At 48.0% G+C, this 56753-nt stretch carries 60 protein-coding genes (1 of these 60 running past the window's edge); 27 read left to right on the top strand and 33 right to left on the bottom strand.

The features are described from left to right. On the bottom strand, positions 1-261 hold the 5' end (the start) of the coding sequence (locus ACPEPR_RS11935) for a lytic transglycosylase domain-containing protein (protein ID WP_005182175.1). The gene continues 1716 nt to the left of window position 1, outside the view; only the first 261 of its 1977 coding nucleotides appear in the window; the start codon lies at positions 259-261; its stop codon lies beyond the left edge, outside the window. A 260-nt stretch (positions 262-521) separates the two neighbouring features. Here ACPEPR_RS11935 and miaB point away from each other — a divergent pair, with 260 nt between their 5' ends. The 4 genes from miaB to ACPEPR_RS11915 all read left to right on the top strand — a co-directional run bounded on the left by miaB (position 522) and on the right by ACPEPR_RS11915 (position 3972). Further along, the gene (miaB, locus tag ACPEPR_RS11930) at positions 522-1976 is read left to right on the top strand and encodes a tRNA (N6-isopentenyl adenosine(37)-C2)-methylthiotransferase MiaB (RefSeq protein WP_005182171.1); all 1455 of its coding nucleotides are present in this window, start codon (positions 522-524) and stop codon (positions 1974-1976) included. Positions 1977-2017: 41 nt separating this feature from the next. Further along, the gene (locus tag ACPEPR_RS11925; RefSeq protein ID WP_016659561.1) at positions 2018-3091 is read left to right on the top strand and encodes a PhoH family protein; all 1074 of its coding nucleotides are present in this window, start codon (positions 2018-2020) and stop codon (positions 3089-3091) included. A gap of 19 nt (positions 3092-3110) precedes the next feature. Beyond that, a complete protein-coding gene (ybeY, locus tag ACPEPR_RS11920) occupies positions 3111-3593 on the top strand; it encodes an rRNA maturation RNase YbeY (RefSeq protein ID WP_005182166.1) in 483 nt (160 codons plus the stop codon). Between the two features lie 88 nt (positions 3594-3681). Further along, a complete protein-coding gene (locus ACPEPR_RS11915; RefSeq protein WP_163169943.1) occupies positions 3682-3972 on the top strand; it encodes an antibiotic biosynthesis monooxygenase family protein in 291 nt (96 codons plus the stop codon). On the opposite strand, the gene ACPEPR_RS11910 is transcribed toward ACPEPR_RS11915, so the two are convergent. Next, positions 3969-4847 (bottom strand): energy transducer TonB, encoded by an 879-nt coding sequence (locus tag ACPEPR_RS11910; protein ID WP_005182159.1) that lies wholly within the window; start codon positions 4845-4847, stop codon positions 3969-3971. The genes ACPEPR_RS11915 and ACPEPR_RS11910 overlap by 4 nt on opposite strands. A 239-nt stretch (positions 4848-5086) precedes the next feature. Between ACPEPR_RS11910 and ACPEPR_RS11905 the strand changes: the two genes are divergently transcribed. The 4 genes from ACPEPR_RS11905 (at position 5087) to ACPEPR_RS11890 (ending at position 7915) form a co-directional block, all read left to right on the top strand. Next, positions 5087-5770: a hypothetical protein gene (locus tag ACPEPR_RS11905; RefSeq protein WP_016659565.1), complete on the top strand. Its 684-nt coding sequence runs from the start codon at positions 5087-5089 to the stop codon at positions 5768-5770. Between the two features lie 153 nt (positions 5771-5923). After that, a complete protein-coding gene (locus ACPEPR_RS11900) occupies positions 5924-6637 on the top strand; it encodes a DUF3108 domain-containing protein (RefSeq protein ID WP_005182145.1) in 714 nt (237 codons plus the stop codon). 89 nt (positions 6638-6726) lie between these two features. Next, entirely contained in the window at positions 6727-7302 is a 576-nt protein-coding gene (locus ACPEPR_RS11895; RefSeq protein WP_005182137.1) for a xanthine phosphoribosyltransferase, read from the top strand. A gap of 217 nt (positions 7303-7519) precedes the next feature. Further along, positions 7520-7915: a hypothetical protein gene (locus ACPEPR_RS11890; RefSeq protein WP_016659567.1), complete on the top strand. Its 396-nt coding sequence runs from the start codon at positions 7520-7522 to the stop codon at positions 7913-7915. A 68-nt stretch (positions 7916-7983) separates the two neighbouring features. On the opposite strand, the gene ACPEPR_RS11885 is transcribed toward ACPEPR_RS11890, so the two are convergent. Then, a complete protein-coding gene (locus ACPEPR_RS11885) occupies positions 7984-8175 on the bottom strand; it encodes a hypothetical protein (RefSeq protein WP_016659568.1) in 192 nt (63 codons plus the stop codon). 287 nt (positions 8176-8462) lie between these two features. After that, entirely contained in the window at positions 8463-9059 is a 597-nt protein-coding gene (gene wrbA, locus ACPEPR_RS11880; protein WP_016659569.1) for an NAD(P)H:quinone oxidoreductase, read from the bottom strand. Positions 9060-9171: 112 nt separating this feature from the next. Here wrbA and ACPEPR_RS11875 point away from each other — a divergent pair, with 112 nt between their 5' ends. After that, positions 9172-10419: a YihY family inner membrane protein gene (locus ACPEPR_RS11875; RefSeq protein ID WP_005182132.1), complete on the top strand. Its 1248-nt coding sequence runs from the start codon at positions 9172-9174 to the stop codon at positions 10417-10419. A gap of 43 nt (positions 10420-10462) precedes the next feature. On the opposite strand, the gene yddG is transcribed toward ACPEPR_RS11875, so the two are convergent. From yddG to ACPEPR_RS11840, 7 genes are all read right to left on the bottom strand, one after another. Further along, on the bottom strand, positions 10463-11353 hold the full coding sequence (gene yddG, locus ACPEPR_RS11870) for an aromatic amino acid DMT transporter YddG (RefSeq protein ID WP_160241633.1): 891 nt from the start codon (positions 11351-11353) through the stop codon (positions 10463-10465). Then, entirely contained in the window at positions 11353-12267 is a 915-nt protein-coding gene (locus tag ACPEPR_RS11865; protein WP_423562479.1) for a DMT family transporter, read from the bottom strand. Before ACPEPR_RS11865 ends, yddG begins: the two co-directional genes overlap by 1 nt. A 158-nt stretch (positions 12268-12425) precedes the next feature. After that, positions 12426-12830: an ExbD/TolR family protein gene (locus tag ACPEPR_RS11860; RefSeq protein WP_005182129.1), complete on the bottom strand. Its 405-nt coding sequence runs from the start codon at positions 12828-12830 to the stop codon at positions 12426-12428. Beyond that, positions 12830-13453 carry a MotA/TolQ/ExbB proton channel family protein gene (locus ACPEPR_RS11855; RefSeq protein ID WP_005182127.1) on the bottom strand — a complete coding sequence of 208 codons (624 nt, stop codon included), beginning with the start codon at positions 13451-13453 and terminating at the stop codon, positions 12830-12832. Before ACPEPR_RS11855 ends, ACPEPR_RS11860 begins: the two co-directional genes overlap by 1 nt. 20 nt (positions 13454-13473) lie before the next feature. Beyond that, entirely contained in the window at positions 13474-14259 is a 786-nt protein-coding gene (locus ACPEPR_RS11850) for an energy transducer TonB family protein (protein ID WP_016659573.1), read from the bottom strand. A 206-nt stretch (positions 14260-14465) separates the two neighbouring features. After that, positions 14466-15332, bottom strand: a complete 867-nt coding sequence (gene purU, locus ACPEPR_RS11845; protein ID WP_005182122.1) for a formyltetrahydrofolate deformylase — start codon at positions 15330-15332, stop codon at positions 14466-14468. 70 nt (positions 15333-15402) lie between these two features. Beyond that, positions 15403-16113: a TetR/AcrR family transcriptional regulator gene (locus ACPEPR_RS11840; protein ID WP_005182118.1), complete on the bottom strand. Its 711-nt coding sequence runs from the start codon at positions 16111-16113 to the stop codon at positions 15403-15405. A gap of 115 nt (positions 16114-16228) precedes the next feature. On the opposite strand from ACPEPR_RS11840, the gene ACPEPR_RS11835 reads away from it, so the two are divergent. The 4 genes from ACPEPR_RS11835 (at position 16229) to ACPEPR_RS11820 (ending at position 20131) form a co-directional block, all read left to right on the top strand. After that, a complete protein-coding gene (locus ACPEPR_RS11835; protein WP_005182115.1) occupies positions 16229-17692 on the top strand; it encodes a coniferyl aldehyde dehydrogenase in 1464 nt (487 codons plus the stop codon). 164 nt (positions 17693-17856) lie between these two features. After that, complete coding sequence (gene rpmB / locus ACPEPR_RS11830) at positions 17857-18093, top strand: 50S ribosomal protein L28 (protein WP_000048256.1); 237 nt, start codon at positions 17857-17859, stop codon at positions 18091-18093. A 16-nt stretch (positions 18094-18109) separates the two neighbouring features. Continuing rightward, on the top strand, positions 18110-18265 hold the full coding sequence (gene rpmG / locus ACPEPR_RS11825) for a 50S ribosomal protein L33 (protein ID WP_003654787.1): 156 nt from the start codon (positions 18110-18112) through the stop codon (positions 18263-18265). A 147-nt stretch (positions 18266-18412) separates the two neighbouring features. After that, positions 18413-20131, top strand: coding sequence for a cation:proton antiporter (locus tag ACPEPR_RS11820; protein WP_075167257.1), 1719 nt, complete (start codon positions 18413-18415; stop codon positions 20129-20131). A gap of 60 nt (positions 20132-20191) precedes the next feature. Here the strand turns inward: ACPEPR_RS11820 and ACPEPR_RS11815 are convergent, their stop codons facing one another. From ACPEPR_RS11815 to ACPEPR_RS11755, 13 genes are all read right to left on the bottom strand, one after another. After that, on the bottom strand, positions 20192-20470 hold the full coding sequence (locus tag ACPEPR_RS11815) for a hypothetical protein (RefSeq protein WP_005182110.1): 279 nt from the start codon (positions 20468-20470) through the stop codon (positions 20192-20194). Between the two features lie 102 nt (positions 20471-20572). After that, positions 20573-21076, bottom strand: coding sequence for a DUF6586 family protein (locus ACPEPR_RS11810; protein ID WP_423562478.1), 504 nt, complete (start codon positions 21074-21076; stop codon positions 20573-20575). Positions 21077-21101: 25 nt separating this feature from the next. After that, positions 21102-21236, bottom strand: a complete 135-nt coding sequence (locus ACPEPR_RS11805) for a hypothetical protein (RefSeq protein ID WP_423562477.1) — start codon at positions 21234-21236, stop codon at positions 21102-21104. A 19-nt stretch (positions 21237-21255) separates the two neighbouring features. Further along, positions 21256-21507: an RNA recognition motif domain-containing protein gene (locus ACPEPR_RS11800; RefSeq protein WP_005182105.1), complete on the bottom strand. Its 252-nt coding sequence runs from the start codon at positions 21505-21507 to the stop codon at positions 21256-21258. A 92-nt stretch (positions 21508-21599) separates the two neighbouring features. Further along, a complete protein-coding gene (locus ACPEPR_RS11795; protein ID WP_005182102.1) occupies positions 21600-23591 on the bottom strand; it encodes an ATP-dependent helicase in 1992 nt (663 codons plus the stop codon). 68 nt (positions 23592-23659) lie between these two features. After that, positions 23660-24013, bottom strand: a complete 354-nt coding sequence (locus ACPEPR_RS11790) for a hypothetical protein (RefSeq protein WP_423562476.1) — start codon at positions 24011-24013, stop codon at positions 23660-23662. Positions 24014-24061: 48 nt separating this feature from the next. Beyond that, positions 24062-25201, bottom strand: a complete 1140-nt coding sequence (locus ACPEPR_RS11785; protein WP_423562475.1) for a glycerate kinase — start codon at positions 25199-25201, stop codon at positions 24062-24064. A 56-nt stretch (positions 25202-25257) separates the two neighbouring features. Then, complete coding sequence (locus tag ACPEPR_RS11780; protein ID WP_075167254.1) at positions 25258-26016, bottom strand: hypothetical protein; 759 nt, start codon at positions 26014-26016, stop codon at positions 25258-25260. 4 nt (positions 26017-26020) lie between these two features. Next, on the bottom strand, positions 26021-26824 hold the full coding sequence (locus tag ACPEPR_RS11775) for an NYN domain-containing protein (RefSeq protein WP_005182091.1): 804 nt from the start codon (positions 26822-26824) through the stop codon (positions 26021-26023). Positions 26825-26917: 93 nt separating this feature from the next. Beyond that, positions 26918-29554: a type I DNA topoisomerase gene (gene topA, locus ACPEPR_RS11770; protein WP_005182090.1), complete on the bottom strand. Its 2637-nt coding sequence runs from the start codon at positions 29552-29554 to the stop codon at positions 26918-26920. 33 nt (positions 29555-29587) lie between these two features. Beyond that, positions 29588-30037, bottom strand: coding sequence for an ammonium transporter (locus tag ACPEPR_RS11765; RefSeq protein ID WP_005182089.1), 450 nt, complete (start codon positions 30035-30037; stop codon positions 29588-29590). A gap of 70 nt (positions 30038-30107) precedes the next feature. Beyond that, positions 30108-31130, bottom strand: coding sequence for a hypothetical protein (locus ACPEPR_RS11760; protein ID WP_005182088.1), 1023 nt, complete (start codon positions 31128-31130; stop codon positions 30108-30110). Positions 31131-31350: 220 nt separating this feature from the next. Further along, entirely contained in the window at positions 31351-31596 is a 246-nt protein-coding gene (locus ACPEPR_RS11755) for a SlyX family protein (protein ID WP_005182087.1), read from the bottom strand. A gap of 35 nt (positions 31597-31631) precedes the next feature. Here ACPEPR_RS11755 and ACPEPR_RS11750 point away from each other — a divergent pair, with 35 nt between their 5' ends. Then, positions 31632-33542 (top strand): ATP-binding cassette domain-containing protein, encoded by a 1911-nt coding sequence (locus ACPEPR_RS11750; protein WP_423562474.1) that lies wholly within the window; start codon positions 31632-31634, stop codon positions 33540-33542. 100 nt (positions 33543-33642) lie between these two features. Next, positions 33643-34578, top strand: coding sequence for an LpxL/LpxP family Kdo(2)-lipid IV(A) lauroyl/palmitoleoyl acyltransferase (gene lpxL, locus ACPEPR_RS11745; RefSeq protein WP_016659582.1), 936 nt, complete (start codon positions 33643-33645; stop codon positions 34576-34578). Positions 34579-34917: 339 nt separating this feature from the next. Here lpxL and ACPEPR_RS11740 read toward each other — a convergent pair whose 3' ends face one another. Further along, positions 34918-36045, bottom strand: a complete 1128-nt coding sequence (locus ACPEPR_RS11740; protein ID WP_423562473.1) for an endonuclease/exonuclease/phosphatase family protein — start codon at positions 36043-36045, stop codon at positions 34918-34920. A gap of 194 nt (positions 36046-36239) precedes the next feature. Here ACPEPR_RS11740 and asd point away from each other — a divergent pair, with 194 nt between their 5' ends. The 5 genes from asd (at position 36240) to truA (ending at position 42139) form a co-directional block, all read left to right on the top strand. Beyond that, a complete protein-coding gene (gene asd, locus ACPEPR_RS11735) occupies positions 36240-37358 on the top strand; it encodes an aspartate-semialdehyde dehydrogenase (RefSeq protein WP_005182074.1) in 1119 nt (372 codons plus the stop codon). A 125-nt stretch (positions 37359-37483) separates the two neighbouring features. Then, on the top strand, positions 37484-38896 hold the full coding sequence (locus ACPEPR_RS11730; RefSeq protein WP_423562472.1) for a type IV pilus assembly protein FimV: 1413 nt from the start codon (positions 37484-37486) through the stop codon (positions 38894-38896). A gap of 65 nt (positions 38897-38961) precedes the next feature. Beyond that, positions 38962-40308: a fimbrial protein FimV gene (locus ACPEPR_RS11725; RefSeq protein ID WP_423562471.1), complete on the top strand. Its 1347-nt coding sequence runs from the start codon at positions 38962-38964 to the stop codon at positions 40306-40308. A gap of 46 nt (positions 40309-40354) precedes the next feature. Further along, positions 40355-41323: an asparaginase domain-containing protein gene (locus ACPEPR_RS11720; RefSeq protein WP_152342199.1), complete on the top strand. Its 969-nt coding sequence runs from the start codon at positions 40355-40357 to the stop codon at positions 41321-41323. A gap of 18 nt (positions 41324-41341) precedes the next feature. Then, positions 41342-42139 carry a tRNA pseudouridine(38-40) synthase TruA gene (gene truA, locus ACPEPR_RS11715; RefSeq protein ID WP_423562470.1) on the top strand — a complete coding sequence of 266 codons (798 nt, stop codon included), beginning with the start codon at positions 41342-41344 and terminating at the stop codon, positions 42137-42139. A 135-nt stretch (positions 42140-42274) separates the two neighbouring features. Here the strand turns inward: truA and ACPEPR_RS11710 are convergent, their stop codons facing one another. Beyond that, a complete protein-coding gene (locus ACPEPR_RS11710) occupies positions 42275-43282 on the bottom strand; it encodes an AraC family transcriptional regulator (RefSeq protein WP_005182061.1) in 1008 nt (335 codons plus the stop codon). A gap of 230 nt (positions 43283-43512) precedes the next feature. Between ACPEPR_RS11710 and infA the strand changes: the two genes are divergently transcribed. Both infA and ACPEPR_RS11700 read left to right on the top strand, forming a co-directional pair. Beyond that, on the top strand, positions 43513-43734 hold the full coding sequence (gene infA, locus ACPEPR_RS11705) for a translation initiation factor IF-1 (protein WP_001284370.1): 222 nt from the start codon (positions 43513-43515) through the stop codon (positions 43732-43734). 163 nt (positions 43735-43897) lie between these two features. Further along, positions 43898-44293, top strand: coding sequence for a hypothetical protein (locus tag ACPEPR_RS11700; RefSeq protein WP_168396154.1), 396 nt, complete (start codon positions 43898-43900; stop codon positions 44291-44293). An 80-nt stretch (positions 44294-44373) separates the two neighbouring features. Here ACPEPR_RS11700 and leuB read toward each other — a convergent pair whose 3' ends face one another. The 4 genes from leuB to leuC all read right to left on the bottom strand — a co-directional run bounded on the left by leuB (position 44374) and on the right by leuC (position 48318). After that, on the bottom strand, positions 44374-45453 hold the full coding sequence (gene leuB / locus ACPEPR_RS11695) for a 3-isopropylmalate dehydrogenase (RefSeq protein WP_005182055.1): 1080 nt from the start codon (positions 45451-45453) through the stop codon (positions 44374-44376). Between the two features lie 40 nt (positions 45454-45493). Next, positions 45494-46057, bottom strand: coding sequence for a hypothetical protein (locus ACPEPR_RS11690; RefSeq protein WP_016659592.1), 564 nt, complete (start codon positions 46055-46057; stop codon positions 45494-45496). Positions 46058-46158: 101 nt separating this feature from the next. After that, positions 46159-46809, bottom strand: a complete 651-nt coding sequence (gene leuD / locus ACPEPR_RS11685) for a 3-isopropylmalate dehydratase small subunit (protein WP_045795487.1) — start codon at positions 46807-46809, stop codon at positions 46159-46161. A gap of 75 nt (positions 46810-46884) precedes the next feature. Next, positions 46885-48318 carry a 3-isopropylmalate dehydratase large subunit gene (gene leuC / locus ACPEPR_RS11680; protein WP_005182046.1) on the bottom strand — a complete coding sequence of 478 codons (1434 nt, stop codon included), beginning with the start codon at positions 48316-48318 and terminating at the stop codon, positions 46885-46887. A 257-nt stretch (positions 48319-48575) separates the two neighbouring features. Between leuC and ACPEPR_RS11675 the strand changes: the two genes are divergently transcribed. The 3 genes from ACPEPR_RS11675 to ovoA all read left to right on the top strand — a co-directional run bounded on the left by ACPEPR_RS11675 (position 48576) and on the right by ovoA (position 52196). Beyond that, positions 48576-48812, top strand: coding sequence for a DUF2061 domain-containing protein (locus tag ACPEPR_RS11675; protein WP_005182043.1), 237 nt, complete (start codon positions 48576-48578; stop codon positions 48810-48812). A gap of 205 nt (positions 48813-49017) precedes the next feature. Then, complete coding sequence (locus tag ACPEPR_RS11670; protein ID WP_005182039.1) at positions 49018-49884, top strand: LysR family transcriptional regulator; 867 nt, start codon at positions 49018-49020, stop codon at positions 49882-49884. Positions 49885-50138: 254 nt separating this feature from the next. Further along, a complete protein-coding gene (gene ovoA, locus ACPEPR_RS11665; RefSeq protein ID WP_423562481.1) occupies positions 50139-52196 on the top strand; it encodes a 5-histidylcysteine sulfoxide synthase in 2058 nt (685 codons plus the stop codon). Between the two features lie 76 nt (positions 52197-52272). Here the strand turns inward: ovoA and ACPEPR_RS11660 are convergent, their stop codons facing one another. Next, positions 52273-52521 (bottom strand): DUF2789 family protein, encoded by a 249-nt coding sequence (locus ACPEPR_RS11660; protein ID WP_005182035.1) that lies wholly within the window; start codon positions 52519-52521, stop codon positions 52273-52275. Positions 52522-52705: 184 nt separating this feature from the next. Next, positions 52706-53365: an HAD family hydrolase gene (locus ACPEPR_RS11655; RefSeq protein ID WP_005182034.1), complete on the bottom strand. Its 660-nt coding sequence runs from the start codon at positions 53363-53365 to the stop codon at positions 52706-52708. A gap of 183 nt (positions 53366-53548) precedes the next feature. On the opposite strand from ACPEPR_RS11655, the gene ACPEPR_RS11650 reads away from it, so the two are divergent. Beyond that, positions 53549-54031 carry an RNA pyrophosphohydrolase gene (locus ACPEPR_RS11650; protein ID WP_005182032.1) on the top strand — a complete coding sequence of 161 codons (483 nt, stop codon included), beginning with the start codon at positions 53549-53551 and terminating at the stop codon, positions 54029-54031. A gap of 85 nt (positions 54032-54116) precedes the next feature. Next, a complete protein-coding gene (gene ptsP, locus ACPEPR_RS11645) occupies positions 54117-56414 on the top strand; it encodes a phosphoenolpyruvate--protein phosphotransferase (RefSeq protein WP_005182028.1) in 2298 nt (765 codons plus the stop codon). 13 nt (positions 56415-56427) lie between these two features. Here the strand turns inward: ptsP and ACPEPR_RS11640 are convergent, their stop codons facing one another. After that, positions 56428-56607: a DUF7230 family protein gene (locus ACPEPR_RS11640; protein WP_005182025.1), complete on the bottom strand. Its 180-nt coding sequence runs from the start codon at positions 56605-56607 to the stop codon at positions 56428-56430. Positions 56608-56753 lie beyond the last annotated feature (146 nt).

The following is a 56753-nucleotide window of genomic DNA, read 5'->3' as shown; positions in this document are numbered from 1 at the left end:
GGCGGGTGACTGAGTGGCCAGATTGGTATTTAAAATCCAGTATTCCGGATAATAGCCGAGCACATCATTTTGCATGGCACTTTGATATTGCTGCAATAAAGAGAGGTTACTGGCATTGGCTGCCCGCAGCGCATCATTAAACTGCTCTTCGGCTGCGTACAAGGTTGGGAAAATGCTCAGTGATGCCAAACCTAACACAAGCTTTTTGCAAAAAATTCTTTTCTTTTCAGTCCATGTGCGCATGTGCCTATTTTCAGTCATTACTTAGCCTCTCCTCTCTTACCGCAATATACTAAAACAGTTTCATTATTCTCAAACACCTCAATTGTTGTGTTATGTAACCTCATGATTAAACAATATTAATTTTCGAACAATTTTAATTGATAAATCAATCTTCTGCTTCCCTCATTTAGGGCTATAAGTTTATACCCAGTTCCTGTTAAAATACGCGTTTTTCTATCACCTCTGCCGTTCAAACATTTCAGAACGGACGATCTCGATTTTATCCTTCAGGAGCCTACATGACGGTTCAAACCTTCATTCCAAATGGTGCCAAAGCTGCCTCAGAAAACACTGTTACCCAGCCACAGCACACCCCAGCCGACGGTTCAGTGAAAAAGCTGTACATCGAAACGCAAGGGTGTCAGATGAATGAGTATGACAGTCATCGTATGGCAGACCTTTTAGGCGATTCTCACGGCTATGTGCTGACCAGCAATCCGGCCGATGCCGATATCCTGCTGATGAACACCTGTTCCATCCGCGAAAAGGCACAGGAAAAAGTGTTCTCGGAACTGGGCCGCTGGCGCAAACTGAAAGAAAAAAATCCGGATCTGGTGATTGGCGTGGGTGGCTGTGTTGCTTCTCAGGAAGGTGACAATATTCAAAAACGTGCGCCGTATGTCGATATGGTATTTGGCCCACAGACCTTGCACCGTTTGCCACAAATGCTGGATCAGCATAATGATCAGGTTGAAAAACCGAAAAAAGAAAAAATCAAGCTGGTGGATATTTCCTTCCCGGACATTGAAAAATTCGACTTCCTGCCAGAACCGCGCGTCGAAGGTTTTAAAGCCTTTGTGTCGATTATGGAAGGCTGTTCCAAATACTGTTCTTTCTGCGTGGTGCCCTATACCCGTGGTGAAGAAGTTTCACGTCCACTCGATGACGTACTGGCGGAAATTGCCGGTTTAGCAGAAAAAGGTGTGCGTGAGATTTCACTGCTCGGTCAGAACGTGAATGGTTACCGCGGTGAAACTTTTGACGGCAACATCTGTACCTTTGCTGACCTGTTGCGTTTGGTCGCCGAAATTCCGGGGATTGGCCGTTTACGTTATACCACTTCGCATCCGCTAGAATTTAATGATGACCTGATTCAGTGCTACCGCGACTTGCCACAAATGGTGTCGCATTTGCACTTGCCGGTACAAAGTGGCTCCAATGATGTATTACAGGCCATGAAACGTAACCACACCATTGATGTTTACATCGAAAAAATTGCCAAGTTACGTAAAGTGCGTCCGGACATGCATTTGTCTTCCGACTTTATTATTGGCTTCCCGGGCGAAACCGACGAGAACTTTGAAGAAACCTATCAGTTTATTCAGGATATGGACTTCGACCATTCGTACAGCTTTGTCTATTCAAAACGTCCGGGCACGCCGGCGTCTGAACTGCCGGACAACACCCCGGAAGATGTCAAAAAAGAACGTCTGGCCAAAGTGCAGCAATGGATTAAACAGTCCAGTATTGACAAAACTGATGCCATGCTCGGCACCGTGCAACGTGTGTTAATTGAGAGCGTGTCGAACAAAGATCCGAATGTACTGGTCGGCACGGCGGACAATACACGTTTGGTAACATTTATTGGTGATCCGGCTTGGGTCGGACGCTTTGCGGAGATTGAGATTACCGAGATTAAAACTTTAAATTTAGTTTATGGTGAACTCTTGAATCTTGAACCAGACGTGGCGTAATGTAAGGGAACAATACGACTACTTCTGAATAAGGAATTCTCTTGACGGCAGCAATTCGACGTACAGTAAATTTTCCTGGCATTTCAATGGAACGTCTCAAAAGCATGCTCGGTGCTTATAACGGCCACTTGAAACAGATTGGACAGCGTCTAGATGTGCAAATTTCTCATCGAGGTGATGCCTTTTTTATTGATGGTGAAATAGATGCAGTTGAGAGAGCCGAGCTCTTGCTTCAGCGTTTATATGAAGAATCGGAAAATTCCAGCCAGATTAGTGCCGACACCTTACACATGATGATTCAGGGCAGCCAGACTGACCGTGAATTGCAGATTGATGAAGAGCAGGAACATACCGGTTTAGATGCGGTCTGGTTACAGACCCGCAAAGGCCGGATTAACCCGCGCGGTGCCAACCAGAAACGTTATGTGCAGCGTATTTTACAAAGCGATATTTCGTTCGGGATTGGCCCAGCAGGAACCGGTAAAACCTACCTGGCGGTAGCTGCAGCCGTCGATATGCTGGAGCGTAATGAAATCCAGCGGATTTTACTGGTTCGCCCTGCGGTTGAAGCCGGTGAAAAACTCGGTTTCCTGCCGGGTGATTTAACCCAGAAAATTGACCCGTATTTGCGCCCGCTGTATGACGCGTTATATGAAATGCTCGGCTTTGAAAAAGTCGCCAAGCTGATTGAACGTCAGGTGATTGAAGTCGCGCCGCTGGCCTATATGCGTGGTCGTACCCTGAACCATTCTTTTGTGATTCTGGATGAAGCGCAGAACACCACACCAGAACAGATGAAAATGTTCCTGACCCGTTTGGGCTTTGGCTCACGTGCCGTAATTACCGGTGACGTGACTCAGGTCGATTTACCGCGTGGTCAGCAGTCTGGTCTGGCGCATGCCCTGCGCGTGCTGGAGCACGTCAAGGAAATTCATATTACCCGTTTCCATTCACGTGATGTGGTGCGTCATCAACTGGTGCAGAAAATTGTTGAAGCCTACGAAGGCTGGGACAGTGAGCAACAACGTCTGAGTGCAGAAGCCCGTGCCGAACGCAAAGCCCGTCAGGAAGCGCTGATTGCAGAAAACGATGCCAAGGCCGATGCGCAGGACTAAACTGATCTAAGGATATATTTTGAAACTGAGTCTTTCTCTACAACAGGATGTTCAAGCCCCTGAACTGGTCTTGAAACGTGGCTATATCAAAAAAGTTGTAGAAACCACCTTGCGACATATTGGCACCCAAAGTGACTGTGAAATTGGGATCGCCTGTGTCGACAATGAAGAAAGCCATAAACTGAATCTGGAATATCGCCAGAAAGACAAACCGACCAACGTGCTGTCTTTCCCAAGTGAACTGCCCGATGAAATGGCCGAATTTCTTGATGCCTTCCCCATTGGGGATTTAGTGATCTGTATTCCGGTGGTGCTACGCGAAGCGAATGAGCAAGGCAAAGCACCGCTAACCCATTTCACCCATATGCTAGTGCATGGCACCTTGCATTTGATGGGTTATGACCATGAAACTTCAGATGAAGATGCTGAAGAAATGGAAGGCATTGAAATTGAAATTCTGGATAAGCTCGGTTTTGAAAACCCGTATTTAGAACGCGATTAAAGTAAAAAATGAAGAAGCGGGCTTAGGCTCGCTTTTTTTATAGGGTTTATTTTATGATGAGATGAATAAAAATAGATAAGCCACAATCATGAAATACGTTGTTATTTTTAAAGCGAAAATTAAAACACTTGATCCTCTGTATTTTGCCACAGCACAGCAGTTACGTCAGAAAGCCTTAAGCCAATTCCGCTGCATTCATTTTGAAGCATTAACAGAAGGTTTATCTGAAATCGCCCTATCCTATTGGCATGATCTTTCAGATATACACGCTTGGCATTTAGATGCGGAACACCAAGTCGCACAACAACTCGGACATAACACTTGGTATGAAAATTTCAGTGTTGAAGTTTGTGAAGTATTACGTCACTACAAACGCTAGCGCACCTCAAACTCCGCCTCAGCCGGGTCAAAACGCCAGGTCCGGATAATGCGTAGCTCGGAAATATCTTTCATCTTGGCATCAAAGGCACCAAAAGGAGCAGCTTTTCGTACTGAGGCTTTAGCAGCTTCATCCAGCATGGCATGTCCCGAGCTTTCAATTAAACGAATCGCGCGAATCCCGCCGTTGGCATTTAAAATCACCATTAAACGTACTTCACCGGCCAGCTGTTGCTGCTTGGCCGCTTCCGGATAATAACGATTACCATAAAATTCGACTTTCTGACGGAATTTTTCCAGATAACCGGCCGCGACATCCTGCTTGGCCTGAATTCCATCTACGGTTTTAATTTTCTGCTGACGGCTAAAATTTTGCTGACGCTGTAAATACTGCGCTTCTAGACTGGCCACCATCGCCGCTTTGGCCTGAAACTGGCTGTTCAATTCTTCTAGCGCTTTTTTACGCTGGTTTTCCGCCGCCTGCTTTTGCCAGCTTAAGGTAGTCATTAGCACTTTTTCTTCAAAGCTCAGTTCACGCTGCTGCTGCAAACGCTCCAGACTTTCCAGCTGCTGATCACCGGCACTCTGTTCAATCATTGGTGCGGGCATATCGCTGGACATGCGGTGCGCTTCCCGGAAGGTGCCAGAACCTTGCTGATCGGCCTGTGCTAAAAAGTCGGCGTCCTTAATTTCGGTGGCACTTGGCCTTAAGCTGACCGCAATTTCCTTGACCGCGGCATCGCTTTGCTGTGGCATGACAAATTGCACCGTTAACACAGCCAGATGCGAAAGTGCCGCCAGCGTCAGTACGGTGCCAAATAGTGGATCTTTCCACCACTGCTGCGTCAAAGGTGCAAAATGAAATTTCTTTAACATCACATTAATCCGACAAAATCGCGGATTCCCCAAATCGTATAAAACGAGATAAAATAAGACTGGTTTTTACTTTTGAAAAAAAGCGAGACACTCGTCAACATGTCGTGTCACGATAAATAAAATCTTGAAAATGGTGCAGTTTATTTTGCTAAACTGCAAGCTTCAATTGGCGTATTTTTAATACAATTCGACAAGATCTCTGCAAAGTTAATAAAGATTAACCCATTGGAATGCCCTGTATGTCCCCTCTTATCTCTCTCATTTCAAAACGTTTACGTCAGATGTATCAGAAGGCTGAAGGATTTATTGAAGATGAGCGCGAATTTCCAATGTCTCAGGTTTTTCTGAATGCGACCTTTCAGCGCTTTGTCACCGACAATGTCAAAATGCTGAAAGACTTACATGCCGATTTACATGACGACTGGCTGCGTCTGTATGCGACCCTGGACTACAACGGGCTGTATATTACTTTGTCGGTAGATTTGAAACTGGTGCAGATGGAACTGAATAAAAATGTCCAGCTGATTGTATTTGAACAGATTAGTGATACCCAGGTGATTGAAGCCAAATATCCAAGCATCCTGCATAAGCTGGGTGTGCGGTTTGCGCTGTTCTTCTATCAGAAAGTGCTGAACAAAGATCCACTGGGCATGATTCTGCAAAAACTGAATGTGATTAAAGTTAAAGATGATCTATTACATTTAGACCTGAACCGCTGGCTGGGCAAGAACCGCTCGATCATTGACACTCTGGGCAAAGTGCATGTCAATCATGCGGTGTTGCGTGAAGCCGAACTGGTGGTCATGGGCAATGTCAACCTAACCACCCTATTTCGAAAAATTGCTGAAGATCGCGATCGTGAAGAAGCCGAAGAAGCACAAACGGCCACAGAAGTGACGCCCATCAAACAGAAAAAGAGCTAAAAGCTCAAACAGAGAGATTGCAGATGCCGATCAGGATTGCTACACAAGCGTTACATAAAGTGCATATTTGCAAATTTTCTCTTCATCATTCAAGCGCATAATAGAACAAAGCACAATGTGCGCTTATTTACAGCAATAGGAAACAATTTACTTATGGCTAAACACGTATTGAAAACGATGGGCATGGCAGCGGGAGTTTCGACTGCACTGTTATTTGCAGGGTTCTCAAACCAGACTTTTGCCATGAGTCCATTCCAAGCCAGTTATCAGTTCAGCTATAACGGCAAAAACCTTGGCTCTGCGACCCGAACCTTAAGCAAATCCGGCAATCAGTGGAACTATGTTTTTGCCGCCAAAGCCGGCGGGATTGCTTCGGCCACGGAAACCAGCCGCTTCACCTTTGAAAATGGCAAAATTGGTTCTTCCAGCTTTAGCCGCAGCAGCAAAATCCTGATTCATAACAACACCATGAGTATTCACTTTAATCCGGCTGCGAAAAAAATTAATACCAAAAAAGACAAAGAGTCGCGTTCATTTGCCTGGAAAGCTGGTGTACTCGATGAACTAAATGCCGAATTGCAGATTCGTGAAGACTTAAAAAATGGTTCGCTCAAATCGACCTATTACCTGGCCGATGCCAAGGAGGTCGAAGCACGTAAATTTGTACGCCAAGGCAGTGAAAGCGTAAAAACCAATTATGGCACCTTTGACACCATTAAAGTGGCGATTAAGCATGACAAGCCGGGCCGTGAAACCATTTTCTGGTTAGCGCCAAAACTGGACTACTTACCGGTGAAAGTGACCCATCTGGACAAGAAGAACTCTTATGGCCTGCTGTTAACCGGCTATAAAGGCCCAACAAGTTAATCATTTTCTCGATTTTTGCTTGCATTTTTTCAGGTGCTTTTTAAAATACGCTTTTGCTTTAAAAAGCACCTGCTGTTGAGGATTCTCCCGTGCACGCACTAGAACAGAAAATCTTAGCTGAAGGTATCGTTCTGTCTGAAGAAGTTCTGAAAGTCGATTCTTTCCTAAACCATCAAATTGATCCGGTCATGATGCAGCAAATTGGTCAAGAATTTGCGCGTTTGTTTAAAGATGCCGGCATCACCAAAATTATTACCATTGAAGCGTCAGGTATTGCACCGGCAGTCATGGCAGGTTTAGAGCTGGGCGTTCCCGTGATTTTTGCACGTAAATATCAGTCTTTAACCCTAAAAGATGACCTGTATCGCTCTAAAGTGTTTTCATTCACTAAACAGGTCGAAAGCACCATCGCAATTTCAAACAAGCACATCAGCTCAAGCGACAAAGTACTGGTGATTGATGACTTCCTGGCCAATGGTCAGGCGGCTTTAGGTCTGGCTGATCTGATTCATCAGGCCCAAGCAGAAGTGGTCGGTATTGGTATTGTGATTGAAAAATCCTTCCAGCCAGGTCGTGACCTGCTCCTGGAAAAAGGCTACCGGGTTGAATCTCTGGCGCGTGTGAAGTCACTGGCCAATGGTACGGTTGAATTTGTTCGCGACTAAGACTTTGTCTGCAATTTATATCTAAAAGAGCACTCAGGTGCTCTTTTTTTTATGGCGATGTGATTTACAAAATTCTCTACCACGCTCCAGACCGAATGGCTTAGCATAAGCCTAACGGCAAATTCTGAGCGTTTTGACCAAGGTCAGCTAACGCCTTTTGTCCTAAGCTATTGGCTCTTTGGATTGACCCAGCATTTTTAGAAGGCACTCTACACTCATGACACAAGACAATCCGTTGATGGAACACAGTATCGTCTGTCCGAAATGTGGCTCAAATCAGGTTGAAAAGCGCAACCATGAACAAAACTTACAAAAAATTGGCGGAGTATTGCTCGGGTCGGCCGGAACAGCAGCCGGAACGGTTGGCGGAGCCGCCTCCGGTGCCTCTTTAGGCGCTGCCATAGGCACCGTGGCCGGACCGTTGGGGGTGATTATGGGCGGTACCATTGGTACCTTTGTGGGTGCAATTAGTGTTGGGATCACTGGCGGCTTTTTAGGGCATCGCTTTGGTAAAAAAGCAGGTGTAATTGTCGACCAAAATATCTTTCTTGATTTTCATTGTCTGAAATGCAAACACCGTTTTAAAGAACAAATCAAACCTAACCAATCTTAAACATACCAAACACAGATTTTCATATAAAAAAGTGCTGTATAAAACAGCACTTTTATCACATCTTTTTATTATTTTACTTGCACATTTTCGGCTGCAATTACTGGCTTTTGAGCTGCTAAATATTGAACTTCTGCAGGTTGTTTTTGGGCCTGTTGTTCTTGTGGGAAGTTCAGACTATGCACAATTTCAGTTGCAGCTACGCTCGACCACGAGCAGCCTAAACTCAATACAACTATACCGATTAACGTTAACTTATTCATTTCCACTTTTCCTCAATCTCTCATTATTACAGCAGTCCATTGTGCTTGATACATATACCTGCACGAAAAATGCTGTGTGAACCGTGACAGAAAACTCTGCTTTAAAAGTGGCTATTAAATGTGAAAAGTGAAAGACTGAATATCACTACAAATAGTGATTTTGCGTGAAAAGTAATTAGTTTTTTCGTGAATAAAAATATTCAAACCGCTGCAGCCAATGAAGCTCAAATACAATCAAGGTGTAAAACATTCTGTTCGTTTTACACCTGAGTTAATGATTCAGAAGATTACATTCCCTGTAACTTTTTCACCATTTCGCCTAAACGTTGCCCTTGTGCTGCACACAAGATTTTTTCATCCTGACTTAAACTCTGGTCATGACGCGGGCCACTGACATGCGACGCACCATAAGGCGTGCCGCCGGTTTTGGTATTGGATAAAGCCGGATGGGCATTGCTGAGTCCCATAATCATCATGCCATGATGAAATAACGGCGGTAGCATGGTCAGCAAAGTGCTTTCCTGGCCACCGTGCTGTGAACCGGAAGAAGTAAATACACAGGCCGGTTTATCGTGCAGGGCGCCGCTTAGCCACAGACTGGTGGTCTGATCCCAGAAGAATTTCATTTCCGAGGCCATATTGCCAAAACGGGTCGGCGAACCAAGCGCAAGACCAGCACAGTTGGCCAGGTCATCCAGGCTACAGTAAATATCACCTTCGGCCGGAATACTCGGCTCGGCAGTTTTGACCACCGCGGCAATATTCGGTACTGTACGTATTTTTACCGCTACGCCTGCTGCCTCTACCCCGTTGGCAATCAGATGGGCCATTTCACGGGTGCTGCCATATTTGCTGTAATACAGAACTAAAACATAGGGTTGCATAATGTTATCTGTAGAGTAAAAAAGAAAACTATACGGTATTTTGCTGTATTTTTGGTTAAGCTGGCACAGGAAAACACAGAAAGATCACTAAAAAAATCGAGACTTTAGCCGCATGATTGTTGAGTATTTAAAAAAGCTGCCCTTTTATGACCACCAGTGGTTTCAATTCGTGCTGTTTGTATTACGCCGTTTTGAAGCAGACCGCTGTCGTGAACAGGCCGGCTCGCTCACCTATACCACACTGTTTGCGGTGGTGCCAATGCTGACGGTTTTTCTGGTCATCATCTCCTCGATTAAAGCTTTAGAACCGGCGCGTCAGCAGTTACAGCAGCTGATTTACAGCAACTTTCTGCCCAAAACCACCATCGCCTTTGATAAGGCCCTGAATGCCTTTACCGATAAATCCAGCAATCTCACCATTATCGGGATTCTGTTCCTGTTCATTACCACTGTACTGATGCTGACCAGTATCGAAACTGCCTTTAACCGGATTTGGCGGGTAAAAGAAACCCGAGGCGGGATTATGGGCTTTATGCGCTACTGGACCATTATTTCGCTGGGGCCGATTTTACTTGGCAGCGCCTTTGTGCTGTCATCTACCGTTGCCTCGATGAATGTACTGAGCAATAACTTTGCCGGTTATGAGGTCAACGGTGCTTTTATTCTGTGGATCATTTCCTTTTCCCTGACCATTGTCGGCTTTTTTATCCTGTACTGGACCATTCCCAACCGCAATGTGCCGATTAAAGCCGCGCTGATTGCCGGCGTCTTTAGTGCGGTGGTGTTTGAGGCATTAAAAAACCTGTTCGGCTTTATCATGTCGAATTTCACCAGTTATGAAATTGTCTATGGCGCCTTTGCTGCCGTGCCGATTTTCCTGCTGTGGATTTTTCTGTCGTGGAATATTATTTTGCTGGGCGTGGAAATCAGCTTTGCCCTCACCGCTTTTAATTCCGGCAAAGACCAGAAACGCCATCCGATGATTATGCTGCTGGACCTGCTGGAGCTGTTTTATCAAAAACAGAAAAAAGGCGAAAGCGTGACCGAGCAGGAAGCACTGGAAGTACTGGGCCGCGATGAAATTGGCCGTTTACCGAATTATATCTGGATGCTGGAGCAGCAAAACCTGATTAAACGCACCGATAACGATGAACTGGTGCTGGTACGAAATTTATCGCAGGTCAATTTCTGGAGTTTTTATACCCAGCTGCCTTATCCTCTACCACAGCGCAAAGATGTCGGCAATATTCATCCGGATGATGAATGGATGCAGAAACTCGGACCGGCGCTGATTGAAGCCGATGACTATCTGGCAGCCAAGCTGTCGATTCCACTCTCGAAAATTTTTGAAGAAAAATAGAGGTAGCACCTGCTGATCTTTAAGGCCGGGAAATAAGCGCCAGCTAAGCGGAAATTTCGCTGGTGCTTTTCCAGCAGATCAGCGCACCCAGACTGACCAGACTACAGCCGAGCCAGAACACCCAGCCGGGCTGTAACTGCAACAGCCACATCGAGATCAATGAAGACAGCACCGGAATAAAATAGGTAGCCAGAATTAGTAACTGGATACGGCCAAACTGAATACTCTGGTTCCAGTTATGATAAGCCATTCCTATCAGGGCACCGGCCAGCACAATCCATCCCCATAGCGAAAGGCTTGGCCATTGCCATGGTTCATCTAATCCTACATGCAGCGCCCACAGCAAACCCGCAGTCACCACAAAAAACAGTGACACTGCATTGCTGCCTTGGGCATAGGCTCGGGTCAGCGCCCCGTAGCAGGGCCATAACAAGGCCGCTAAAAATGCCAGACTATAAGCCAACGGATTTTCCGTCAGTACGCTCCAGAGCTGGGCCAAGTTCCAGATCTCCGGATTGACCACCAGCATCAAGCCCAGTACGGCCAGCAAAAAGCCTGGAATTACCGCCCAGTGATAACGCAGCTGTTTGGCCAGAATCGCCAGCACAATACTCAGCGGCGGCCACAGATAATTGATCATGGCAATCATCAGCACCTGTTCGCGCTGTGTCGATAAAGCAATCGACAGCAGGAACAGAATTTCATAGCTGACAAATAATGCCCCACTCCCCCAGAGATAGATTTTCGGCATCTGGCTAAGTTTGGGCCAACCTTGGTGCAGCAGAATCACCAGCGCACTGACACTATAAATAAGCGCAAGTGCCAGCACCGGACTGAGCTGCTCACTAATCAGCTTGACCACACCTACTAGGCTGGCCCAGATCAGCAGTGAGCTCAAGCCCAGTGCAGTAAAGCGTTGTGATTGGCTCAGCATCAGGCCACGCGCCGCTTGAACCAGCCCTGTGCGCTGACCATAACCACGCCCAGCATCACCATGATAGCCCCCATAATAAAGCTGTGTTCCAGTTGCTCACCTAGCAGCCACACCCCAAACAGCACCCCAAATAATGGGGTTAAAAAAGAAAATACCCCCAAGCGTGAGGCCAGATAGTTTTTCAATAACCAGAACCAGATTAAATAACTGGCAAAAGAAATCAGAATGGCGTGAAACAACAGACTGCCAATCGCGACCGGACTCCAGTGCACCACCGCCTGTTCGGACCAGTAGGCCAATGGTAATAGCACGATAAAACCGCCCAGCAGCTGATAGAACAAGGTTTGGGTGGCTGGTGCTTCGGCCAGCGGGGTTAAGCGCACCGCTATGGTAGTGGCCGCCCATAAAATACCGGCACATAAAGCCAGAAAGTCGCCATAGAGCATGGAACTGGTTGCGGCACTGAGCTGACTGTCACGCCCCAAAAAAGTCACCACAATGCCCAGAAAAGCCAGCAGAATACCGCTCCATTGCAGCAGGGAAAGCCATTCACTGGGCAGCTTCCAGTGCAGGCCTAAAGCCACAAAAATTGGCGCGGTATACAGCAGCACCACGGTATGGGAGGCCGAGGTAAAGCGGATGGCTTCAGCCAGCATAAAAAATTCGGCGGCAAATAGCAGCCCGACCAGCAAGCCCGGATACAAATACGTCGGTGTCCATAAATGCACACCTTGAGCCAGCCGGATTAACGGCCAGACCAGCAGCGCAGAAATCCCGGAACGCAGCGCCATTTGCATTAGCGGTGAAATATCAGGCGCGGCAATTTTCAGCACCACCTGCTGCAGTCCCCAGAAAATACACAGCACAAACATTATGCTGGCTGCTCTGGCATCCAGTGCCTGTCGTTGTTTCACCAAAATTCCTTGAAAATTCTCGTTTTTCCCTAGCCTACCTTAATTGAATTGGCAGGCATTTAAAATATGTGCTGCACGCTTTTCCTGCAATTTACACATAAACAGCTGCCATAAAAAAACGACCCGTGATGGGTCGTCCTGAGTCTGGCCTGTCACGTTTAGTTATCGCTGACAAAGGCAATATCACTGAGTCCGGCTTCACTCGCACGTGACATTACCTGGGCAACGGTATCATAACGGGCATCTTTGTCGGCACGTAATTGTACCGTTGGCTTACGTTCCTGCTCGCCTGCCGCATTTAAACGGTTTTCCAGCTCATCCAGACTGATGATCTGATCATCCCAGGCCACTTCACCCGAAGCATTAATGCTAACGGTAATCGCCTGTGGTGGTGGATCAATAATTTCTGCCGTGGTTTCTGGCAAGGTTAATGGTATTGATGGGTTGGCAACGGTCGCTGTCACCAGGAAGATGATCATCAAGACCAGCATAATGTCGATGAGCGGAATGAGGTTCATCTCATTCATGCCGCTATCGTTGTCTTCACCCAATTGAAATGCCATTAAGCCTGACCTCCCACTAAACCTTGCTGTGCAGTTTTCACTTCAGCCTGAGCGGTCGCAGAATCCTGCTGCAGCATGGTGTCAATTAACAGGTTGTGTGCATGATCTTGCAGTTCATGTGACAAGGTCCGGTTAAAACGGCTACAGATGTTATAGGCAATAACTGCTGGAATTGCGACAGCCAGACCAAAACCGGTCATGATCAGTGCTTCACCGACAGGCGTCGCCACTTGAGCAAGGCCAGCCTGACCGCTTTTACCCACCGCTACCAGCGCGTGGAAAATCCCCCATACAGTACCAAACAGACCAACAAACGGTGCCAGCGATGCAATAGTTCCGAGTACCGATACGCCTTTTTCTGCAGAGGCTTTTTCTGCTGAAATCTGGCGTAACAGCGCCTGCTCTGCCACGGCCTTGCGCTGTTCAAAACTTAAAGGCGCAAATTTGGCTTTCAGGCTGTTTAGCGCTTGAGCGAGTTGAGCATAGGCTTGCTGTTTAAGTTGGCGGGTGCCCATCAGACGCAGCACAAAAATTGTCCAGGTCGCAATCGACATTGCCAGCAACACGAAATACAGTGTTTTGCTGACTGCATCTGCATGTTGCCAATAAACTGAAAAGTTCATACTCGAACTCCTGATTAAAGTTAGCCGTTAGGATTCAATGTCAATTCAAAGGGTTGCTCAGCACGAATTGGATAAGCAACGCCATTTTCCTTGTACGGTTTGAATTTTGCACTACGCACTGCGCGTAAAATCTTTTCATCTAAAGCAGCAATGCCGCTTGAACGGGTAATCCGCGCACTGGTGATTGAGCCTTTTTCATTGGCTTCAATTAAGACCACCACGCTACGGGTTTCACCCTGTAAATCTCGGTTGGTATACGATGGTTTTGGTGAGCGGCTCCACTGCACGCCCGAACCCCCAATGGATACCGATTTGGTTGCTGGCACAGCCGGTGCAGGCGGCGCTACTGGCGCAGGCTGTACCACCGGTTGCGGTGCCGGTTTCACCACTTTGGTTTCAGAAACCGTGGTGGTAACCGTTGGGGTTGGCTGCGGCGTTGGCTCAACCGGTTTGACCACAGGTTTTGGCGCTTCGGCCTTTTTCACCTGCTGGACTTTTTCCACTTTTTTCGGTGGTGGTGGCAATGGTTTTTCAACCACTTTCACTTCTTTGACTTCTGGTGGCTTAGGCTGTGCCGGTTTTGGTTCTGCTTTTGGTTGTGGCGGTAAAGGTTTTGGGGGTTCCTGAATTTTGACAAAGCGGACTTTTAGCGGCTCCTTGTCAATCGGTTTCAGTTCCGGTGATTCCATCTGGCTAACCGCCCACAACACCCCGATATGGCCAATAACCACGGCCACCAGTGCAGACAGCACTTTCTTTTTCATGGGATGAGGAGATTGCATCATGGGAGTAGAAGATGGACTCATTAAACTCAGTTACCTTAAAGAGGTGATAGCCAGTTTCAGATTTGACCTATCAAGCTCATCGGTTAGCACAATTAAAGTACCGCAATGATAAATGAGAAGTGTTTTCATTTGCAACAATTAATTTGGCTATTTTAATGGCTTTTTCAAATAATCAATAAAAAAGGCATACTAAAAGTATGCCTTTAAATCTGGTGATTCACAACAACTTATTGGAATACCACTGTTTTATTGCCATCGACAATAATCCGGTCTTCCAGATGCCATTTCACTGCACGCGCCAGCACGTTACGCTCCACATCCTGACCCAGTTCACGCAGCTGCTCGACAGTAAAATCGTGGCTGACACGCTCCACATCCTGCTCGATAATCGGGCCCTGGTCTAAATCCGCGGTCACATAGTGCGCAGTTGCCCCAATCAGTTTCACGCCTTTGTCATAGGCTTGCTGATACGGGTTGGCGCCAACGAAAGCTGGCAGGAAGGAATGGTGAATATTGATGACTTTCATTTCCCATTTGCTGACAAATTCTTCATCCAGAATCTGCATATAACGTGCCAGCACCAGTACATCATTGCCCTGCATCAATTCATCAATTTTGGCATAGGCTTCGCGTTTATTTTCCTTGTTAACCGGCACCACTTCAAATGGAATACCAAAGTTCTCAACCGCTTCACGTAAAGTTTCGTGATTCGACACCACTTTGGTGATTTCACACGGCAGACCACCACGCGCATGACGCCATAACAGTTCCAGCAAGGCATGATCGACTTTAGACACTAAAATACCGACCTTTTTCACATCGGCCACCAAGGCCAGACGCCATTGCATTTCATAACGCTCGGCCACATTGCTGGCAAAGGTCTGGATCAGGCTTTCACGACGGCTTTGCAGATGATCCAGCTCGAATTCAACGCGCATGAAATAACGCCCGCCCTGAGCTTCAGTCGCGTATTGATCAAGTGCGGTAATATTTGCTCCCTGATGATACAAAAAGCTCGATACAGCCTGCACGATACCTGGCTTATCCTCACAAGTAATCAGTAAACGTGCAGTATTCGCAGTCGTCATATTCATGTTGGTTTATATCACTAATCAGTTAAATTGAAAAAATAAGCCGGCTATTCTAGCGCGTTTCCTTAACAGACTAAATAGGGGAATCAGTTTCTGTATTCTTGCTTGAAGATAAGCTGGCAAACAGTTCCGATGAACCCAGGGTCTGTAACAGGCCTTCATAGGTTTGACGGCTTTCACCACGCAAATACGCCCCTTCCAGGAATACCATCTGACGCAGCGCCTGCCAGACCCACTTCTCTTCCAGCGTATTCGAGTCGGTAATATGCCCCGACATATACAGGAAGTTGGTCCAGTTGGTCAGCACAATCCACAGGTTAATAATTAAGGCTTCAATTTCCGAGTCGGTCATTTCCATTAAACCGGCTTCCACGAAAGCTTTATAAATTTTTTGTCCCTGCTGCATCACCTGTCCGGCAAAACGCGGATACATTTTGCGGAAATCTTCGTTATTTTCCACCAGATGATAGACATCCCGATGCAAAAAGCGGTAGTTCCATAACTGGCTGCTAAGGACCTGAAAGTAATGAATCTTATCGTTGGCATCCAGCGGACGGTCATCTGGCAAGGCCAACATGCTCAGGGTTTCGGCCTGATACTGCTCCATCAGCTCTTTAATAATTTCGTTTTTATTGCGGAAATGATAGTACAAATTACCCGGACTCATGCCCAATTCAGCTGCAATATGATTGGTCGTCACGACACGTTCGCCACGTTCATTAAAAAGTTGCAGGCTTAACTGCAAAATACGTTCTTTGGTTTTCACCGTTTTCGAGTGTGACATCCTAAAGTAACCATTCTTTCAAACTGTTAAGAAACTAACAGATAAAGTAACTTGACTATTTAGAGTAAATACTCTAAAAACTAAATTAATTGATTCAATCGAATGGTAACACGCCATGAACAGTCAAACAAAAACAACTTCGATGACCACTCCCGACAGCACGCCCCATAACCTTGATGCACAACGTTTACATGATGTTCTGGCCCTGCAGAAATACGCCTATCAGCGCTATCCGCTGCCAACCGCCAAAGAACGGATTGACCGTCTGGCACGGTTAAAACGGGTGCTGGTTAAATATCAGGATCAGTTTGCCGAAGCAATTAATGAAGACTATGGTAACCGTTCGATGGGCGAGACCAAAATTGGCGAATTACTCACCTGCCTTGAACATATCAAATACTACAGCAAAAACCTCAGTGGCTGGATGAAACCATCCAAGCGACATGTCGGAATTATTCATCAGCCGGCCAAAGCCTGGGTGCAATACCAGCCTTTGGGTGTGGTCGGCATTATTGCACCGTGGAATTATCCGCTGTTACTGTCGGTCGGTCCGTTAATCTGCGCTTTAGCAGCCGGCAACCACGCCATGATTAAAATTTCCAGTGCCTCGATGCATTTTGGCCGCGTGCTGGAAAATGCCATTGCTGAAGCTTTCCCGCAGGAACTGGTGGCGGTCATTACCGGCGGCGGTGCGATTTCCGATACCTTTAGTCATCTGTCCTTCGATAAAATGATTTTTACCGGTTCGACCAATGTCGGTAAAACCGTGATGGCGGCGGCAGCCGAAAATCTGGTGCCGGTGATTTTAGAGCTGGGCGGTAAATCGCCCGTGCTGGTGCATCCATCAAGTGATATGGCCGATGTTGCCGAGCGGATTGCGGTTGGTAAACTCTGGAATGCCGGACAGACCTGCGTGGCACCGGACTATATGTTCCTACCTAAAGGCAAAACCGCCGAATTCCTGGGTCATTATGAACAATATATTAAGCAGATGTATCCAAGTCTGCGCGACAATCAGGATTACACCTCCATTATTAATGACAAGCAGTACAACCGGCTGCAGGGCTATTTAGACAATGCCCGTGAACAGGGCGCCCAACTGATTGAAATCAATCCGCAAAATGAACTGCTGGACGATGTACGCAAAGTCGCTCCGACCGTACTGACCGGGGTCACCACCGAAATGCGCATCATGAAAGAGGAAATTTTCGGACCACTGCTGCCCATCATGGAATATGAACAAATTGATGATGTAATCGAGTTTATTAATAGCCGTCCGCGTCCACTTGCATTATACTACTTCGACTTTGATCAGGCGCGTGCCGACTATGTCGCACAGCGTACCCATTCAGGGCATTTCGGACAAAACATGGTACTGACCCATGTCGCACAGGATGACTTACCATTTGGTGGTGTCGGTGCGTCAGGGATGGGCAAATATCATGGTCCCGAAGGATTCTTCAGTTTGTCGCATGAACGCTCGGTGATGTCTAATCCGAAGCTGTATAGCTTGAAATACATCCTGCCGCCGTTCAATAAGCCGATTCACAGACTAATTTCAAAGATGCTTCTTCGCTAAATGATCAAGGCATGAGCTATTAGCATGGCTCATGCTGCGTTTTCCTGAAAATCGCTTGTCTTTTAAGCGCATTTTTGGTATAAAACGCCCCTTGAATGAATTCATCCGTTTATTTTTGACTGGCCATACAGATTTGCTGTTGGCTAAATCAATGGAGTTACACCATGTCTAAGGTTTGCCAAGTTACCGGCAAGCGTCCAGTCGTTGGTAACAACGTCTCACACGCCAACAACAAAACTAAGCGCCGGTTCGAGCCGAACCTGCACCACCACCGTTTCTGGTTAGAAAGCGAAAAACGTTTTGTACGTCTTCGTTTAACCACTAAAGGTATGCGTATTATCGACAAATTGGGCATTGAAAAGGTTGTTGCTGACCTACGTGCTCAAGGTCAAAAGATCTAAGTAAGGAGTCAGGACAATGCGTGATAAGATTCGCTTAGTTTCTACAGCTGGTACAGGTTATTTCTATACCACGACTAAAAACAAACGTACTATGCCGGAAAAAATGGAAATCAAAAAATTTGATCCAAAAATCCGTCAACACGTAATCTTCAAAGAAGCTAAAATCAAATAATTTTGGCTTTTTGAAAAAAACGACCTCTCTGCAGGTCGTTTTTTTTGCACTTTTTTTCTTCCAGTTGTTAAAATTTCCTGATCTTTTCAATCTGGCACTCTCTGTGCTTGTCTTTTTTACCCTTAACCTTGGCTTAAGGAGTTGTTAGTGCCGCATGATGTAGAACTTATTATCTTATTGGCTGTCGGCTTTGGACTGGCCTTACTGTTCGGCTATATTGCCGCCCGTTTACGTTTACCGCCCCTGATCGGTTATCTGGTGGCCGGTATCCTGATTAGTCCAAATACGCCCGGCGTGGTCGGTGATATTCACCTGGCCAACCAGCTGGCTGAACTGGGTGTGATGTTCCTGATGTTTGGCGTCGGGATGCATTTCTCGCTCAATGACCTGATGCAAGTCAAACGGATTGCCCTGCCCGGTGCCATCCTGCAGATTACTGTCGCCACTTTACTGGGGATTGGAGTCTCGATGATGTGGGGCTGGAGTTTCGGCTCTGCACTGGTGTTCGGTCTTAGCCTGTCCTGTGCCAGTACGGTAGTTCTACTCAAAGCACTGGGGGATCGCGGCCTGCTAGACTCGGTCAACGGCAAGATTGCCGTGGGCTGGCTGCTGGTCGAAGATCTGGTGATGGTACTGGTGCTGGTACTGTTACCGGCTACTGCGGTCCTGTTGGGTGGACAGGCACTTGCCGGTAGTGCAGCTGATGAAAACATCTGGCTGACACTGGGCATTACCCTGTTAAAAGTCACCGGCTTTATTGCCTTTATGCTGATTGTCGGAAAACGATTGGTACCCTGGATTATGCAGGTGGTGGCGCGTCTAGGTTCCCGTGAACTGTTTACCCTGACTGTGGTCGCGGCGGCCGTGTCAATTGCCTTTGGTGCCTATAAAGTCTTTGGTGTGTCGATGGCACTGGGCGCCTTCTTTGCCGGTATGGTGGTGAAAGAGTCTGACTTTAGCCATCGTGCTGAAGAAGAAACCCTGCCGCTACGGGAGATTTTCTCGATCCTGTTCTTCGTGTCGGTGGGGATGCTGTTTGACCCGCGGATTCTGCTGGAAGAACCGCTGCATGTGCTGGCAGTGGTCGGCATTATCATGATTGGTAAAACCATTGCCGCCATGGCCCTGGTCCTGTTCTTCCGCTACCCGATTAACACTGCATTAACGGTGGGTGCTTCACTAGCGCAGATTGGTGAATTCTCCTTTATTCTGGCCACGCTCGGCGTATCGTTACAGCTGCTGTCTCTAGAAGGTCAAAACCTGATTCTGGCCGGTGCCCTGATTTCCATTACCTTAAACACCTTCCTGTTTTCGGCGATTGAACCGGTACAGCGCTGGATTCGCGAGCGCTCACATCTAGCCCGTTTGCTGGAACGCAGTGGCGACCCGCTGGCGATGTTACCCGATGAAGTTTCACAAGATTACCTGCGTGATCAGGTGGTGATTATTGGCCATGGTGAAGTTGGCCGCCGCATTACCAAAAACCTGATGGCAGAAAATATCAAGGTGGTGATTGCCGAAGAAAACCGTGAGATTGTCGAAAACCTGCGGGAAAAAGGCATTGCTGCGGTATCCGGTGTGGCTACTGAGCCCGGAGTACTGATTCAGGCACATATTCAGCATGCCCGTTTACTGGTGATTTCACCGATGGACATTATTGATATTCATAAAATTGTTGATATTGCGACTACTTTGAATCCGCAAATTCAGGTGCTGATCTGCGCAGAAAGCAAAGAAGAAGCCGAAGTCATTCGCCGTGACAATATCGGTGAGGTGTATTTTGCCAAAGAAGAAATGGCCAAGAACATGAGCAATCATATTTTAAACCAGATTGAAATTGCCCATCATCAACCACCCTCACATTAAGCCTCAGGCACAAAAAAGCGCACCTTCAGGTGCGCTTTTGCATTCCAGAGCATGAGCCGACTAGCTCAGATACTTCGGCTGCTCATCAACCACTTCGGCCTGCCATTCATTGACCTGCTTTTCCAGCAGCCCGAATAATGCGGCCTGAATCATGTGCTGGGCGACAATTGGCGTCTGATCTCCCAGCAGGGCTTTGACTTCATCATTAAACTGGATTTTGACCAGAGGTTCCTGTTCTGAACCAGCATTACGCAATGCCAACTCACCACCTTCAAGCTGAACCAATTCCAAAATCGCGTCCTGATTTCCAAATAAGGCTTTTAACTGTTCTATAGACATAATTCCTCCATGTTCAACATGGTGGCAAAGATGGACTCTTTGCATCGCTTAGATAGTTAATATGATGTCAGGTTTTCAGAATTCAAGGGACACTGGTCGGGTTTAGAATTCCACCATTTCATTTCTGAAACCATCAATTAACTGCATCAGCTCACGATGCCATTCACGCAGGATTTTGGTATCTGGCAGCCATGCTTGCGGGGTTTGAGTGACTTTAATAATCAGGTTCGATGAAGTCTCATCTTCCGGTTCCGGTGCGCTTGGCTCCGGCGTATACTGACAAAGACAATAAGCGCGTTTTAATTCAGCAATAAAGCCTTCTTTGGCCAGTTTTTGCAGAATCACCACTTCAGGCGATACCTGACCTTTGGCCGCCATCGCTTCTTCAATTGATTTTAAAGTCGGCTGCAGCTCATTCAGGCGGTAGTAACGCACCAGTTCCTGCAAAAAGGCCAGTACAGCACCATGCAGATGAAACACCGCTGCTTCGCGATGTGCCTGCGCCTGCTGGATATGTTCGGTTTGTTCGGCTTGCTGACATGAAAGACGGGCAAAATACAGTTTTTGATTGGTACGGTCGGCATGAAAGCGAGCAACACGGGACATGAATAGCGTTCCTAAATTTTGGCTTTTATTTCAACATTAAGCTTAAACGCTCTGCGTCCAAATGCCCAACAAAAAAATACATATGAGCGCTATCATCAGCATCGATATTTTCTACGATGGGTTTAAATAAAGAAAAATGCAGCGCTAAAAAAGGAGCCACTAAGGACTCCTGTTGATGTTCAAGCTTTCGGCTTGTCTTCCGCAGCTTTAACGCGAATGCCGGCACCTTTGACTTTCAGTGTGTTCAGGCCCTTAATCGCTTTGACGGCTTCACGACCATGCGGCATTTCCACAAAGCCAAAACCTTTGGACTTGCCACTGTCAGCCTCTTTAACAATCACCGCAGATTCTACTGTGCCAAACGGCTGAAACAGCGCCAGCAGTTCAGCATCGGTGATGGAACGCTCTAAATTACGTACAAGAATTTTCATTTACTTTTTCCAAATAGGCCAAATCATCCAAAAGCATGCGCCTACTCTACTCTGGAGATTGTGCATCAAGCTGCACAACACATGGCTCTAGTTTAATCGAGATCAATCCCAAAATCTAAACGAATCTTCTGGCGTTCGATCAGTGCACTTTTAACAGTTTGTTCACGGGTTTTATAATGGGTTTCACTTTGACACAGGTTACGGGTCAAATCGTTCAGAAAATAGCTTTCCACAGTACGTCCCTGTTCATCGACCGTATCTCTGGCCCACCAGCTGATGTTCTGCTTGGTCAGAATCAGCTCGTTTTGCGCCCGGGTTAAAGCCACATACAGCACCCGGCGTTCTTCTTCAACTTCGTCAAAATTCCCTTGCGCCCGTGCATGTGGATACTGCCCGGCAGTGACATTGGCCACATAGCAGACCTTCTGCTCGGTACCTTTGGCCGAGTGAATGGTAATAAGCGTGACCACATCATCATCTGACTGACGTTCAATCTCGCTAATCGAAATCGGATCAAGCACATATTCTTCCAGAAACTCGCTGAGCTGACCGTGTTTACTGGCCAGCTGCTTGACCAGATCAAAATCTTTAAGGCGTTTTGACCAGTCTTTTTTGGCGTAATTCTGTTCCAGCTGCTCCACCAGTGCCTCAATCGCCAGACTGACACAGACGTCGACTTTCTGTTTCAGTACCGCCATTTGCTTCATAATCAAAATGGTTTTATCCGGAATCCGGCCAAATTTCTCCAGCTTTTCCGCAATCTGCTCCATTTCCGGATTCAACAATAACTGCTGTGCCAGTTTACTGGCACCGACATCTCCCACGCCATTCCACAGGGTCAGAAAACGCATCCAGGCAATATCATCGGCGGGATTGGCAATGACCCGCAGCAGACTGAGCAAATCCTTGACATGCGCCGATTCCAGTAATTTCATGCCGCCAATAAAACGATACGGAACATTGGCGGCAATAAAGGCCGCTTCAATATGCCGCGCGGCAAAACTGGAACGCACCAGCACCATATGCTCCTGCCATGCTGCGCCCTGGATAAAGTGACGCTCTTTGATATCAATGGCAATCCATTTGGCTTCATCAAACTCATTCGGGAAAATGTGCATGCGCGGTTTTAAGCCGCTGCCACGATACGCCTCCAGCCGTTTGTCATAGCCGATCGGACTTTGATCCAGCAACCAGTTCGACAGGTCCAGAATTTCCTGGGTTGAACGATAGTTGCGTTCCAGTTTATAAATCTGGGCGCCCGGAACACGTTCTTTAAAATGATGAATATTTTCAAAGTCAGCACCACGGAAACCGTAAATCGACTGCGCATCATCACCAACACAGAACAGCTGCACCCGCTCTTTTAACGGCTCCAGCAAGGCCCATTGCAAAGGATTGGTGTCCTGCATTTCATCGACCAGCATGTGCTGGCACAATGATGCGACATAATCGACCAGCCCCTCTGACTGGGCCAGCGCCGAGGCGACAATTGCCAGAATATCGTCATAATCCAGAAAATGACGCACCTGCTTGCGCGCTTCATATTCTTTCATGATCTCGGCAATCTGATCTTTATAATCCAGACATTCCGGTAACTGTTTTTCCAGGGCAATACTCAGTTTTTGCCGGGTATTGCGGGCAAAAGAATACAGGTCACACAGCTGCTGTGGCTTGGGCAAGGCATTTGGATTTTTCTTGTCATCTTTACCACGCAGCAAACGGAACATCATGATCTGGTCATCACGATCAATAATCGAGAACTGTTCCAGCCCAAAGGCTTTCGGAATCCGGCGCAGCAGATACATACAGAAGGTATGGAAGGTAGAAGCACGCAAGCCCTTGGCCTGCTCGCCCAGCGCCAGCTCGACCCGCGCTACAATTTCAGCAGCGGCACGGCGGGTAAAGGTTAAAATCTGGATCTGGTTGGCCGGAACGCCCTGATCAATCAGATAAGCTGCACGCGCCACAATGGTTTTGGTTTTGCCACAGCCAGCCCCAGCCAAGACCAAACTATGCTTTGCTTCAGTGGTGGCTGCATTTTTCTGTTGGGGATTTAACTCGTCGATGAGCTGTGCAAGTGACATACCAAATCATTTCTCGAAAATTCAAAGCGAGATCTTATCATAAGCATCCCATCAACATAAAAACTAGCCTATTTGTAAACCCGGATCGTTTTCGAATTGAGTACTTCGTATTGCAGCCCCAGCTGTCTGGTCGTTACGTCCAAAAATTCAAAAAAGTTCGAATTGCGTAAATGAAGGGGGAATTGATGATTCATGTCGACATCTGAATCCACAATCAGCGTGACCTTCTTTTCAATTGCCAGCAGATTTTTTAAAACGTTCAGATGTATCTCATCAAAATTAAAAGACAGTACTCTCGGCTGTGAGTTTTGCTGTACAGGATTTTTCTTGAGATAATTTTGCATATTTTCGCGGTAGGCCGGTTTTGCAAAACTGTGTACGGTGATGCAGCTTAATATCAAAACCAAGATGATCTTTTTCATAATTTCCCTATTTATCATTTTTTTAAACCCTATTGGCATCTGGGTTTATCACGCTTTCTTTAGCGATCGCATGACATTTTCGACGCTGTCGGTTAAATTATTTTCCGCATTTCGAATCGCATCTTCTACTGAAATATCAGGTAGATTAATACCAATAATCTGTGTAAATCCCGCCTCCAGCAGTGGCTCAATGCCTTCACCGATCATTCCTGCAAACGCATAGACCGGTTTATTCAAGCTTTTCGCAACCTGTGCCACGCCAAATGGGGTTTTGCCCATGCAGGTCTGCCGATCAATTTTCCCTTCGCCGGTCAGGACCACATCGGCCTGTGCAATTTTTTCAGCCAACCCGGTTTGCTGAATTAGCAATTCAACACCTGACTGAATTTTTGCACGTGCAAAAGCAAGCAAGCCAAAACCCAGTCCACCGGCAGCACCAGCCCCGGCCTGATGTTGCACATTAACCCCGAGCGTTGCTTCAACCAGATTGGCAAAATAACCCAAGTTCTGATCGAGAATTTTGACCAGCTCCGGCGTGGCACCTTTTTGCGGTCCAAAAATGGCCGAGGCACCATGTTCCCCACAGAGCGGATTATTGACATCGCTGGCAATCAGTATCTCGGTGGTTGCCAAACGGGCATCCAAAGCACTGAGGTCAATCTCGCAGATCTGCTTTAAATTGCCGCCACACGGTTGCACCTCCAGGCCGGCCTGATCTAAGAATTTCACTCCCAACGCCTGTGCCATCCCACCGCCGGCATCATTGGTGACACTGCCGCCCAGTCCAATCACGATTTTAGACACGCCCAGATCCAGCGCCTGGCGGATCATCTCGCCAGTGCCATAAGTAGAAGTAAGCGCCGGATTGCGCTGCGCCAACGGAATAAGATGAATACCATTGGCCTTGGCCATTTCAATGACTGCAGTTTTGCCGTCGTCAATCAGGGCAAAGTAGCTTTCAACCTGTTGCTGCGGCAAAGGGCCGCGTACCCGACACGAAACTTTCTGCCCGGCACATGCATTTAACAGGGCATCGACGGTGCCTTCACCGCCATCGGCCAGCGGTACCAGACTACAGATTGCATCCGGAAACTGCCGCAAGATTCCGCGCTGCATGGCCTGGGCGGCCTGTACTGCGCTCAGGCTTTCTTTAAAGGAATCTGGTGCAATCACAAAACGAAGTGGCATGTGGTTTATCCCCAGCGTGGGTGTCCATTGTGGATAAGTGTTGACTTATCCGCATATTAGCGTAGCCAGCCAATTTCCGCGGCGGTCAGGTCATTAATGACGGTGTATTGCAGGCTGTCCGGCATTTTGCTGGTGCTGCTACTTAGCGGAATATGCCCGCCCATTAACTCAGCTTTCTGCTGTGGATAGCGTGGCTGTTGCTGCGGGTTGGCATAACCCAGCGGATAAATCGGCAGTCCGGTGGCCAGATCATATTTATCACTGGCGCCAAAGGCATGCAGTAATTCATGTGCCAGTACCACATGATTCTGCTGGTTCTGACGCTCGGCGGCAAACAGGTTAACCGAACCAATCCGGCCTTTTTCCAGCGCGGTAGAATGTTTTAAAGCTTTTTGATGAGCTGGATCATAATAGTTTAAATACAGGGTCACATGCGGTGCGCCATCAACTGACTGATGCTGACGCCAGGCATAAAACCGGAACTTGAGGCTCCAGATGATGCTATCGAGTAAAGAAGCCTGTTCCGGTACCTGTGGCGGCAACTGTTTCAGTTCCCGGCCAAGCTGCAGATAAAAATATACCGGTTGCTGGCGATACTGTGCTGCGGCCTGCTGCAAATACTGCTGCACCGTTTGAAAACTGCTGTTAGACAGCTGCTGGATATAAAGCTGCGTGCTGTCCTGTCCATCAGCATTCACCGGATGCAAGAGCACCCGCACTGGTTTATTCCAGTCCTGATTCTGGTCACGATAGGCATTTACCGCCACAATGAAAAGAATCAGCAACAGGATCAGGATACGAATCTTTTTCCACATCGGCTTAAGCGCTCTGTTTTTTGAGTTTTCTCAGATACATCTGACTCATTTCAATTTTGGTTTCAAACAGATTCAGAGTTTTAATGAGTCCGGAAAGCTTGGCCCGGCCATAGTTTCTGGAATCAAAATCCGGTTTTACCGCGCTGATATATTGCCCGACCATGCCCAGATTGGCCCAGCCATTTTCATCGGCATTGTCTTTGACTGCTTTATAAATCAGATTCAGTGTGGCGCGATCCATCATCTCTGCAGCCGGGTTTTCTTTCGGCACAGTGCTGGATTTTAGCTCGGAGTTTTTTGCACTTTCTAGGTTCTTTTTGTCCTGAACCGGGCTGATTTCATCTTCTTCAGCATTTTTCAGTTCATTTTCAGAGATCAGGTTTTCAATATAAATAAATTTATCACAGGCTTTTTTAAAGGCTTCCGGAGTGGATTTTTTGCCAAATCCATAAACACTCAGGCCATTTTCACGAATCCGTGAGGCCAGCGGAGTAAAGTCACTGTCACTGGACACAATACAGAAACCATCCAGCGCTCCGGCATAGAGCAAATCCATGGCATCAATAATCAGGATCATGTCGGTGGCATCTTTGCCTTTGGTATAGGCAAACTGCTGTACCGGGGTAATGGCATGCGGCAACAGCACATCACGCCACTTTTTCAGGGTTTCACTGCTCCAGTCCCCATAGACCCGTTTCACGCTGGCAATGCCATATTTGGCGACTTCTTCAAGCACCGAAGCAATAGCGTGAATCGAAGAGTTATCGGCATCAATTAACACCGCAAATTTTTTTGTTTGGATATCCACCGGTTCCCCAAGCGCTTATTATTCAAATTTATTGTGGAGTTGATTTTGACATAAAAAATGCCGACTGATGTCGGCATTTTTTATTTTTAGCTTTTAGGCTTCAACCCATTTGCCATCCTGATATACCAGACTCCATTTGGTCTGCTTGCCTTCAGGGGTTTCAGAGCCAATATATTGCGCCTGATTTTTACGGCTGAATTTCACCAGAGTCGGGTTGCCTTCTGGGTCTACATCGGGTGCTTGCAAAATGAATTGATATTTTGGATCAAGCTGGTCAGCAACCGTACGCAGTTCCGCCACCTTCGGTGCACGGGTTTCACGCACTTTCGGGAACTTGCTGGCCGCCAGGAATAGACCGGCAGCGCCATCACGCAGGACAAAGAAGTCATCGTGCTTGGTCGAGCGTAAATGTTCCATCTTGATGGGGTCGACACGCGGCGGCGCAGGCTGACCGTTTTTCAAGACTTTACGGGTATTGTCACAGCTGGTGCAGGCAAAGTATGGACCAAAACGGCCAGTTTTCAGCTGCATTTCGCCATCACATTTATCACATGGAATGGTCGGGCCATCATAGCCTTTAATCTTGAACTCGCCTTCTTCCAGCTCAAAACCGGCACAGTCCGGGTTATTACCGCAAATATGCAATTTACGACCACCATCAATCACGTAGCTATCCATGGCAGTTTCACAGATCGGGCAGCGTTTTTTCGACATCAGGTCGGCGGTTTCAGCACTGTCATCATCTGACAGGGCTGCCAGAGATTCTACAGGTGTTAAATTCAGAGTGCCCTTACAGCGTTCTTTTGGCGGCAGGTTATAACCGGAACAGCCGAGGAATACCCCGGTAGTGCCGGTACGAATCTGCATTGGACGTTCGCATTCCGGACAATGCACGGCATCCACTTCCACCGGCAGGTTACGGCGCATACCCTGTTCGCCCTGTGCATTGGTCAAACGGGTTTTAAAATCACCATAGAAGCTGTCGAGCAGATCTTTCCAGTTGCGTTCACCATCGGCCACTTTATCCAGCTGACCTTCTAAGTCCGCGGTAAAGTCGTAGTTCATCAGGTTGTTAAAGCTTTCATCCAGACGGTCGGTGACAATTTCACCCATCTTTTCCGCAAACAGGCGGCGGTTTTCCAGCTTGACATAACCACGGTCCTGAATGGTGGAAATAATCGCTGCATAGGTCGATGGACGGCCAATGCCACGTTTTTCCAGTTCTTTCACCAGCGAGGCTTCGGTAAAACGTGCCGGCGGCTTGGTAAAGTGCTGTGATGGGTCCAGCTTTTGCAGTTTTAGCACTTCGCCGACTTTCACTGCAGGCAGCAATACATCATCATCAGACTTGTTCTGACCACGTACTTTGGTAAAACCATCAAAGACCAGGGTACGGCCTTTGGCTTTCAGTTCTACCCCATTGGCATTGACCAGAATGGTCGATGATAAATACTCGGCCGGAGTCATCTGACAGGCCACAAACTGACGCCAGATTAAATCGTATAAACGCTGGGCATCACGCTCGACACCAGCCAGGCTGTCGCCTTTCAGACCGACATTGGATGGACGAATCGCTTCGTGAGCCTCTTGCGCGCCGGCTTTGTTGCCGTAGCGGTTTGGCTTGGCCGGTAAATATTTTTGGCCATACTCGGATTCAATATGCGTACGCACCATATTCACGGCGTCATCACTCAGGAACGTCGAGTCGGTACGCATATAGGTAATAAAACCGGCTTCATACAGACGCTGTGCCAACATCATGGTTTTCTTGACCGAGAAACCTAGACGGGTACTGGCCGCCTGTTGCAGCGTTGATGTGATATATGGCGCACTCGGATTCACCTTGGTTGGCTTGTCTTCACGTGCAGCCACCGTATAATCTGCATCTTTAATCAGGTTCAGCAAGGCATCAGTTTCAGCCTTGTTACGCAGCTTTAAGGTCTTGCCATTTTGCTTGACTGCTTCCAGACGAATATCATCTTGTGCAGATTTGGTATCGGCAAATACCTGCCAGTATTCTTCCGGAATGAAGGCACGAATTTCACGTTCACGCTCTACCACCAGTTTGACGGCTACTGACTGGACACGACCGGCTGACAGACCACGGGCAATTTTTTCCCACAGCAATGGCGAAATCATAAAGCCAACCACACGGTCCAGGAAACGGCGCGCCTGCTGTGCATTGACTTTATTGGTGTCTAGACGTGCCGGATGCTTAAAGGCTTCCTGAATGGCATTTTTGGTAATTTCGTTAAACACCACACGCTGATAACGCGCATCATCACCGCCAATGACTTCTTTTAAATGCCAGGCAATGGCTTCCCCTTCACGGTCCAAATCCGTTGCCAGATAGACTTCATCGACCTGCGATGCCAGTTTTTTCAATTCAGCAACAACATTTTCCTTGCCCGGTAGCACTTCATACTGGGCTTTCCAGCCATGCTCCGGGTCTACCCCCATGCGGTTGACCAAGGCCTGCTGGGCTTTTTCTGCTTTTTGTGCTTCGGTCAGTTTGGCACGTGTGGTGGTTTTCTTTTCTGTACTTTTACTGGCGCCTGTAGGCAAATCACGCACGTGACCGACCGACGACTTTACAATGTAATTCGAACCGAGGTATTTGTTGATTGTTTTCGCTTTTGCAGGCGACTCCACAATCACCAAGGCACGTTTAGCGCCATCGGCAGATTTTGCTGTAGTGCTTTTCGATGTGGAGCGAGGAGCGTTCGCCATAGTTAACCGTAGTTCCTGTGAAAATGTTTTAAATTAAAGTTCAGCCAAAGAATGTAAATATGCCTTGATGTCATCCAGTTGGGTGGCTTTCAGATCAGCTTCTTCATCCCAATAGAGTCCTACACAGTTTGCCTGCATATCAATAGCATAAATGCCCTTTAATGCAACGGGTGTATGATTAAATTTTTCCTCACCATGCACCAGTTCAAGCTGCTGATCGACCACCCGGGCGCGCATTAACGGCAAGCGGGCCTCTGGAATCAGTACGCTATAATAGGCCACCATACTGGCACGGCTTTCTGTGGCCATCGGAATTTTGGTCCAGTCCGGCGCAGCCACCAGACGCGGATGCAGGCCCATCTTGCGGGCTTTTTCACGCATCAGGCCGAGGGCTTTTTCTCTTGGACTGACACGCAAACCAAAAATCGAGCCCAGCACAAAAATGATGATGGCCAGTGCCACCCAAATTCCAGTATTTTCCATAGCTCAACCTTTATGTTCTTTTATTAGAGTTGCATAAGCGCCATATAAAACGCAAGTTTGCACGATAAAATTAATTCAGGAACATTTCGTGGCTATAGACCACTTCATGCCCGTTCCAGTAGATATAGCCTTTTTCCAGCAGTTCCTTGAGCAATAACCGCACGTCGGACTGGGGAAACATCTGTTCTAACAGGTCACGCAAGGCATAAATATCTTTGGGTTTATCGGCTTTCAGTTCGCGCAGTTTACGCGCCACTTCCAGCTGTACCGGATCAATCTGGTCAAAGTTTTTAAACAGCGGCTGCTGCGCACTTTGAATCGGCGCGGCGACAGAGTCCTGTTCAATAACAGGAGCAGCTCCGCTTTCTGTCGACTGTAACTGTTTTAAGGCCTGATCCAGACTGCTGGCCACCGGTGTTTTTTCAGCAGAGGCATTTAAATCCAGCTGAATCCACTGTTTCAGCACCTTCTTGCGAAAGGCAATTTGCTCATCATAACGCTTGATAATTTTCAGATTAATTAACAAACCGACCAGACGCTGGGCTTTTTCCGGCACCACCTGCAAAATATTGCTGAGAGAGTTTTTCAGCTTCTCGACCGTATTCGGTTTACCGCTCATTTTTGCCAGAGCATCACAGTATTTTTTGACCAGTTGCAAATACGGTTTTTGCTGGATGGTGGCAATACTCGGCAAGCTGTATTTTGGCGTATGAAGTGGCTGCGCCGCATCTTCTGGCTGAATCAAAATCAGATGGGCACTGATATTCGAGGCCTGTAGCATCTGCACCAGAATATCGCTGCTGTCCTGGGCCGAAATAATTTCGACATGGCTATCTGGCTCAAGTAATGCCATTAACTGCCCGACCACCACGGCATATTCAAACTCTTTATGCGGTGCTTCTGGGGTGTCCAGTACCACCACCTGAGCGCTGTTCATCCAGCTGGCCAGTTCAGTCAGGTCATCCAGCGCGTACTCAAAGCGTCCGGCACAGTTAAACAGGTAGAGTGTCGAATAATGCTGCAGAATATCGCGCAGCAGTTGTGCCGTAGGCATATTCTGTTCAAGATCTAAAAGTACAACTTTCTGGGTCATGACAAAAAATAAAGGATCTGAGAGCCGAAAGTGGGCATTAGAGCCGGAAGTGAGATAAAGGTCAAATTTTTTTATTGTGGCGCTGTGATCGCTGCCTCAAAAGCGGCTGGAGCTAAACCGATCTACCAGTATCTTCTTTATATGGATACCTTAAAATAAACCCGCATTCAGGCTGCGGGTTTATCAATAGATTGTGCGGAATGTTCTAGCAATTGACAGATTAATAATGCGGCGGAATATTGGTCAGCGGATCGAAGGGAGCAATGCCTTCAGACAGGTCAGCTGACTCAACCCGTTGATAAAGCAGCTGCATTTGTTTCTTGAGGTCGGCAATTTCCAGATTCTGTTTAGTCACCTGCTCATTCAGCTGTTCAACTAAATCATCTAAAAATGCAATTCGGACTTGCAAATCTTCAATGGGTGCGGAAAATGACGCCTGATCATTTAGATTTTGTTGTTTAGTCATTTTAAATCCTCATTTGAGATTTTTCAGGAAACACTATGGCCTATATTACCCTAAGGGATGTCCAACTCGCGTTTGGTGGACCCGCCCTGCTCGACGGCGCGAACTTTACTCTTGAACGTGGCGAACGAGTGTGTTTGATCGGCCGTAATGGTGAAGGTAAGTCTACCTTACTTAAACTGATTGAAGGAAGCTTACTGCCCGATGCCGGTGAAGTCTCGATTCAAAATGGCTTAACCGTGTCCATGCTCACCCAGGATGTCCCGATGGATTCGGGCAAGGTTGCCGATATTGTCGCCGATGGTGCCGGTGAAGCAGCAGAGGTCCTGCGTGCCTATCATGCCGCCAATGATGCCTGCGTACTGGGCGATATGGCCGCCTGCGAGCGCATGGGTGAACTGCAACACAAACTGGATCAGCTTGATGGCTGGGCACTGGAAAACAAGGTCAACTCTATTTTAAGCAAAATGGGGCTGGACCCGAATGCCGATCTGGCAGATCTTTCCGGTGGCCGTAAACGCCGCGTGCTGCTGGCCCGTGCCCTGCTGACCCAACCGGACATCCTGTTACTGGATGAGCCGACTAACCATTTAGATGTTGAAAGTATCGAATGGCTGGAAAAATTCCTGCTCGATCAGAACAACCTGACCTTATTGTTTATTTCGCACGACCGGACCTTTGTCGACAGTCTGGCAACCCGTATTGTCGAACTGGATCGCGGGATTCTGCGCAGTTATGAAGGCAACTATTCACGCTATCTGGATCTCAAAGCCCAGCAGCTGGAAGCAGAAGAAAAACAGAATGCCCTGTTTGAGAAAAAACTGGCCGAAGAAGAAGCCTGGATCCGTCAGGGTATTAAAGCGCGTCGTACCCGCAACGAAGGTCGTGTTCGTGCCCTGAAAGCCTTACGCGAAGAATCCAAAGCGCGTCGCTTCCAGCAAGGTAAAGTCAACATGGGCGTACAGGAAGCTGCGCGTTCAGGCAAACTGGTCTTTGATATTGAACATCTGGGCGTCAGCTATGATGGCAAGGCGCTAATCAAAGACTTCTCGGCCATTGTCATGCGTGGCGACCGGATTGGTCTGGTCGGAGATAACGGGGTCGGTAAAACCACCCTGATTAAAGCCATTTTGGATGAAGTAGAACACAGCGGTACCGTTAAAATCGGCACCCAGCTGGAAATTGCCTATTTTGATCAGCTGCGTAACCAGCTCGATTTGGAAAAATCGGTCAAGGACAACGTTTCTGAAGGTTCCGACTTTGTTGATGTCAATGGACAGCGCCGTCATATCTACAGCTATCTGCAAGACTTCCTGTTTAACCCGGAACGTGCGCGTACCCCGGTCAAAGCCTTGTCCGGCGGTGAACGTAACCGCGTGCTACTGGCCAAACTCTTGCTGAAACCATCCAATTTAATTGTGATGGATGAGCCGACCAACGATCTGGATATGGTCACGCTGGAACTACTGGAAGAAATGCTGGCTGAATACAAAGGCACCTTGCTGCTGATTTCGCATGACCGTGCCTTTATGGACAACGTGGTCACCTCGACCTGGGTGTTTGATGGCAAAGGCCATATTGAAGAATATGTCGGCGGCTATCAGGACTATTTACAGCAGCGTCCGGATCAAACCGTGGTTGACCAGAAAATGGCGGTGAAAAAGGCCCAGGCTAAGGCAGAAGCAGCAAAAGTAGAAGCTGCTCCGGCGCCTGTGAAAAAGAAACTCAGCTATAAAGATCAGCGTGAGCTGGATCAGCTGCCGGCTGAAATTGAAGCGCTGGAAACAGAACAGGCTGCACTGTCAGAAAAACTGGCTGATGGTTCCTGGTTTGTATCCGATGCCGAAGCTGCAACCCAAGCCTCGCAGCGTCTGGCAGAAATTGAAGAAATCCTGCTGGAAAAACTGGAACGCTGGGATGAGCTGGAAAATATGAGCAAAGGCGGTTAATTCACCCGCTTCACAGCATCTGCCGGACAGCGGCAGATGCTTTTTATCTTCAAAATCGTTCATGCTACACTGCATTTAACCTTCATTTTAAAACGTCACTATGCCGCAACCGCAAGATTATCAACCTGGTGAATTTCAATGGTCCTTTCTGCTGCCGAAATACTGGAGCATCTGGATCGGTATTATCTTCCTGATGATTTTGGCAATCTTGCCGTGGGCCATTCAGTACCGTTTGGGTCAGTGGCTGGGCCAGCTGGCGTTTCGCTATCTGCATTCACGCCGTAAAACCACTGTCCGCAATCTGGAGCTGTGCTTTCCGGAATGGTCTGCGCAAGAGGTGCAGGACAACGCGCGCCAGGTTTTTGTTGACCAGATGATTGGCGTATTTGAAACCCTAAATGCCTGGTATAGCCCGAAATGGTTCCAGGGCCGGGTCAGTATTGAAGGTCTGGAATATATTCAGCAGGCGCAAGCGGAAGGCAAAGGCGTCTTGTTGCTGGGCACCCACTCGACCCTGCTTGATGCTGGCGGCTATTTATGTGCCCAGTATTTTGAACCCGATGTGGTCTATCGTCCGCAGAACAATCCGCTGTTAGATATGCTGATTTACCGCTGCCGGGCCACCATTTATGCCCATCAGATTGACCATGATGATATGCGTGGTCTGGTACGTAACCTGAAAAATGGCCATGCCATCTGGTACAGTCCGGATCAGGATTTTGGCCTGAAACAAGGCGTAATGGCGCCATTCTTTGGCGTGCCGGCAGCCACCGTGACTGCGCATCGTCGTTTACTGAAAATGACCAAAGCCGCCGCAATTCCGCTGTATTTCTACCGCCATGGTGATCTTAAAAATCCGAAATATCATGTCTTGATTGAGCCACCGGTTGAGCGTTTACCAAGTGAGGATGAAGTCGATGATGCGACGCGTGTTAATTTGATTATTGAACGTCAGCTGCGCATCGCGCCGACTCAATATATGTGGTTTCATCGCCGTTTTAAGACCCGTCCACAAGGCTATGAGCAGCTGTACTAAGCAATACAGCTGTATTAAGCCAATCTTTCTGCGAGTCAAATACCATATGCTGATCAAAATACCAGGACACGACAGCCCATAAAGTTAAACCCGAGTTCTGCATCCTGCAAAACTCGGGCTTATGAGGTTGTGCTTTCAAAACTTTTTTGTTGTTATCTCTGGCTTTCCATTCCTGCATCATCTCCATGATGACAATCCACCGGCTTCAACTTCCTTAACGGGACTCTCCTTTCCCAACTCCATCTGCCGATATGCTTAGAATACGCAGCTTGCTCGGTTTAAGCTATTGGCCATCGGCCTAAATCTGTGTAAGCCATTTCTTACACTTTTCCTCAAATTTCATGGCGTCTTGCTGCCCTGCTTATAATCCTGAGCCAAATCATCGGTCACGATTTTTTCTTCCCGCTCGGCTTTTTCAATGCCTTCCTGAATCGCCTCCTGCGCTTCTTCTTCATCGGCTTCAGTCTGTTCCAGCTCTCCCTGAATGTGCTCAAACACCCGACCGGTCTGTAACACCACATAGACCGGAAAATGATCTGAGCCCATATGTGGCAAACGCTTCATCTCCACCAAGGCAAAATCGGTACTGTGAAACACATGGTCCAGCGACCAGCGCAATAAGGGATAATCTGCATGGAAAGTATTGACATAATGCCGGCCGACGCGCGGGTCCAGCAGGCCACTGATGCGCTGAAACAGACGTGTGGTGCGGGACCAGGCCACATCATTCAGGTCGCCCATCACAATACAGCTTTCATCCAGATCTTTAATCTGATCGCCGACAATTAATAGCTCGGCATCACGCAGGGTCGAATCTTTGGCTTCAGTCGGACTCGGCGGTTTTGGATGCAGACAATACAGCTGCACCGGCTGGCCTGAACGCAGGATCACTGTGGTATGAATTGACGGAATTTCATCACTAAGGATAAATTTCACTTCAGTTTCTTTTAAGGGCAGGCGGCTATAGAGATGCATGCCATATAAATTGTCCAGCGGCACCGGCACGCGATAAGGATAATCCGGTTCAATCACCGCCAGCTGCTGCTGCCAGACCGTATCGGTTTCCAGCGTCAGTACCAAATCGGGCTTGTATTTCCGGATTTCAGCAATGAGCAGGTGATATTTCTGGTTGGTGGTCAGCACATTGGAGACCATTAACGAAATTTGCTGATCAGGGTTCAGCTGCTCCGGCTTGACCTTTTTGACCTGCTTTTTCCAGATAAAGGTATAAGGCAGCACCATTTTCAGCTGGTACGCCAGAGCGGCAATCAGACCGGTTAAAATCACATAGCGCGGCGTATCCCAGGCCGCATCCCACAGCAGCATCAGCACAAAGGCCACAATCCCCAGCACCAGAACCTGCAATCTGGGAAAATCGGCACCTCGAAACCACCATTCATCGCGCGGAATCAGCGACCAGAAGCTGATCCAGATGACGAAAATGGCCAGCATTTCCACCCAAATCATATGCACCTACTTAGAAAGTTCATTTTTCTCGTTTTTTTTAAATAGAAATCTAACGTTATCAATTTTGTATGTAACACAAACAAGTTATTTCACTCAATAATAATGATGTTTTGATTATGTAGAGCTTGCAGTTGTGTCCCCTTTTGATACACTCATACTCCTTTTTGTTTTTTTACGCACCGAGGCAAAGTGACATGAAAGTAGGTCTGGTCGGTTGGCGCGGGATGGTAGGTTCCGTCCTTATGCAACGTATGGTTGAAGAGAATGATTTTGCTCATTTTGAGCCATTTTATTTCTCTACCAGTAATGCCGGTGGTGAAGCACCAGCGTTTGGCGGTAAAACTGCCCCAGCACTTATGGATGCAACGGACATTAACAGTCTGAAGCAAATGGATGTCATTATTACCTGTCAAGGTGGCGACTATACCTCAGACGTGTTCCCGAAACTGAAAGCCGAAGGCTGGAACGGTTACTGGATTGATGCAGCATCTACCCTGCGTATGGATGATGAAGCAATTATCGTACTTGATCCGGTGAACATGAACGTGATTAAAGACGGTCTGGTGAAAGGCACCAAAACATTTGTTGGCGGTAACTGTACGGTTTCACTCATGTTGATGGGCTTAGGCGGTCTGTTCCAGAACAATCTGGTGGAATGGGCAACCTCGATGACTTATCAGGCAGCTTCGGGTGCAGGCGCACAAAACATGCGTGAACTGATCACCGGTATGGGCTACCTGTATAACAACACCAAAGAACTGCTGGATGACCCACGCTCTCCAATTCTGGACATCGACTCTAAAATTGCTGAACTGCAACGTGGCGAAGGTTTCCCGTCAGCCAACTTCGGTGTACCGCTTGCCGGTTCTTTAATTCCATATATCGACAAACAGCTGGAAAATGGCCAGTCGAAAGAAGAATGGAAAGGTCAGTCTGAAACCAACAAGATTTTAGGCAACCAGCAAATCGTACCAATTGATGGTCACTGTGTCCGTATTGGTGCCATGCGTTGTCACTCTCAGGCCCTTACCCTGAAACTGCGTAAAGATGTACCTCTGGATGAAATCGAAGATATCATCGCCAGTGCCAATGACTGGTCGAAAGTGGTACCAAATACCCGTGAAGCCTCAATGACAGATTTAACGCCTGTTGCAGTAACCGGTACCTTAACTGTTCCTGTGGGCCGTTTACGCAAGCTGAACATGGGTAAAGAATACCTGGGCGCGTTCACCGTCGGTGACCAGTTACTGTGGGGTGCGGCAGAACCGTTACGCCGTATGCTACGCATCTTAATTGACTACAAAAACGCGTAAGCCTTTTAAGCAAAAGTAAATTACAAAAAGCCGATCTGAAAAGATCGGCTTTTTATGTAACTAGCCTGTAAATATTTTACAATCGACTTACAACTCGCTAATCTATTCTTTTCGCTATGCGATAAATGACCGAGCTAACGATTAAGATGACCGTATATAACAAATTAAAGATCGCGATTTTAGCTATTCTTGCCTCACAACATATTCATGCGATTAATGTCGATCCTGTTCAGATTCAGTCAGCACCTGGGGAATTGCTGTATGCTGAAATGAACTTCCGTCAGTCCAATGTCAATGCGCCAATTGAAGTCAGTCTGGCCTCGGCAGAAGACTTGATGGCCATTGGTGCCAGCCATCGTCCACCGGGTCATTTAAATTTCTTTACCCGACGTGATGGTGCCGGCAACGGGGTGATTACCATTACCTCTTCTCGGCCACTGACCGATACCGAACTGAATATTGTGGTCAAAATTCGTGAAGGCTCGGCCACGCGTTTACAGCATATTAAAACCTCACTAAAACGTAGTACCCTGGCAGAACAACGCGCGCAGTTGCAACCGAAAGAGCAGCCACTAACACCGGTCATGGTCGTGAATGAACGGGACATTGCCTTAAACTTGCCGACCAGTACCGCCTATACCACAGCCACGGCATCTGCCAGCACCACGCGCAGTGTAGAAGCACCCCTAGCGATTCAAGCCAGCCCGCCACCGGCTTTAAGTCCATCAACCACACCAGCTGTCAGCGCAGCAGCACAGCCGGCTGCAAGCCCAGTGTCAGCGGTTACGCCATCGACTTCGGCGACATCAGCTCAACCGGCCTCTACACATAACGCGGGCAACACAGCTGCCGTAAATACAGCTGCTTCGGTTTCAGCAGATCCACTGGTCAAGAAATATGCCGAGCAGTTAAAAGCTCAGCAACAGCAAGCACCGGCAAAGCCGGCACCAGTTACAGCACCCAAAGCACCTGCTCCATCTGCGCCAGCATCAACCACAGCACGGCATGTGGTGCAATCCAATGAATCGCTATGGGCAATTGCCTCACGTATTGCCGCAGAGAACCAGCAGCCGGTCGGCGAAGTGATGCAGCAGATTAAAGCCCACAATGAACATGCCTTTATTCAGGGCGATGCCAACCGTTTACGCCGCGGTGCAACCTTGAATTTACAGGCCGTCAGCAGCGGGCAAAAAGCCGCGAAAAAGACCGTGCCAATCCCGGCAACCCAGCCTTCACGCCAGTCTGGCAAGGCCAAATACCGGATCAGTCAGGCCGAAATGAGTCTGGTGGCAGAAAATCAGCAAGATTCTGCCCAAGGTTCTGCCAAAAAGAACACACAAAGCGCGCAAACCTCAGAAGAGTTGTCACTAAAAGTTATGACAGCGCGTGAGAAAACCGTTAAATTACAGAGAAACGTAACACAGTTAGAATTGGCATTAAGTCAGAAGGATCAAAGAATTCAATTACTCAATGCGCGTCTTGCTGAATTGCAACAACAGTTGAAAAAGCAACAAGCCGAAAATAAGCCAAAACTCTAACGTATTACTCAACATGATTTTTTCAGGAGAGATGGTTTATTCCTCTCTGCCTAAGGGGTAGCAACATGCTGATTTATGTGATTCCATTTATTTTGTTACTGGTCATCGCGCTGGTGTTAAAAAAGCGTGAAGCCAATAAAGAATCCGAACCAGCAGCAAAAAAACCGGCTGCAGCCAGTAAAACCAAGGCCAAAAAAAGCACCACTACGAAAAAAACTACGGTTAAAAGCACTGTAGTGGCCGAGCCTGTTGCCGAACCACAAGGAAGCACACCACTTCCGGCAGATTTACGCCAGACCATTGAAACCCAGATTCGTGACCGTAACTTTTTCTCGGCCGAAGCGCAGATTAATCAGGCCCTGAAACGCGACCCGACGTTGCATGAGCTGTATCTGCTGTTACTGGATGTGCATCTGACCCAAAAAGATGAATTTGCCACCCGCCAATTGCTGGATCATCTGAAGAACCTGGGACTGGAAGATATTCTGGCTCAGGCCAATGCCAAGGTAGATGCGCAAAAAGCCCCGCAGGCCAAAGAAGAACTTATTGAATTTACCCCAGCAACGCCTGTAGCAGTTCAAGCCACACCTGCTGAAAAAGCCCAAACTACCGCAGATTTTGATGCCCTGATTCAATCCAGCAGTTCAAGCACAGCCAGCACGTCATTTGACCAGCTACAACAGTCACTCAAAACTGAAACGCCTGCCGAAGCAAAAACAGAGGAACTGCCAGCACTGGATCTGGAATTTACCCCAAGCACTCCGGCTGCGCCTGTTAACACCCCTGCGCCAGCAAAAACAGAAGAGGTTCAGCCTCTTGAATTTAATCTGTCTTTTGACTCGGCTGCCAGCACCCAAGTGGCTGCACCGGTAACACCGGTTGAGCCAGTGACTCCGGCTGCACAAGAACCTCAGGCACTGGATTTCTCGTTTGAGCTGGAAAAGACTGCAACTGAAGCCACACCTGCGACCACACCAGCTGTCACCACCCCACCTGCGGAAGAAAAATCAGAATTTAGTTTTGATTTCTCGATCAGTCCTACACCGGTGGCTGAACAGCCGGTAGAACCTGCGGTTACCGCACCAGCAGACACTGCACCGCTATTCCAGTTTGACTTAGATAGCGCACCAACCATTGAAGCGACACCAGCAACGCCTGAAGCACCAATGGTTGAAGAGCCCGCTATTGCTGCGGTGGCGGCAACTGCAGTGGATCCGCATGATCCGCTGATTCAGTCCTTCCCTGAACTGGCCGAAGTCAATGAAATCCAGCTGAATCTGGAGCTGGCTCAGCAATATATTGAGCTGGGTGCCTATGATGCGGCCCGTGCCCTGCTGGCAGAAAAAGAAGCAAACTATTCTGCAGCACAGCAGCAACACGCCACGCAGTTACTCAATCAAATAGCTTCTTAAAGTAAATCTCACTAAGATAAAGCAGTCATCCTTGGCTGCTTTTTTTATGATGAAAAAAATTGCATTAATTTATATGGGCGGTACCTTTGGCTGTGTCGGCGAGCCACTCAGCCCCATGCCTGCAAAGCAGTTTCTTCCCCAGCTGCGTCATGTGCTACCGCTGCATCTATCGGTAGAATGTTTTGTGGCGCCGGTGATTCAGGACAGCAGCCGCTGTACCGCGACCGACTGGTTACGTCTGGTGCAGTTTATCCAGCAGCTGCAGTTACAACAGTTTCAGCATTTTGTCGTCATTCATGGCACCGATACTTTAAGCTATGCCAGTGCCGTGCTGGCACACTTTATCGCGCAGTCTGCACATGTAGTGCTGACTGGCAGCCAGTATCCACTGCTGACCATAGATGGACAGAACACCCGTGACTTCAGCGATGCGCTGGATAACCTGAATTTCGCCCTGGAATCGGTGCTGCAATTGCCGGTTGGCGTGTATCTGGCGTTTCATCATCAATGTTTCCATGGTCGCAGCGCCTTAAAATGCCACACCACTGAATTAGATGCTTTTCAGGGTCAGGCCGCCAGCAGTGCTTTACATCAAAAAGAACAAGCCGCCTACTTGGTACAGGCTGCAGATCTGGACAAAGCACAACACTTCAACTGCATGAGTGTGATGATGCAGCCGATCGGTTTAGAGCAGCAGCTCGCCAATTTGAAACTGATCGCCCAGCAGCCACCGCATTGCCTGATTTTACAAGGCTTTGGTACTGGTAATCTGGCTGTAAATGAAACACTCCTGACGTTGCTGCAGTCCATACAGGCGCAAGATTGTGCCGTGATTCTGACCACCCAAGTGCCATTTGGCCCATTGGATCAGCGTTATGCGATCAGCAGCTGGATCCAGAACAGTAAAATTTTAGTCAATGATGGCTTTGGACATGCAGATCTGTATGCAAAAGCATTAAAAATGTATTTACAATACCCGCGCAGAGAACAATGGCAACAGCATTGGTATGACTAAGGCCAATTTGAGGTGAATATGCAACGTTTTGCGGTCGGGATTGAATTTTGTGGTATTCGCTACCGGGGCTGGCAAACCCAGCAACCAGGCGTCCCGAGCGTGCAGGAAACGCTGGAAAAGGTCCTCTCCAAAATTGCCGATGAACCGATTATCCTGCATGGCGCTGGCCGTACCGATGCCGGCGTGCATGCCACCAATATGGTGGCACATTTCGACACGGCAGCCATTCGCCCTGAACGCGGCTGGCTGATGGGAGCCAATAGCCAGCTACCCAAAGACATTGCCATTCAGTGGATTAAGGCTATGGACATGGATTTTCATGCCCGCTTTAAGGCCTGTGCGCGCCGCTACCGTTATGTGGTCTATAACCATCCACAGCGCCCGGCCCTGCTGCATAAACAGGTCACCCATGCCTACTATGCGCTGAATGTCGACAAGATGATTGCTGCCGCGCAAAAGTTTGAAGGCACGCATAATTTTGAAAGTTTTCGTGCCGCAGCCTGTCAGTCCAATCAGCCGGTCCGTACCGTCAGCCATTGCCGCCTGATCCGTCATGGGCATTATTTGGTGCTCGATATTCAGGCCGATGGTTTCCTGCATCATATGGTGCGGAATATCATGGGCTGTCTGCTGGAAATTGGCCAAGGTATGTATGATATTGACCATATTGATACAATTTTTGCCGCACAGGATCGTAAAGCGGCTGGCATTACCGCCCCACCCGATGGCCTGTACTTTATCCAGGCGCACTATCCAGAGCAGTTTGACTTGCCTCAAGTGCCTTTAGGTCCGCATTGGCTGAATATGCCGGAATAATTGTATTCCGCCCCCCTTTTACTCAGGGAGTGGTTTCATTCTTGCCACTCCAAGCTTTAAAAACGAAAGTCACCCTTGCATCAAGCGGCAACTCTAAAAAAATCCCCCTTTAATCAAGGGGGACTGCGGAGATGCTTAACGCTGTTTACGTTTCCGGTACTCGACCGGTGTTTCATTGGTCCAGCGTTTAAAAGCCCGGTAAAAGGTGCTCGGTTCAGAAAATCCGGTCAGATACACAATCCGCTCCACGCTTTCATTGGTATTGGCCAGCAGTTTTTTAGCCAGACGGCAACGATAATCCGAGAGAATCTGCTGGAAACTGGTATTGGCCTCACTCAGCTGGGTGCGTAAACGACGCGGCGTGATATTCAGCTGCGCTGCCACGGTTTCCAATGTGGTTTCCCCACTTTCTAGGGTCGACCCAATCGCCCGGCGTACTTCACCGACCAGATCATAACGCGCCAGTTCCTGCAGCTTCTCCAGCGCCAGCTGCTCATGTAACTGCAACAGCTCCGGCTCGGCCTGCCACAGCGGATATTCTAAAATAGAGGGATCGAAATACAGTCGTGTTTCATTCTGCCCCAGACTGACCGGGCACTCATAGACCCGGAAATATTCATCATCGGCAGCGCCCTGCTGGAAATTAAAGTCGATATACAGCGGCTGGAATTTGCCTTCGGTAATAAACTTGAAGAAACGCAAAATGCCCGACATGGCACATTCAGAAAAGTGACGATTGACAATATTGTCAGCCCACGGCTGTTGACCATTGGTTAAATAACAGCGGTCATCTTCAATCACCAGTTTGGCATCAAAGGCATCACTGATTAAACGCTGATAGGCCAGTGCCCGTTTTAAACCTTCACCAAAATTTTCCGAAGAAATAAACAGATGCTCAATCACCTGACCACGATAGAGCGGCAAATGTTCACCCAGATGCAAACCAATATCCGGGTCACGGCTGACTTCTTCCGCCGCCACCCAAAACGCATACTGCGCGCCCAAAGGCGTACGATCATTGGCCTCAACCTGATTAAGTGCGACACCTGCTTTTGTTAATATTTCTTCGGTTGGCAAACCGGCACGACGAATCGCTTGGTAGCCTAATCGCAATACAACCGATGCATCAGTTAGCTGACCCACGCAAAGACCTTCCTTGTATGTTCTTCATTTATACTTAAAAAGATTGATTTTAGATTAACTGTGATTGACCAAACTGACAACCATCCACCACGTTTTTTTGTAGAAAAAATTTAAATGTTTTGTTCGCTTATTTTACTGACAGATGATTCATCTGCGGCGGGTTTCACCTTGATTTTTTCAAAAAAATTGACTATAATTTGCGCCTTTCCAATTTGATCATCAGGTAGGCTATGGCCAATAAAGAGGAACTCATCGAGTTCGAAGGCGTTGTCACCGAAACGCTTCCTAATACTATGTTCCGTGTACGTTTAGAAAACGGTCACGAGGTGATTGCCCATATTTCAGGTAAAATGCGCAAGCACTATATTCGCATTTTAACTGGCGACAGCGTGAAAGTTGAAATGACGCCTTATGACTTAACGAAAGGTCGTATTACCTATCGTGCACGCTAAGTTTTAGCGCAAGCAAAAAGCCACCTTCAACAGTGGCTTTTTTATTGGCTGCTGATGCTGTGTAACAGCCAAGAATGGCGTCGAGATCTGCCGCTTATCGAATATACACATATTTTTAGGCTGTCCTTGCCTAGAATGAAGTTTTATTCAATGGAGATCGCGCATGTTTGTCTCTCGCTCCGTTGCTTTGGCGCTCTTCGCGTTCAGTCTCTCCGCTTGTGTAACCACGCCGTCCAGTACCCGAGCTGAACGTGATGCCTATCTGGCCCAATTTGTCGGCCAGTCCAGCCAGCAGATTCGCCAGCAGCTCGATTTAAGCCTGCTCGGTTACGAACAGGTCAGTTCACCACAAATCAGCCCACAGGCGCTCACCTACACCGTTATACGCCCAATCAGCATTCCGATTCCTGTAGCGAATGCCCCGGCCACCGGTCCAGCCCATATTCCAGCGCCCATTGGCCCAGCCAACAGCTATAATGTTAACCTGCACTGCCAGATTGTGTTCCGGCTGGAACAGAATATTGCCCACTCTGTACACTATACCGGTCGCACCTGTTAAGCGCTGAATCTAGACCTAGCTATTCAATAGCCATAAAAAAACGCAGCCTGCAGCTGCGTTTTTTGATTTGCTGTCGAGACTTAGCCCAATGCCGCAACCACAGCCTGACCCATTTCCTGAGTACCCACTTTATTCATGCCTTCAGACATGATGTCAGCCGTACGTAAACCTTGATCAAGCACATTGCCCACTGCATCTTCAATCGCTTTCGCGGCAGCTTCTTCACGGAAGGTATAACGCAGCATCATTGCCACAGACAAAATGGTCGCCAACGGGTTGGCAATGTTCTGGCCAGCGATGTCTGGTGCTGAACCATGACATGGCTCATACATACCTTTGCCATTTTCATCTAGCGACGCTGATGGCAACATACCGATAGAACCGGTCAGCATTGCTGCTTCATCAGACAGGATGTCACCAAACAGGTTACCGGTTACCAGTACATCAAACTGTTTTGGCGCACGTACCAATTGCATTGCAGCATTGTCGACATACATGTGGGACAGGTTGATTTCTGGATATTGTTCAGCATGTAGCTGGGTCACGGTCTGCTTCCACAGCTCAGTCACTTCCAGCACGTTGGCTTTGTCCACCGAGCAGACTTTACCACCACGCAGTTTGGCCATTTCAAAAGCCACTTTGGCAATACGCTTGATTTCTGATTCAGCATAGACGTCGGTGTTAAAGCCCTGTTTCTCGCCATTTTCCAGCTCGCGAATACCACGTGGCTGACCAAAGTAAATCCCACCCGTCAGTTCACGTACAATCAGGATATCCAGACCCGATACAATTTCCGGCTTTAAGCTAGACGCATCAGCCAGTTGCGGATACAGAATCGCTGGACGCAGGTTAGCAAACAGGTTTAATTCGCTACGTAATTTTAACAGGCCACGTTCCGGGCGGATCGAACGCTCAATCGTATCCCATTTTGGACCACCAACTGCACCGAGCAATAAAGCATCGGCTTTTTTCGCCTGTTCAGACGTCACATCCGGATAAGGTGAACCATGCGCATCAATCGCGGCACCACCTAACAATCCCTGTTCCCACGTCAAGCCCAGATTGAACTTTTCATTAACACGCGTAAGCACCTGCTCCGCTGCTGTGACGATTTCTGGGCCAATACCGTCACCGGCAAGAATCAAAATATGTTTTGACATGAGTTTTTCCATTTCCTGTAGCAGTCAACGACTGTGGAGACTAAATTTTCTGTTCCACAAATTCCCCCAGTCCATGTAAGACATTATAAGGTTTGCAGAAACGTCGAATAATTTTCTGGTTTTGTAAAAGATCCACACACAGCGGCTCTGGCGCCGAAACATTCAGCAGACTGCCTTTATGCTTGCTGCGGTCACGGTACATTTTAAAAGTGTACGTTTGACGCGGCTTAAACTGATGAATGACGTGCAGGGTTTCGGCCTGATCACGGGAAATCGGATAGAACCGGATCACCACTTCATGCTGTTTAGCTGGAACCGACAGATATAGCGGATTAGGCTGCCGTAGTGAATCTGCCTGCAAGCGCACCAGTCCCTGCTTGATGGCTTCACGACTCAGACGCTGACTTTCAGCATCCATGATCATGACCCGGTTCAAGCGTTCAAACTCGCAATGCTCGGTACCTGAACAATAAATACGTGCATTGGATTGGGATGCCTGTGTCTCTTTTACCTGTTTTAGACGTGCTGTATCCCAGGTTTGACATGCTGTTAACAGCGTAGCCACTCCCCCCAATACAGCAAGCCGACGAAAAACCTTCAACATAGCCCGAGCCCAACCTCATCAAAAAGCAGAATATTTAAATTATTATGCCTTGAATGTTAACAAGAGTTCGACGCCCGTGCTATGCCTATTTACGAAATAACTTAAGCTTGAATTTCCGCAAACACCCACGGACGCGCGGCTTTGGTTTTCTCCTCATACGCGCGAATATCATCGGCATCTTGCAAGGTCAAACCAATATCATCCAGACCGTTTAACAGGCAATGCTTACGGAATGGATCAACTTCAAACTTGAATGCTTCACCGTTTGGCGTACGGACTTCCTGTGCTTCAAGGTCAATAGTTAACTGATAACCTTCATTGGCTGCACATTCCTTAAATAGCTGATCAACCTGCGCTTCGGTTAAAATCACCGGTAACATGCCGTTTTTAAAGCAGTTATTAAAGAAGATATCCGCAAAACTTGGGGCAATGACTGTACGCAAGCCGTATTCACTTAAAGCCCACGGCGCATGCTCACGGCTGGAACCGCAACCAAAGTTGGCACGTGAAATTAAAATGCTGGCGCCCTGATAACGCGGCTGGTTCAAGACAAAATCTGGGTTTTTAGGACGGATTGAATTGTCCTGACCCGGATAGCCTTCATCTAAATAACGCAATTCATCAAACAGGTTGTCACCGAAACCGGTACGTTTGATTGATTTCAAGAACTGTTTTGGAATAATTAAATCGGTATCGACATTGGCACGGTCTAAAGGTGCAACGATACCCTGTTCAACGGTATAAGCTTTCATATTTATGTTCCAATGAATCCGTAGTCTCTCTCACATCCGCTCCAGCAAGGAGCGGCCTGGGATGAGGGCTTAAACTTAGAATGAACGAACATCCACAAAGTGACCGGCAATTGCCGCTGCTGCTGCCATGGCCGGGCTGACCAGATGGGTACGACCACCATTGCCCTGACGACCTTCAAAGTTACGGTTTGAGGTCGATGCACAGTGCTCGCCTGGCTGTAACTTGTCGGCATTCATGGCCAGACACATCGAACAGCCAGGTTCACGCCATTCAAAACCGGCTTCCAGGAAGACCTTGTCCAAACCTTCTGCTTCTGCCTGCTGTTTGACCAAACCAGAACCTGGTACCACCATCGCCTGTTTAATGCTTGGCGCTACTTTACGGCCTTTAATCACGTCTGCCGCAGCACGGATATCTTCAATACGCGAGTTGGTGCATGAACCAATAAAGACACGATCCAGCTGGATATCTGCCAAAGCCTGACCAGCAGTTAAGCCCATATATTGATAAGCACGGGTCCAGTCATTGCGCTGTACCTCATCTTTGGCCTGTTCCAAAGTTGGTACTGCCTGAGAAACCGGAATGACCATTTCAGGTGAAGTACCCCAAGACACTTGTGGTTCAATCTCTTCGCCCTGTAATACCACGACAGTATCAAAATGCGCATCGGCATCTGAATGCAAGGTATTCCAGTACGCCACAGCCTGATCCCATTGCTCGCCTTTTGGTGCATAAGGACGGTCTTTTACATATTCAATGGTTTTTTCATCAACCGCGACCATACCGACACGTGCACCGGCTTCAATTGCCATGTTACACACGGTCATACGGCCTTCAATCGACATATCACGGAACACCTGACCGCCAAATTCAATGGCATGGCCCGTACCGCCTGCTGTACCGATTTTGGCAATAATCGCCAGCACCACGTCTTTCGGGGTCACGCCCTGGCCCAACTGACCATCTACGCGCACCAGCATGTTTTTCATTTTCTTCTGAATTAAACATTGCGTGGCCAACACGTGCTCAACTTCTGAGGTCCCGATCCCGTGTGCCAGACAGCCAAAGGCACCATGAGTCGCGGTATGCGAGTCGCCACATACCACCGTCATTCCCGGCAAGGTTAAACCCTGCTCTGGTCCAACTACGTGAGCAATCCCCTGACGGATATCGTTAATATCAAACTCAACGATATTAAAAGTCTTACAGTTATCGTCTAAGGTTTGCACCTGAATACGCGAAGTATCATCTTCAATACCGGCTACGCCCTGCTCACGCTCTTTTTTCGAGGTCGGTACGTTATGGTCCGGAGTCGCAATATTGGCACTTAAACGCCATGGCTGACGGCCAGCCAGTTGCAAACCTTCAAAGGCCTGTGGAGAGGTAACTTCATGCAACAAATGACGGTCGATGTACAATAAAGCCGAACCATCATCACGCTGTTTTACCAAGTGGTCATCCCACAATTTGTCATATAATGTTTTTGCTTTTTGGGTTTCGCCTGCCATGTCGATGTGCTCCACTGGACTGGGTAATTCTGTCATTAATTTCGATTATAACCACACAATTACATAAATCTAATTTATCATTTTTATTAGTTAAAAAACTTTATGGAATAAATATAATTGATTTTTGCTCAGATTAACATCTGATTAAAAATTCAATTTTCCGATTAAATTTTACAAAATATTCGTTTTTACAAATTAATTCGTACTGACTATGATGATGTTATCAGCACTGAATTGTAGATACGAGGAACATCATCATGGCGCATATTCAAAACTTTGTCGCAAACAACCAGCGAATGTTTAAAAAGACTTTTAGCTACTATGTGATGCACATTACGGTGGCCATGCTTGTCGGCTATTTCGTTACCGGCAGTCTGTGGATGGCCATTACCTTAAGCTTATTGGAACCAACAGTACAGGCGGTGGCCTATTTTATTCATGAACGCATGTGGGAAAAGAAAGCACAAGACGGCACAGAGGAAATCACCGCCTAGCCTATTTTTCGCCCGGTGTTCCTCCCAAAAGATCATCTTCAGGATGATCTTTTTTATTTTAATATAACTTAAATTACTGTTTTTAAAATATTTATATTCAAGTTATGGTTGTTGAACTTCAATTTATAGAAAAATAATCTTTGATTAATTCTAAAAATTTCTAAATAATAATTTTAAGCATAAAAAATCTTTATAGGTGATTGCGATGAATCTTGCAGCATTTGAAGCTTTTGTAAAAGTCATGGAAACCGGTTCGATTTCTCTGGCCGCCGATCAGCTGTTTATTACCCAGCCCGCAGTCACCAAACGGATTCATAGCCTGGAAGAATATTTTGGGGTCAAGCTGTTTGAGTCGGCCGGCCGTGGCGTGCAGGCAACCCATGCTGCGCATTCGCTGTTACCCAAAGTCAAAAACTGGCTAAATGAACTGGGCGATATTCATCATACTTTAAGCCATGAACAGGGCCAGGTGCAGGGTCGCCTGAAAATTGGCACCAGTCATCATATTGGCCTGCATCATCTGCCCGATCATTTGCGTCGCTATGTCCAAGATTTCCCCGATGTCACCTTAGATGTGCATTTTGTCGATTCGGAACAGGCGCATGAACAGGTGCTGGCCGGTGATCTGGAACTGGCCTTTTTAACCCTGCCGCCGCAAGGTGATGACCGGCTGCAATATGTCACCATCTGGAATGATCCGCTGGTGTTTGTGGCTGCGCCTTTTCATCCGCTGGCCCAGCAGAAAAGACTGAAACTGGAAGATTTAACCCAGTTCCCGAGCCTGCTACCAGCAGCACAGACCTATACCAGCCAGATTACCCTGGCCGAGTTTGAAAAACAGGGCGTGAAGCCGAAGATCACCATGAGCAATAACCCGCTGGAATCCATCCGCATGCTGGTGTCGATTGGACTGGGCTGGTCAGTGTTACCGAAAACCCTGATTAATCAGGACTTGCAACAGCTGGATATTAATCTGGAAATGAACCGCCAGCTGGGCATGGTCTGGCATCCGGGACGCACACAGTCCAAAGCGGCGCAGGCGCTGGTTAACTTTATGCAGCAGCCGGACTAGGTTCATCGACCGGTCGCATCCTTCTGTACAGTTACTGAACAAAACAGCACGCTGCTCCAAATTGGCGTAATTTGAAAAGACAAGGTGCCCGCACAAGACACCAGGATCTTTATAAAAATGATGCAGGAGCAGAGTGATGAACCAGACCACTTCCCCGCTTGCCTATTCCCCCTTCGTTCAGTTCAGCCCAGGCGCTCCAGCAGCGCCTAGCCGGCAGTGCACCGCCTTTACAGCCCAGTCCACGGCTGGATGTTATGCAGGCCGATACGCTACGTGCCACCCTCAAGCAGTATTTTCTGCAAACCTTTGACTGTTATGAATCATTGTTTAGCTGCCTCAACGGCGATGAGGCCTTTTATCACAAGCCGATTGCGCTGCGCCATCCGCTGATTTTTTACTATGGCCATACCGCGACATTTTTCATCAACAAACTGCTGCTCAGCAAACTGATTGAACAGCGTATCAATCCACATTTTGAATCCATCTTTGCGGTGGGTGTGGATGAGATGAGCTGGGATGACCTGGATGACAGCCGTTATGACTGGCCGACACCCGCGCAGGTCAAACACTACCGCGATCAGGTGCGTGCCACGGTGCTGGAAATTATTGAAAAGGCACCACTGAGCACGCCAATTGACTGGCAGCATTCGTGGTGGTCGATTCTGATGGGCATTGAACACGAGCGGATTCATCTGGAAACCTCCTCCGTGCTGATTCGCCAGCATGCCCTTGACTATGTCCAGACACAGCCACCATGGCGGCCAAATATCCTGACTAACACCGCACCAGAGAATGCGTTGCTTCCAGTGGCAGCCGGCCGGGTACAGCTCGGTAAGGAGCGGCACGACCCGGTTTACGGCTGGGACAATGAATATGGCCAATATCAGGCAGAGGTAGCGGCGTTTGCGGCCAGCCGCTATCTGGTCAGCAATCAGGAATTTCTGGCCTTTGTTGAAGATGCCGGCTATCAGAACACAAACTATTGGGAAGATGAAGGCTGGCAATGGCGCAGCTTTGCCCAGGCCGAATATCCGACCTTCTGGCGTAAACACGGGCCGGACTGGTCACTCCGGCTGCTGACCGAAGAAGTACCAATGCCGTGGGACTGGCCGGCGGAGGTGAATTATCATGAGGCCAAAGCCTTTTGCCACTGGAAAGCGAAGCAAACTGGTCAGCCAGTACGACTGCCCACCGAAGAGGAATGGTATCGGCTGGTACAGCTGGCTGGCGTAAATGAGCCGTCTGCACCTGCCAATCTGGCGCTGGCCTATGGTGCTTCCTCCTGTCCGGTCAATACCTTCCCGCATGGCGATTTTTATGACCTGCGCGGCAATGTCTGGCAATGGACCGAAACCCCGATTTATCCATTTCCGGGTTTTGTGGTGCATCCGATTTATGATGATTTCAGCACCCCAACCTTTGATGGCCGGCATAATCTGCTCAAAGGCGGCTCCTGGATTTCTGCCGGCAATGAAGCCGAGCTGGCCTCACGCTATGCCTTTCGCCGGCATTTTTTCCAGCATGCCGGTTTCCGCTATGTGGTTTCTGATCAGGAGCCGCTGGCGATTCAATCACAATATGAAACCGACCGGCTGGTGTCTGAATATCTGGAATTTCAGTATGGCCGTGAATATTTTGGCGTGGCCAATTTTGCCCAGACACTGGTGCAACTGGCCCTGACCCAGCTGGCCGACAGACCACGACGTAAAGCACTGGATATTGGCTGTGCTACCGGCCGCGCCAGCTTTGAACTGGCCCGTTATTTTGATGAAGTGGTCGGGATTGATTTTTCAGCGCGCTTTATCCAGAACGGCGTCAAACTGGCACAGGGCGAAACCCTGCATTACAGCATCTGCACCGAAGGTGAACTGGTGGATTATCATGCCTGTGATTTAGCCCAGCTTGGACTGGCGGAGGTCCGGGACAAAGTCCAGTTTTACCAGGGTGATGCCTGTAATCTTAAAGCGATTTTCAGAGGCTATGATTTTATTCTGGCGGCCAATTTAATTGACCGGCTGCATCATCCGGCGCAGTTTTTAAGCCAGATTCATACACGGCTGAATATGGGCGGCATTCTGATGCTCAGCTCACCCTATACCTGGATGGAAGAACACACTGTCCGCAGTGAATGGCTGGGTGGCTTTAAAAAAGATGGCGAAAACTGGAGCAGTCTGGATGGCTTAACAGCCTTGCTAGAGCCGCATTTCCGTTTAATGACTGAACCGCAGGACATCCCTTTTGTGATTCGGGAAACCCAGCGCAAGTTTCAGCATACCTATGCGCAGGTCAGCTTCTGGGAACGGATTGCCTAAATGGATAGAAAAGAAAGTGAGGGATCAGGCCAAATTCCGGATTTGGCCTGATGATCTGGAGATTTGAACGAACGATTTAACGGCGAGGCACAGAGTCTTCATGCAGCGCTTCATTCAGCTGGTCGACCGTAATGGCCCACTCCCCATCCGAGGCAATTTTTTCAGCTAAAAACTGACGTTGACCATCACTCCAGAATTCTGCATCCATAATATGAATTTCCGCCGCCAGTTGATGCTGGCCGATAAAATCTTGAATCGCCTGTTCGCTGGAGTCCAGGCCCAGTTGTTCAAACAGATTGGTCATTCTTGGTCGGGTTTGGCGCATGCGTGAATCTCCCTGTTGTTGTTCTTGTCTTCACCATAGCATATAAAACTGCAAATCCTAGTGCTGTTAAAAAAAATTCACCTTTTCATAAATTTGCAAGATAGATGACAACCGGCACAGACCAAAAAACAGGGCCAGTTATAGCGGCCCTGTCTGCTGATCTTGGTGTAGATGAACTGCGCTTTTATTCAGCAGCAATCGACCAGTCCTGAATCTCCCAGCCCTGCTCGACCGCCAAGGCCCGCAGACGATCATCCGGATTCACCGCAATAGCGTGGTCTGCATATTCTAGCAAGAAACGGTCATTGATTGAATCTGAATAAGCCCAGGATTCGGTCACCTCACGTCCGGCCAGCCACTGTTCCAGACGTACCAGTTTGCCCTGCTGATAACAGGCAGTATTGATGACCTTACCGGTATATTTGCCATCGACCACTTCGGCATTGGTGGCAATGATTTCGCTAATGCCAAATTCACGGAAAATTGGCGCAGTAATAAAATCCGAAGTCGCGGTAATGCCGACCAGTGCATGTCCGGCCTCACGATGACGCTGAATCGCCTTAAAACCTTCCGGGCGCATTTGTGGACGAATCACTTTTTGCATAAACAACTCATGCAGTTCGGTCAGGTAGTGTGACTCGTGCTGGGTCAGAAATTCGAATACAAATTCGTTATAGGCAATCGGGTCAAGCTGGCCAGCTTTGTAATCTTCATAAAATTTGTCATTCATGGCGCGGTGATGAACCGGATCGACCAGACCTTCATTGACTAAAAACTCACCCCAGGAATGATCCGAATCTGTATTTAACAAGGTGTGATCGAGATCAAATAGCGCCAATTTCATGAAAATACTCGTAAAAACTGAAATTTAAGAAAAAATTTGTAAATCTATCTCCGCTAGTCGATAGAAATTCGTTAAGATCATAGCAATTTTAACATTTTTAAACTTTGCTTTTTTTCGTGTTGGATACAGAAATAAAAATCCCCGGAAGCAAAGGCATAATTTACAGAATATTTAGGTAGCCAAATGATCGACTCAGAAGGTTTCCGACCCAATGTCGGGATCATTTTGGCAAACGACTTTGGACAGGTTTTATGGGCAAAACGCATTGGACACAATGCATGGCAATTTCCACAAGGAGGTATCCAGCATGGAGAAACCCCTGAGCAGGCACTTTATCGTGAGCTGAGAGAAGAAGTTGGCTTACTGCCCGAACACGTTCAAATTATCGCACAAACGAAAGGTTGGCTGCGTTACCGTTTGCCGCACCGTTACATCCGGCCCGATTCCGATCCGGTATGTATTGGTCAAAAACAGAAATGGTTTTTACTCAAACTCACGGCCTCGGCCCAGTTGATTCAGCTCAACCTGTCCGATCCGCCCGAGTTTGATCAATGGCAGTGGGTCAGTTACTGGTACCCACTGGGTCAGGTCGTGAATTTCAAACGCGATGTGTACCGCAAGGCGATGGTGGAATTATGTCATCAATTGCCATCTAAGAAAGCCTGAAAAAAGCTGTATGATCATGCAGATTTTTTAAACGACTCTTGCTATAAAGAGAACAGAACTGGAACGCTGATTTGGAGCAGACTTTATGTCGAATATGCAACTGGATACCCTAAGACGCATTGTGCAGGAAATTAATGCGTCCACCAGTTTGCATGAATCGCTCGACATTATGGTCAATCAGGTTGCTGAAGCTATGCATGTCGATGTCTGCTCCATTTACCTGCTTGACGAGCGCAACCAGCGTTATCTGCTGATGGCCTCTAAGGGCTTGAATCCTGAAGCGGTCGGCCATGTGTCTCTGCATACCGGTGAAGGTCTGGTGGGGCTGGTCGGCCAGCGTGAAGAAATCGTCAACCTGGACGATGCACCGAAACATGAACGCTTCCTGTATTTACCGGAAACCGGCGAAGAAATTTATAATTCCTTCCTCGGCGTGCCGGTCATGTACCGTCGTAAGGTCATGGGCGTACTGGTGGTGCAGAACAAGGAATGTCAGGACTTTAGCGAAGCGGCTGAATCCTTTCTGGTCACGCTCTGCGCCCAGCTCTCTGGCGTGATTGCGCATGCGCATGCCGTTGGCAATATTGATGTCTTTCGTAAACCCAGCAATCTGCCGGCCTACAAAACCTTCCAGGGCGTTTCCGGCTCGGGCGGGATTGCGCTTGGCCGCGCGGTCATTCTCTATCCACCAGCAGATTTGGCCGCGGTACCCGACCGTGAAGCCGATGACATCAGCGAAGAACTGAAACTGCTCGACACTGCGCTGGATGCCGTGCGTCAGGAAATTCAGGCGCTGGATGACAAAATGCAGGATGCGCTGATGGCCGAAGAACGCGCCCTGTTTAGCGTGTTCCTGCGTATGCTGGATGAAAATGCCCTGCCGGCGGAAATTAAAGAACTGATTCGGGATGGCAATTGGGCACAAGGTGCGGTGCGGATTGTCATTGACAGCCACATTGCCCAGTTTGCCCAGATGGAAGATGACTACCTGCGTGAACGGGTTTCCGACTTAAAAGATCTCGGCCGGCGTATTCTGGCCTATTTGCAGGAAGCCGATGCCAGCCACCGCGAACTGACCGATGAAAGTATTCTGATTGGTGAAGAAATCTCGACCGCGGCACTGGTGGAATTACCGGTCGATAAAATTGCCGCAATTGTCACCACCGAAGGCGCCATGAACTCACATATGGTGATTGTCGCGCGCGCACTGGGTATTCCGACCGTGGTCGGGGTGACTGAACTGCCGATCAACACCCTCGATGACGTAGAAATGATTGTCGATGCGCATCAGGGCCGGGTGTTTATTAATCCGCCACGGCGTTTACGCACCCGCTATAAAGAAATTCAGAAAGAAGAAGAACTGATTGCCAAAGACCTGAAACAGTATGAAACCAAGGACGCCGTTACCCCAGACGGCGTGACGGTCAAACTGTATGTCAATACCGGTCTGATGATTGATGTGGTACGCGGGGTACAACGTGGTGCCAAAGGGGTCGGCCTATACCGCTCTGAAATTCCGTTTATGCTGCGGGATCGTTTCCCGGGCGAAGAAGAACAGCGTGCCATTTACCGCCAGCAGCTGAGCCACTTTGCCAATAAACCGGTGGTAATGCGTACCCTGGATATTGGCGCAGACAAAGACCTGCCGTATTTCTCGATTGAAGAAGAAAACTCGGCACTAGGCTGGCGCGGGATTCGCTTCACCCTCGATCATCCGGAAATTTTTTCTTCGCAAATTCGCGCCATGCTCAAAGCCAGTATCGGCCTGAACAATCTGCACATCCTGCTGCCGATGGTCACCAGCGTCAATGAAGTTGAAGAAGCGCTGTATCTGCTGGATCGTGACTGGCATGCGGTACAGGAAGAAGAACAGGTCAAGATCAACAAGCCGCGTATCGGGATTATGGTAGAAGTGCCCAGTGTGCTGCTACAGATTGATGAATTTGCCGAACTGGTCGATTTCTTCTCGGTCGGCTCCAATGACCTGACCCAGTATCTGCTGGCGGTAGACCGTAATAATCCACGCGTGGCCAACGTCTATTCGCATTTTCACCCGTCGGTGCTGCGCGCGCTGACCCGTCTGGTCAAGGAATGTCACAAGTACGATAAACCGGTCAGCATTTGTGGTGAAATGGCCGGTGATCCGCTATCTGCGGTGCTGTTGATGGCGATGGGCTTTAATACCCTGTCGATGAGTTCGAGTAACATTCTGCGCGTGCGTAAAGCGATTTGCCATGTGCCGATGAGCGAAGCACAGGAGCAGCTGGAACGGGTGCTGAAAATGAATAATTCGCTGATGGTGAAAAGCTGGATGGAATATTATTTTAAAACCCATGGTCTGGGCGATATGGTCAAGGCCTCTACCCGGATTGTTGGCGCTTAAGCCATATTTTGATTTAAATCAGACAGAATGAATAAGGGCGATAATCATCAGAATATCGCCCTTGTTTGTGTTTGCTATAGCCGCGTTTGGCATTCTTTTTCCGGTCGACAAAAACCTGGCTCTTGTTGACCTCATGCATATATTTAGCCACGAAGTTATGCTGAATCACTTCTGGCTGTTTTTTCTTTGCCATCACTTTATCCTTCCGGTTCATGATTTGAATGCAGGTGTTCCTGCGCTGTATTGATGGGTACATTTGCGCAAAATTCAAGCGCATTTTAGCCTTAAAACTGCGTTTTGCTTCCCGTCGACATCCCTTTGGAATGGGGAGTCAATCAT

Source organism: Acinetobacter sp. AND/436 (assembly GCF_049546925.1).
Taxonomy (GTDB): Bacteria; Pseudomonadota; Gammaproteobacteria; order Pseudomonadales; family Moraxellaceae; genus Acinetobacter; species Acinetobacter indicus.
The sequence above is the reverse complement of the archived record's forward strand: the minus strand, read 5'-3'. Positions and strand labels throughout refer to the sequence as shown.

What these genes read in the sequence shown, in the direction of transcription:
- leuB (WP_005182055.1), bottom strand. Translation starts at nt 45,453, where the DNA reads ATGTCAAAACATATTTTGATTCTTGCCGGTGACGGTATTGGCCCAGAA.
- ACPEPR_RS11655 (WP_005182034.1), bottom strand. Translation starts at nt 53,365, where the DNA reads ATGAAATTGGCGCTATTTGATCTCGATCACACCTTGTTAAATACAGAT.
- ACPEPR_RS11690 (WP_016659592.1), bottom strand. Translation starts at nt 46,057, where the DNA reads ATGTTGAAGGTTTTTCGTCGGCTTGCTGTATTGGGGGGAGTGGCTACG.
- yddG (WP_160241633.1), bottom strand. Translation starts at nt 11,353, where the DNA reads ATGCTGAGCCAATCACAACGCTTTACTGCACTGGGCTTGAGCTCACTG.
- ACPEPR_RS11675 (WP_005182043.1), top strand. Translation starts at nt 48,576, where the DNA reads ATGGCGCATATTCAAAACTTTGTCGCAAACAACCAGCGAATGTTTAAA.
- purU (WP_005182122.1), bottom strand. Translation starts at nt 15,332, where the DNA reads ATGAATATGACGACTGCGAATACTGCACGTTTACTGATTACTTGTGAG.
- ACPEPR_RS11900 (WP_005182145.1), top strand. Translation starts at nt 5,924, where the DNA reads ATGGCTAAACACGTATTGAAAACGATGGGCATGGCAGCGGGAGTTTCG.
- ACPEPR_RS11915 (WP_163169943.1), top strand. Translation starts at nt 3,682, where the DNA reads ATGAAATACGTTGTTATTTTTAAAGCGAAAATTAAAACACTTGATCCT.
- ACPEPR_RS11740 (WP_423562473.1), bottom strand. Translation starts at nt 36,045, where the DNA reads ATGATTTGGGTGGAAATGCTGGCCATTTTCGTCATCTGGATCAGCTTC.
- ACPEPR_RS11850 (WP_016659573.1), bottom strand. Translation starts at nt 14,259, where the DNA reads ATGAGTCCATCTTCTACTCCCATGATGCAATCTCCTCATCCCATGAAA.
- topA (WP_005182090.1), bottom strand. Translation starts at nt 29,554, where the DNA reads ATGGCGAACGCTCCTCGCTCCACATCGAAAAGCACTACAGCAAAATCT.
- leuC (WP_005182046.1), bottom strand. Translation starts at nt 48,318, where the DNA reads ATGGCAGGCGAAACCCAAAAAGCAAAAACATTATATGACAAATTGTGG.
- ACPEPR_RS11885 (WP_016659568.1), bottom strand. Translation starts at nt 8,175, where the DNA reads ATGAATAAGTTAACGTTAATCGGTATAGTTGTATTGAGTTTAGGCTGC.
- ACPEPR_RS11650 (WP_005182032.1), top strand. Translation starts at nt 53,549, where the DNA reads ATGATCGACTCAGAAGGTTTCCGACCCAATGTCGGGATCATTTTGGCA.
- ACPEPR_RS11910 (WP_005182159.1), bottom strand. Translation starts at nt 4,847, where the DNA reads ATGTTAAAGAAATTTCATTTTGCACCTTTGACGCAGCAGTGGTGGAAA.
- wrbA (WP_016659569.1), bottom strand. Translation starts at nt 9,059, where the DNA reads ATGCAACCCTATGTTTTAGTTCTGTATTACAGCAAATATGGCAGCACC.
- ACPEPR_RS11840 (WP_005182118.1), bottom strand. Translation starts at nt 16,113, where the DNA reads ATGTCACACTCGAAAACGGTGAAAACCAAAGAACGTATTTTGCAGTTA.
- rpmG (WP_003654787.1), top strand. Translation starts at nt 18,110, where the DNA reads ATGCGTGATAAGATTCGCTTAGTTTCTACAGCTGGTACAGGTTATTTC.
- ACPEPR_RS11670 (WP_005182039.1), top strand. Translation starts at nt 49,018, where the DNA reads ATGAATCTTGCAGCATTTGAAGCTTTTGTAAAAGTCATGGAAACCGGT.
- ACPEPR_RS11750 (WP_423562474.1), top strand. Translation starts at nt 31,632, where the DNA reads ATGGCCTATATTACCCTAAGGGATGTCCAACTCGCGTTTGGTGGACCC.
- ACPEPR_RS11855 (WP_005182127.1), bottom strand. Translation starts at nt 13,453, where the DNA reads ATGAACTTTTCAGTTTATTGGCAACATGCAGATGCAGTCAGCAAAACA.
- ACPEPR_RS11790 (WP_423562476.1), bottom strand. Translation starts at nt 24,013, where the DNA reads ATGAAAAAGATCATCTTGGTTTTGATATTAAGCTGCATCACCGTACAC.
- miaB (WP_005182171.1), top strand. Translation starts at nt 522, where the DNA reads ATGACGGTTCAAACCTTCATTCCAAATGGTGCCAAAGCTGCCTCAGAA.
- ACPEPR_RS11860 (WP_005182129.1), bottom strand. Translation starts at nt 12,830, where the DNA reads ATGGCATTTCAATTGGGTGAAGACAACGATAGCGGCATGAATGAGATG.
- truA (WP_423562470.1), top strand. Translation starts at nt 41,342, where the DNA reads ATGCAACGTTTTGCGGTCGGGATTGAATTTTGTGGTATTCGCTACCGG.
- ACPEPR_RS11780 (WP_075167254.1), bottom strand. Translation starts at nt 26,016, where the DNA reads ATGTGGAAAAAGATTCGTATCCTGATCCTGTTGCTGATTCTTTTCATT.
- ptsP (WP_005182028.1), top strand. Translation starts at nt 54,117, where the DNA reads ATGTCGAATATGCAACTGGATACCCTAAGACGCATTGTGCAGGAAATT.
- ACPEPR_RS11785 (WP_423562475.1), bottom strand. Translation starts at nt 25,201, where the DNA reads ATGCCACTTCGTTTTGTGATTGCACCAGATTCCTTTAAAGAAAGCCTG.
- ACPEPR_RS11640 (WP_005182025.1), bottom strand. Translation starts at nt 56,607, where the DNA reads ATGGCAAAGAAAAAACAGCCAGAAGTGATTCAGCATAACTTCGTGGCT.
- ACPEPR_RS11765 (WP_005182089.1), bottom strand. Translation starts at nt 30,037, where the DNA reads ATGGAAAATACTGGAATTTGGGTGGCACTGGCCATCATCATTTTTGTG.
- rpmB (WP_000048256.1), top strand. Translation starts at nt 17,857, where the DNA reads ATGTCTAAGGTTTGCCAAGTTACCGGCAAGCGTCCAGTCGTTGGTAAC.
- asd (WP_005182074.1), top strand. Translation starts at nt 36,240, where the DNA reads ATGAAAGTAGGTCTGGTCGGTTGGCGCGGGATGGTAGGTTCCGTCCTT.
- ACPEPR_RS11725 (WP_423562471.1), top strand. Translation starts at nt 38,962, where the DNA reads ATGCTGATTTATGTGATTCCATTTATTTTGTTACTGGTCATCGCGCTG.
- ACPEPR_RS11730 (WP_423562472.1), top strand. Translation starts at nt 37,484, where the DNA reads ATGACCGAGCTAACGATTAAGATGACCGTATATAACAAATTAAAGATC.
- leuD (WP_045795487.1), bottom strand. Translation starts at nt 46,809, where the DNA reads ATGAAAGCTTATACCGTTGAACAGGGTATCGTTGCACCTTTAGACCGT.
- ACPEPR_RS11800 (WP_005182105.1), bottom strand. Translation starts at nt 21,507, where the DNA reads ATGAAAATTCTTGTACGTAATTTAGAGCGTTCCATCACCGATGCTGAA.
- ACPEPR_RS11760 (WP_005182088.1), bottom strand. Translation starts at nt 31,130, where the DNA reads ATGACCCAGAAAGTTGTACTTTTAGATCTTGAACAGAATATGCCTACG.
- ACPEPR_RS11815 (WP_005182110.1), bottom strand. Translation starts at nt 20,470, where the DNA reads ATGTCTATAGAACAGTTAAAAGCCTTATTTGGAAATCAGGACGCGATT.
- lpxL (WP_016659582.1), top strand. Translation starts at nt 33,643, where the DNA reads ATGCCGCAACCGCAAGATTATCAACCTGGTGAATTTCAATGGTCCTTT.
- ACPEPR_RS11700 (WP_168396154.1), top strand. Translation starts at nt 43,898, where the DNA reads ATGTTTGTCTCTCGCTCCGTTGCTTTGGCGCTCTTCGCGTTCAGTCTC.
- ACPEPR_RS11905 (WP_016659565.1), top strand. Translation starts at nt 5,087, where the DNA reads ATGTCCCCTCTTATCTCTCTCATTTCAAAACGTTTACGTCAGATGTAT.
- ACPEPR_RS11660 (WP_005182035.1), bottom strand. Translation starts at nt 52,521, where the DNA reads ATGCGCCAAACCCGACCAAGAATGACCAATCTGTTTGAACAACTGGGC.
- infA (WP_001284370.1), top strand. Translation starts at nt 43,513, where the DNA reads ATGGCCAATAAAGAGGAACTCATCGAGTTCGAAGGCGTTGTCACCGAA.
- ACPEPR_RS11810 (WP_423562478.1), bottom strand. Translation starts at nt 21,076, where the DNA reads ATGTCCCGTGTTGCTCGCTTTCATGCCGACCGTACCAATCAAAAACTG.
- ACPEPR_RS11835 (WP_005182115.1), top strand. Translation starts at nt 16,229, where the DNA reads ATGAACAGTCAAACAAAAACAACTTCGATGACCACTCCCGACAGCACG.
- ovoA (WP_423562481.1), top strand. Translation starts at nt 50,139, where the DNA reads ATGCAGGCCGATACGCTACGTGCCACCCTCAAGCAGTATTTTCTGCAA.
- ACPEPR_RS11875 (WP_005182132.1), top strand. Translation starts at nt 9,172, where the DNA reads ATGATTGTTGAGTATTTAAAAAAGCTGCCCTTTTATGACCACCAGTGG.
- ACPEPR_RS11795 (WP_005182102.1), bottom strand. Translation starts at nt 23,591, where the DNA reads ATGTCACTTGCACAGCTCATCGACGAGTTAAATCCCCAACAGAAAAAT.
- ACPEPR_RS11720 (WP_152342199.1), top strand. Translation starts at nt 40,355, where the DNA reads ATGATGAAAAAAATTGCATTAATTTATATGGGCGGTACCTTTGGCTGT.
- ACPEPR_RS11755 (WP_005182087.1), bottom strand. Translation starts at nt 31,596, where the DNA reads ATGACTAAACAACAAAATCTAAATGATCAGGCGTCATTTTCCGCACCC.
- ACPEPR_RS11890 (WP_016659567.1), top strand. Translation starts at nt 7,520, where the DNA reads ATGACACAAGACAATCCGTTGATGGAACACAGTATCGTCTGTCCGAAA.